Annotated in this window: 43 protein-coding genes (2 of these 43 running past the window's edge); 18 read left to right on the top strand and 25 right to left on the bottom strand. The window is 69.0% G+C overall.

Features of this window, described 5'->3' with window-relative positions; genetic code table 11:
* The 4 genes from ACGLHS_RS04525 to ACGLHS_RS04510 all read right to left on the bottom strand — a co-directional run.
* Positions 1-8,973, bottom strand: the 5' portion of a protein-coding gene (locus ACGLHS_RS04525) for a filamentous haemagglutinin family protein (protein WP_394477252.1). 3,828 nt of this gene lie to the left of the window's left edge; 8,973 of the gene's 12,801 nt are visible here — the first part of the coding sequence; its start codon is at positions 8,971-8,973; its stop codon lies beyond the left edge, outside the window.
* 135 nt (positions 8,974-9,108) lie between these two features.
* A complete protein-coding gene (locus ACGLHS_RS04520; protein ID WP_394477249.1) occupies positions 9,109-10,101 on the bottom strand; it encodes a FecR family protein in 993 nt (330 codons plus the stop codon).
* 30 nt (positions 10,102-10,131) lie between these two features.
* Positions 10,132-10,686, bottom strand: a complete 555-nt coding sequence (locus tag ACGLHS_RS04515; protein ID WP_394477247.1) for an RNA polymerase sigma factor — start codon at positions 10,684-10,686, stop codon at positions 10,132-10,134.
* A 6-nt stretch (positions 10,687-10,692) separates the two neighbouring features.
* A complete protein-coding gene (locus tag ACGLHS_RS04510) occupies positions 10,693-11,448 on the bottom strand; it encodes a secretin and TonB N-terminal domain-containing protein (protein WP_394477244.1) in 756 nt (251 codons plus the stop codon).
* A gap of 233 nt (positions 11,449-11,681) precedes the next feature.
* Here ACGLHS_RS04510 and ACGLHS_RS04505 point away from each other — a divergent pair, with 233 nt between their 5' ends.
* The 5 genes from ACGLHS_RS04505 to ACGLHS_RS04485 all read left to right on the top strand — a co-directional run bounded on the left by ACGLHS_RS04505 (position 11,682) and on the right by ACGLHS_RS04485 (position 16,194).
* A complete protein-coding gene (locus ACGLHS_RS04505; RefSeq protein ID WP_093237402.1) occupies positions 11,682-12,509 on the top strand; it encodes an HDOD domain-containing protein in 828 nt (275 codons plus the stop codon).
* 70 nt (positions 12,510-12,579) lie between these two features.
* The gene (locus ACGLHS_RS04500; RefSeq protein WP_394477241.1) at positions 12,580-13,800 is read left to right on the top strand and encodes a helix-turn-helix domain-containing protein; all 1,221 of its coding nucleotides are present in this window, start codon (positions 12,580-12,582) and stop codon (positions 13,798-13,800) included.
* 53 nt (positions 13,801-13,853) lie between these two features.
* Complete coding sequence (locus ACGLHS_RS04495) at positions 13,854-14,546, top strand: hypothetical protein (protein ID WP_394477239.1); 693 nt, start codon at positions 13,854-13,856, stop codon at positions 14,544-14,546.
* Between the two features lie 152 nt (positions 14,547-14,698).
* Positions 14,699-15,496 (top strand): DUF899 domain-containing protein, encoded by a 798-nt coding sequence (locus ACGLHS_RS04490; RefSeq protein ID WP_394477237.1) that lies wholly within the window; start codon positions 14,699-14,701, stop codon positions 15,494-15,496.
* Positions 15,497-15,552: 56 nt separating this feature from the next.
* Positions 15,553-16,194, top strand: a complete 642-nt coding sequence (locus tag ACGLHS_RS04485) for a hypothetical protein (RefSeq protein WP_394477229.1) — start codon at positions 15,553-15,555, stop codon at positions 16,192-16,194.
* Here ACGLHS_RS04485 and ACGLHS_RS04480 read toward each other — a convergent pair.
* The 9 genes from ACGLHS_RS04480 to ACGLHS_RS04440 all read right to left on the bottom strand — a co-directional run bounded on the left by ACGLHS_RS04480 (position 16,100) and on the right by ACGLHS_RS04440 (position 36,027).
* Positions 16,100-16,951, bottom strand: coding sequence for an alpha/beta hydrolase (locus ACGLHS_RS04480; RefSeq protein WP_394477227.1), 852 nt, complete (start codon positions 16,949-16,951; stop codon positions 16,100-16,102). The genes ACGLHS_RS04485 and ACGLHS_RS04480 overlap by 95 nt on opposite strands.
* A 162-nt stretch (positions 16,952-17,113) precedes the next feature.
* Positions 17,114-18,511 carry a trypsin-like peptidase domain-containing protein gene (locus ACGLHS_RS04475; protein ID WP_394477225.1) on the bottom strand — a complete coding sequence of 466 codons (1,398 nt, stop codon included), beginning with the start codon at positions 18,509-18,511 and terminating at the stop codon, positions 17,114-17,116.
* 14 nt (positions 18,512-18,525) lie between these two features.
* A complete protein-coding gene (locus ACGLHS_RS04470; protein ID WP_394477223.1) occupies positions 18,526-18,996 on the bottom strand; it encodes a YbaB/EbfC family DNA-binding protein in 471 nt (156 codons plus the stop codon).
* Positions 18,997-19,024: 28 nt separating this feature from the next.
* Positions 19,025-19,765, bottom strand: a complete 741-nt coding sequence (locus ACGLHS_RS04465) for a serine protease (protein WP_143012421.1) — start codon at positions 19,763-19,765, stop codon at positions 19,025-19,027.
* Between the two features lie 125 nt (positions 19,766-19,890).
* Positions 19,891-32,388, bottom strand: coding sequence for a filamentous haemagglutinin family protein (locus tag ACGLHS_RS04460; protein ID WP_394477220.1), 12,498 nt, complete (start codon positions 32,386-32,388; stop codon positions 19,891-19,893).
* Between the two features lie 195 nt (positions 32,389-32,583).
* Positions 32,584-33,576 carry a FecR family protein gene (locus ACGLHS_RS04455; RefSeq protein ID WP_394477218.1) on the bottom strand — a complete coding sequence of 331 codons (993 nt, stop codon included), beginning with the start codon at positions 33,574-33,576 and terminating at the stop codon, positions 32,584-32,586.
* Positions 33,577-33,590: 14 nt separating this feature from the next.
* Entirely contained in the window at positions 33,591-34,136 is a 546-nt protein-coding gene (locus ACGLHS_RS04450; RefSeq protein ID WP_093237394.1) for an RNA polymerase sigma factor, read from the bottom strand.
* Between the two features lie 7 nt (positions 34,137-34,143).
* Positions 34,144-34,803 (bottom strand): secretin and TonB N-terminal domain-containing protein, encoded by a 660-nt coding sequence (locus tag ACGLHS_RS04445; RefSeq protein WP_143012420.1) that lies wholly within the window; start codon positions 34,801-34,803, stop codon positions 34,144-34,146.
* 210 nt (positions 34,804-35,013) lie between these two features.
* Positions 35,014-36,027 carry a zinc-dependent alcohol dehydrogenase family protein gene (locus tag ACGLHS_RS04440; protein WP_394477216.1) on the bottom strand — a complete coding sequence of 338 codons (1,014 nt, stop codon included), beginning with the start codon at positions 36,025-36,027 and terminating at the stop codon, positions 35,014-35,016.
* A 141-nt stretch (positions 36,028-36,168) separates the two neighbouring features.
* Here ACGLHS_RS04440 and ACGLHS_RS04435 point away from each other — a divergent pair, with 141 nt between their 5' ends.
* From ACGLHS_RS04435 to ACGLHS_RS04425, 3 genes are all read left to right on the top strand, one after another.
* Positions 36,169-37,071 carry a LysR family transcriptional regulator gene (locus tag ACGLHS_RS04435; protein ID WP_394477214.1) on the top strand — a complete coding sequence of 301 codons (903 nt, stop codon included), beginning with the start codon at positions 36,169-36,171 and terminating at the stop codon, positions 37,069-37,071.
* A 98-nt stretch (positions 37,072-37,169) separates the two neighbouring features.
* Positions 37,170-38,216 carry a MerR family transcriptional regulator gene (locus tag ACGLHS_RS04430; RefSeq protein ID WP_394477212.1) on the top strand — a complete coding sequence of 349 codons (1,047 nt, stop codon included), beginning with the start codon at positions 37,170-37,172 and terminating at the stop codon, positions 38,214-38,216.
* 147 nt (positions 38,217-38,363) lie between these two features.
* Entirely contained in the window at positions 38,364-39,239 is an 876-nt protein-coding gene (locus ACGLHS_RS04425) for an alpha/beta fold hydrolase (protein ID WP_394477210.1), read from the top strand.
* A gap of 18 nt (positions 39,240-39,257) precedes the next feature.
* Here the strand turns inward: ACGLHS_RS04425 and ACGLHS_RS04420 are convergent, their stop codons facing one another.
* Entirely contained in the window at positions 39,258-39,620 is a 363-nt protein-coding gene (locus tag ACGLHS_RS04420) for a FlxA-like family protein (protein WP_394477208.1), read from the bottom strand.
* 171 nt (positions 39,621-39,791) lie between these two features.
* Here ACGLHS_RS04420 and ACGLHS_RS04415 point away from each other — a divergent pair, with 171 nt between their 5' ends.
* Positions 39,792-40,127, top strand: coding sequence for a hypothetical protein (locus ACGLHS_RS04415; RefSeq protein WP_394477206.1), 336 nt, complete (start codon positions 39,792-39,794; stop codon positions 40,125-40,127).
* 218 nt (positions 40,128-40,345) lie between these two features.
* Complete coding sequence (locus ACGLHS_RS04410) at positions 40,346-41,776, top strand: lactonase family protein (protein ID WP_394477204.1); 1,431 nt, start codon at positions 40,346-40,348, stop codon at positions 41,774-41,776.
* A 36-nt stretch (positions 41,777-41,812) separates the two neighbouring features.
* Here ACGLHS_RS04410 and ACGLHS_RS04405 read toward each other — a convergent pair whose 3' ends face one another.
* Positions 41,813-42,271 (bottom strand): GNAT family N-acetyltransferase, encoded by a 459-nt coding sequence (locus ACGLHS_RS04405; RefSeq protein WP_394477201.1) that lies wholly within the window; start codon positions 42,269-42,271, stop codon positions 41,813-41,815.
* A 67-nt stretch (positions 42,272-42,338) separates the two neighbouring features.
* On the opposite strand from ACGLHS_RS04405, the gene alkB reads away from it, so the two are divergent.
* From alkB to ACGLHS_RS04380, 5 genes are all read left to right on the top strand, one after another.
* Entirely contained in the window at positions 42,339-42,986 is a 648-nt protein-coding gene (alkB, locus tag ACGLHS_RS04400) for a DNA oxidative demethylase AlkB (RefSeq protein WP_093237387.1), read from the top strand.
* Between the two features lie 5 nt (positions 42,987-42,991).
* On the top strand, positions 42,992-44,818 hold the full coding sequence (locus ACGLHS_RS04395; protein WP_394477198.1) for an ABC transporter ATP-binding protein: 1,827 nt from the start codon (positions 42,992-42,994) through the stop codon (positions 44,816-44,818).
* A gap of 127 nt (positions 44,819-44,945) precedes the next feature.
* A complete protein-coding gene (locus tag ACGLHS_RS04390) occupies positions 44,946-46,619 on the top strand; it encodes a hypothetical protein (RefSeq protein WP_394477196.1) in 1,674 nt (557 codons plus the stop codon).
* A 67-nt stretch (positions 46,620-46,686) separates the two neighbouring features.
* Entirely contained in the window at positions 46,687-47,316 is a 630-nt protein-coding gene (locus tag ACGLHS_RS04385; protein WP_394477194.1) for a LysE family translocator, read from the top strand.
* Between the two features lie 105 nt (positions 47,317-47,421).
* Positions 47,422-48,378, top strand: coding sequence for a S1C family serine protease (locus tag ACGLHS_RS04380; RefSeq protein WP_394477192.1), 957 nt, complete (start codon positions 47,422-47,424; stop codon positions 48,376-48,378).
* A 49-nt stretch (positions 48,379-48,427) separates the two neighbouring features.
* Here the strand turns inward: ACGLHS_RS04380 and ACGLHS_RS04375 are convergent, their stop codons facing one another.
* A complete protein-coding gene (locus tag ACGLHS_RS04375) occupies positions 48,428-49,168 on the bottom strand; it encodes a hypothetical protein (RefSeq protein ID WP_394477190.1) in 741 nt (246 codons plus the stop codon).
* A gap of 14 nt (positions 49,169-49,182) precedes the next feature.
* Entirely contained in the window at positions 49,183-49,800 is a 618-nt protein-coding gene (locus ACGLHS_RS04370) for a DJ-1/PfpI family protein (RefSeq protein ID WP_394477188.1), read from the bottom strand.
* Positions 49,801-49,920: 120 nt separating this feature from the next.
* On the opposite strand from ACGLHS_RS04370, the gene ACGLHS_RS04365 reads away from it, so the two are divergent.
* On the top strand, positions 49,921-51,255 hold the full coding sequence (locus ACGLHS_RS04365) for a PLP-dependent aminotransferase family protein (protein ID WP_394477186.1): 1,335 nt from the start codon (positions 49,921-49,923) through the stop codon (positions 51,253-51,255).
* A gap of 75 nt (positions 51,256-51,330) precedes the next feature.
* Complete coding sequence (locus ACGLHS_RS04360) at positions 51,331-51,864, top strand: DUF4279 domain-containing protein (protein WP_394477184.1); 534 nt, start codon at positions 51,331-51,333, stop codon at positions 51,862-51,864.
* A gap of 171 nt (positions 51,865-52,035) precedes the next feature.
* Here the strand turns inward: ACGLHS_RS04360 and ACGLHS_RS04355 are convergent, their stop codons facing one another.
* The 3 genes from ACGLHS_RS04355 to ACGLHS_RS04345 form a co-directional block, all read right to left on the bottom strand.
* A complete protein-coding gene (locus ACGLHS_RS04355) occupies positions 52,036-52,395 on the bottom strand; it encodes a hypothetical protein (RefSeq protein WP_394477182.1) in 360 nt (119 codons plus the stop codon).
* A 134-nt stretch (positions 52,396-52,529) separates the two neighbouring features.
* A complete protein-coding gene (locus ACGLHS_RS04350; RefSeq protein ID WP_394477180.1) occupies positions 52,530-53,123 on the bottom strand; it encodes a hypothetical protein in 594 nt (197 codons plus the stop codon).
* A 165-nt stretch (positions 53,124-53,288) separates the two neighbouring features.
* The gene (locus ACGLHS_RS04345; protein ID WP_394477178.1) at positions 53,289-53,948 is read right to left on the bottom strand and encodes a glutathione S-transferase family protein; all 660 of its coding nucleotides are present in this window, start codon (positions 53,946-53,948) and stop codon (positions 53,289-53,291) included.
* A gap of 111 nt (positions 53,949-54,059) precedes the next feature.
* Here ACGLHS_RS04345 and ACGLHS_RS04340 point away from each other — a divergent pair, with 111 nt between their 5' ends.
* Positions 54,060-54,995 (top strand): AraC family transcriptional regulator N-terminal domain-containing protein, encoded by a 936-nt coding sequence (locus ACGLHS_RS04340; protein WP_394477176.1) that lies wholly within the window; start codon positions 54,060-54,062, stop codon positions 54,993-54,995.
* A 217-nt stretch (positions 54,996-55,212) separates the two neighbouring features.
* On the opposite strand, the gene arr is transcribed toward ACGLHS_RS04340, so the two are convergent.
* The 5 genes from arr to ACGLHS_RS04315 all read right to left on the bottom strand — a co-directional run.
* A complete protein-coding gene (gene arr, locus ACGLHS_RS04335) occupies positions 55,213-55,608 on the bottom strand; it encodes an NAD(+)--rifampin ADP-ribosyltransferase (protein WP_394477174.1) in 396 nt (131 codons plus the stop codon).
* Positions 55,609-55,769: 161 nt separating this feature from the next.
* On the bottom strand, positions 55,770-56,588 hold the full coding sequence (locus ACGLHS_RS04330) for a hypothetical protein (RefSeq protein ID WP_394477172.1): 819 nt from the start codon (positions 56,586-56,588) through the stop codon (positions 55,770-55,772).
* A 15-nt stretch (positions 56,589-56,603) separates the two neighbouring features.
* Positions 56,604-57,128, bottom strand: coding sequence for an HD domain-containing protein (locus ACGLHS_RS04325; protein ID WP_394477170.1), 525 nt, complete (start codon positions 57,126-57,128; stop codon positions 56,604-56,606).
* 129 nt (positions 57,129-57,257) lie between these two features.
* Positions 57,258-57,482 (bottom strand): hypothetical protein, encoded by a 225-nt coding sequence (locus tag ACGLHS_RS04320; protein ID WP_394477168.1) that lies wholly within the window; start codon positions 57,480-57,482, stop codon positions 57,258-57,260.
* A gap of 38 nt (positions 57,483-57,520) precedes the next feature.
* Positions 57,521-57,671, bottom strand: the final stretch of a protein-coding gene (locus ACGLHS_RS04315) for a YbjN domain-containing protein (RefSeq protein WP_093237373.1). It continues 386 nt past the right edge of the window; only the last 151 of its 537 coding nucleotides appear in the window; its start codon lies beyond the right edge, outside the window; its stop codon occupies positions 57,521-57,523.

Below are 57,671 nucleotides of genomic sequence, written 5' to 3'. Positions count from 1 at the left end.
CTTGGCGTCGCCGGGCAGCTTGATGTTGGTCGCCGAGGGCAGCAGCGCGCCCACCGGCAAGGTTGTGTTGCCGTTCATCACGTAGCGCGTGCCGGCACCCGGCAGCACCACGCCCTTGGGCCAGACCAGCGCCGCCAGCGTGGCGTTGGCCGGCAGGCGCATGCCCGCGTCCATGCGCGTGCCCTGCGGCAGCGTCACGGCCTCGCCGACGATGCTGCCGGCCGCGTGAATGACCTTGCCCGAGGCATCGCGCACATTGGCCGCGAGCACCGTGCCCGCGGGCACCAGCATCGCCACCGCCAGTTCGCTGGATACGGGAATCACCGTGCCCGCGCTGAAGACGCGCGACTGCACCGGCAGGTCGAAGTTCAGCGCCCCACCACCTTCGAACACCGTGCCGTCGCCCAGCACCACGCCGGCGCGCGGGATCACCGTGTCGGCGCCCAAGAAGTTGACGCCCGCCAGCAGCAGCCAGCCCTTGTCGTCCTGCGTGGGCGGCGGCGGCGCGAAGCCGTCGTTGATGCTGCCGAAGATGTCGAGGTTGCCGGCCGCACGAATGCGCAGCGTGCCGACTTCACCCGAGCCGTAGACACCGGTCTTCTGCGTGTGCGGGTTCAGGCTCGCGTAGCGGTAGCCCGACAGGTCCAGGTCGCCCGACACCACGATGTCGCCGCCCGGGTTGGTCGTGGCATTGCTCACGATCTCCACGCCGGGGCGCAGATGCAAGGCATCGGCATAGTTGCGCAGGCCGGCCAGCTTGCCGTTCACCAGGCTCGCGCGGGCCAGCGCGGCATCGATGAACAGCGTGTTGGCGGCGTGCGTGCCGTCGAGCCAGGCCTGGTCGATCTGCTGGTAGGGCCGACCGCTCGCGGCCGGCGTGGCGATCAGCGGTGCGTTGTCGTAGCGCTGCATGGCGTTGACCGCGATGGACCGCGCGCCGCGGATGTCGAGCGCGCCGCGCGCGTCGATGGCGATGTCGCCGTAGACCGCCGCATCGGGCGTGTTCGGCAGGCCGTTGGCGCCGATGCGCGGCGCCGACAGCTCGAGCGTGCCGCGCGCGCGGCCGTCGTTCTGGCCTGGCTGCGTGCCCACGGTCGCACCCGTGCCGTGGCGCAGGTCGATGCGCGCGCCGTCGGCCAGCGTCAGCACGCCGGCCTGCGTGCTCAGGTCGACGATGGCGCGGTTGGGCGAATCGATGATCTTGCCGTAGCTGTCCACGCGCAGCACCGTCCCGTGGGCGTCGAGCATGGCCGAGCCGGACACCGTCAGTGCGTTCTTCGCGGCCAGGTAGATGCGGCCCACGCGCTCGCCGCTGGCGTCGATGGTGCCGTTCACCGTGAGGCTGCCGTTGTCGACCGACACGTTCACTTCGCCGGCCTTCAGGCCGTCGCCGATGGTGAGATCGCCCTGCTTCAGCTGGAAGGTGCGCGTGCCGAACACGCCGCCTGCGTTCAGGCGCTGGTTGAGCGCCGCGAACTGCGTGTCGAGCGAGCCCGCGTCGCCCAGCCGCTGCGCGCGGATCTCCACGCCGCCCGCCAGGTAAGGCACCCGCGTGCCGCCCGCGTCGTAATGGCCGCTGCCGCTGCCGCGCAGCGTGCCCTGCAGGTCGACCACGCCGGCCTGCTCGCCCAGCGCCACCACCTTGAGCGTGCCGGCGCGGTTGTTCTCGGCCGACAGGTCGATCACCGAGCCCGCGGCTTGCCGCACGTTGCCGTGCAGGCTCTCCAGCGTGAGGTCGCCGCCCCAGCTGTACTTGCGCACGTCGTTGAAATCGATCTTGCGGCCGGCCAGGTCGAGCTGCGCGCGCCCGGTCAGCGTGAGATCGTTGTCGGCGGTCACCACCAGCTTGCCGCTGGGCAGCGCCACCGTGCTGTCGATGCGCACGTCGCGGCCCGCGAGCCGCAGTTCGGCGCCCAGCGCGGCGTCGGCCACCGGTATGGCCGCGGGGGCGGTGCTGGTCACGCGCAGGTCGCCACCGGCGGTGATGCGGTTGGTCGAACCGGCCGCGCCCGTCAGCAGCGGCGTATCGATGGCGAGGTTGCCGCCGCTGTAGGCGTAGCCCTTGCCGGCTTCATACGCGCCCTGCGACTGGTAGACCGAGAGGCTGCCCTTGTTGTTGGCCGTGATGCGGTCGCTGGCTGTGAGCCGCACGTCGGCAAAGCCCAGCGCCAGCCGCGCGTCGTCGCTGGTGCCCGTGGGCTGCGCGCCCGGGCCGTAGCCGAATTCGATGCGCGCGGCCTCGATGGCCAGCGTGCCGCTGCCCGTGCCCGCGCCGCCCGCGACCACCGCCGCCGGCGCCTGGGGCGCGCCCTGCCAGATCAGGTGGCCGGTGCGGATGGTGGCCACGTCGTTCGCACCGCCCGCGCCGTTGATGGCGGGCGTGCCCAGCACCAGCCGCGCCAGCGTGGACTTGCCGGTCGCCGGGTCGATGGTGTCGAGCGAGCTGGTGCCGAAGAAGCGCACGCCGCCGCTCGCGTTGAGCTCCAGCGTCTCCAGTGCCGGGGCGCCGTACTTCGTGTCGCCGCGCAACAGGCGCTCGAGCACGGCCTGGTTCAGCACCAGGCCCGACGACAGCGTGTGGCGCGCTGCGGCATCCGCCAGCACCGCGCTGTCGCCGACGTTGATGCCCTGCACCGCCAGCCGGAGGTGGCGCGTGCCGTAGCGCACCGTGTCGTCGAGCACGAAGCGGTCGGGCGTGGCCAGCGCGATGGTGCCTTCGGAGTACAGCTCCGTCTGGCCACCGCAGGGCGAGACCGCGCAGACGCCCACCTGCAGGCTGCGGTTGCCCAGCCTGTCGACGCTGGGCGGCACCGGCAGCATGCTGAGCACGCCGTTGGACACCACCACCAGGTTGCCGGCCGAACCGCCATAGATGAAGCCGTTCGTCGAGTCGTAGGCGGCACGGCCCTTGCCGATCGTGTTGATGGCCGAGCCCTGCTCGATCACGAGGTGGCTGGGGTATTCGGTGTTGGTGGAGTCCGCCAGCAGGAACACCTCGGGCGCCGACAGCACCGCGCCACGGCGCAGTGCCAGCTCGTTCGTGCCGGTGTTGAAGCGCACGATGTTGCCGCCCTGGCCATAGGCCACGTACTGCAGCCCGCCGAGCATGAGCCGCGATGCACCCATGGCATTGAGCGCATCGGCGCTCAGCGTCACGCCGTCGAAGCCGGGCGTTGCCGCCGTGCCGGGCACGATCTCGATCTTGGCGTGAGTGCCCGAACCCGCGAACACGGCCACCGCGCCGCCATAGCCGCCTTCGGCCGGAGTGAAGCGGCCGGTGCCGTCGAAGCGCAATGCATCGACACCGACGCCGGAGTCCGGCGTGAAGCGCAGCAGCAGCGTGCGCACGTCCGCCGGCGCCATCGCGCGCGGCACGCCCTGCCGCGCGGCATCGCTCACGATGAACTTGTTGTAGCTGGTCTCGTCGTACTGCGAGTAGGTGCGCAGCACGGACGCCGGCGTCAGGATGGCCTGGCGGAACAGCGTGTCGCCGATGGCCGTGCGGGCCACGCCCAGTTGCGCGGCCGCCGCCCACGAGCCGTTGCGCATCTGGCTGGCGGCCGTGGCCGCACCCTGCGCCCCGGCGCTGCCGTTGAGCTCGACGCGGAACGCGCCGGGCAGCAAAGCATAGGTCGAGGGCAGCAGCGTGTAGGTGCCGGCGGGCAGCCCCGGCACGCCCTGCCCCAACGTGATCTGCTGGCCGACCACCGGGTCGACCGCGCCGCGCTCGTTGGCAACGGGTGCCTGCGGCGCCTGCACGCCGGGCACGATCGCATAGACCGGGTTGGTCGCCAGGCCCGGCAGGCTGAAACTGCCGTTGGCCGCGTTGCGCACCAGCGGGTTGTAGCGCGCGTCGGTCGAGCCGCCGCGCCCGCCGATGAAGCCGGTGCCCGTGAGTTCGCCGCCACCCGACAGGTCCAGCACCGCGCCGGCTTGCACGTTGGCGCTCGCGCCGCTCAGCGTGAGCCCGACCGACAGCGCCTGCCCGCTCGAGTTGGCGCCGCCCACGCCCACCAGCGCGACCTTCGCGCCGTCGTAGAGGTAGTTGATGCCGTCAACCGTGCCGCCGTAGGGCATCTGCAAACCGTTGCCGCTGACCGAGGTCAGGCTGCCCGGCAGGAAGTCGATGCGCTTCGTGTTCTCGTCGCCGATGCGCAGGTTGCCCAGCGGCGCGCGCAGCACGCCGGCCTGCTCGATCACCCCGGCACCGATCAGCAGGCCGCCGAAGACCGCGTACGGCACCTGCGGCACGGCCCCGCCATGGCCTTCGATGCGCAGCACGCGGTCGGCCGCGTAGCCCTTGCCGCCGGGCAGCGCACCCGCGTAGATCGCGGCCGAGATGCCGGTGGCCGGATAGATCTGCGCGGCCTGCAGCGTGAGGTCGCCCGGGGTCGACAGGGTGGTCGTGGGCGTGTCGTTCAGCGTGGGCGGCTGGTCCGACAGGAAACGCAGGTCGCCGTCGCTGCGCAGCTCGGTCTGGCCGAAGCCGCGCCGCTCGACCTTCAGGCCGGGCGGCGGGTTCGGGCCACCGGCCACCGGCGACATGGCGATGCTGCCGTTGACGCCGCCCATCGAGACCGCCGAGCGCACGTCGATGAGCCCGGCGCGCACTTCCAGTTGCGCCTTCGAGGGCAGCCACTCGCCGGTGCCGAACGGGCTGTAGCGGCCCCGGGTGGTGTCCTGCGAAGAGAACTGCGTGATGCCGGCCAGCCGCACGTAGGGGGCTTCCAGTGTCACGCGCGCATCGTCGCGTGCGTTGTTGGCCAGCATGAGCGGGCCGTAGATCGACAGGCTCTGGCCGAGCCGCAGGTTGACGTCGTCCTCCAGGCTGACACCGCCCGCGGTGAACAGCGCGAGCGTGTCGAAGCCGCCCTTCGCGACGGTGTCCACGCCCAGCCGGCCATGGCCGTACACCAGTGCCGCATCGGCCGCGCCAGGCGCCAGGCCCGTCGGCAGGTCCGACGCGCCCTGAAACCCGCCCACCACGAGGTCGCGAAAGCCGCGCACCGCGTTCTCGGCCAGCGTGTATTGCGCCGGACCGGAACTCGTGCGCACCTCGGGCGATTGCAGCACCACCTGCAGCGTGCCGCCGGCCGCGCCCGCGCCGCCCGAACGTGCCCGCAGCTCGCCGTCGAGGTACAGGCCGTTGTTCGACGCCAGCGTGATGCGCCCGCCGCGGCTTGCGACCTCGACCGCACCGGCGCCCGTCAGGTCGAGCACGGCCGACGCGCCCGATGCGTCGAGCAGCGCGCCCTGGCGCACGACCACGAAGCCGTTGGCCGCGCTGGCGGAGCCGTTCGACTCGTCGATCTCGCCGCCGATCACGATGCTGCCGCCATCGCGCACGTTACCGTAGCGCCGGCCCCGCACATCGAGCGCGGTCGCTGCCGTGGCCGACACGTCGATCACGGCCCGCTCTCCGATCCAGATCGAGCGGTTGTGCGCCACGTCCACGGCGCGTTCGGCCTCCGGTCTCGCGAGGTCGACGCTCTTGAGCGAGACGCTGCCGCCGCGCGCCAGCAGCCGCCCCTGCAGCGTGAGCTGGCCGGCGCTGGCCACCTGGATCGACTGCCCCGCATCGACCGCGATCTGCGCGTCCTGCCCGATCGCGAGGGCCACCTTCGGCAGATCGGCCGCGAGCGTCTGCACGGTGCCGGCCTGCAGGCTCAGGCTCGCGCCCGCGCGCTGCTTGAGCACGCCCTTGGTGGCGTCTTCGGTGTAGAGCGGCGGCGTCCACACCTGCAGCGCCTCGCGGGCATCGGTGCCGGTAGCGATGTCTTTCGCGCCGGGGGCCAGGCGCAGCACCGGCATCGTCACGTCGATGCGCGTGCCGTCGACCACCGCGAGGCCGCCGTCGCCGATGAGTTCGTAGCGGCTGAAGCCCTTGTCGAAGAAGCTGCCAGGCAGCACGAGCGTGCCGGCTTCGATCGACGCCGGCTCGTTGCCGCCCACGCGGATGCGGCCGCTTTCCAGGCTCAGCGTGCCGCCGCCCGATGTTCCCCAGCCGCGCAATGCGCCATCGGTGGCCAGCATGCCGTTGCGTTCGCCCGATCCGGCATTGGCCTGCAGCCGGATGTCGCCGCCCTTGCCGCCCTGCTGCGACTTGCCGTCGGCCAGCAAGGCCGCGCCGGACGACACGTCGATGACGCTGCCTTCGGCCAGCCGCACGTCGCCGCTGCTGCGGATCGACACGCTGCCGCCGTTGCGCCACGCCATGTCGCCGGTGGCGGTTGAATCGAGCCCCAGGTTGCTCCACAGGCCGCGCGTATCCAGCGCCGCGCCGGCGGCCACTGTGACACCCGGGCGCACGCCCTTGGGCGTTGCGGCATACGTGGTGTCGTTGATGTAGTTGGTGCTGGCCTGCGCGAGCGTGTCGCCCAGCCGGATGCTGCCGCCATGCGCCGTCAGCCCCGCATGCACATCGACCTTCGGGCCGTAGAGCGTGATGTCGCCGCCATTGCCGAGCTTGAGCGCCGAGTCGACCGTGATCGAGTCCGTGGCCGCGATGCGCAGCGCCCCCAGCGAAAAGCCGTTGAGCAGCGCGGTGTCGAGGTACAGCGTGTCCCGTCGCGCGGCCGGCAGGGCCGCCGCAACGTCGAGCCCGCTGGCGATGGGCCCGGCCGCGTCCGCGCCGGTGCCCAGCACCACGTCCTTCACGCCCGCGGCTTCGAGCCGGCGATGGATCAGGCCGGTGCTCTTGTCGTAAAGGCCGGCATAGCTGCCCACCACCAGTTGCGCGCCGCGCGCGGCCGCGTTCTGCGACTGGTTGTAGCTGTCGAGCGCGGCTTGCGGCGCCTCTGTCTGGCGCACGCCCTGGAAGGTGTTGCCCGCGATGTCGCCTTCGATCACCGCGCTGCGCGTGCCCACCACCAGCAAGCCGGCGTCGCGGCCCACCGTGTAGCCGCTCTCCAGCTTTCTCTGCGGCCCGATCAGCGGGTTGTAGAAGTACCCCGTGGCACTCTTGCCCCAGCGCTGGTGCTCGTCTTCGAAGCCCTTGTACACGCCGGTGTAGCGCAGGTCGCCCGGCGCCTTGTTCACCTCGTACAGCCGCCCGTCAGCGCCCTTGAGCCAGGTCTGGTTGAGAAAGCCGCCCTGCACGTTGATCGTGCCGCCCGAGAGATTGATGTTGGAGCCGGCCTGCGTCACGACCTCGTTGCCGCCGAAGTTCACCATGCCGCCCTGCGCCATCCACTCGCCGACCGAGTGCGCCTGCGTGCCCAGGTAGCCCGAGACTTCGAGCAGGCCGCCGGCCGTGTACCAGCGATCGCTGGTGTAGCCGTTGGTGCCCTTGGGCACCAGGACCAGGCTGCGGCGGTCGATCCAGACGTCGTTGCTGTTCAGGGACTTGCCATCGCGGTTGATGGGCGCGTCGCGCTGCTCGTTGCCCTGCACGTTGACCTTGACGTTGTTGCTCTCCATGGCCAGGTTCACGCCCACGGCACCCGAGACGTCGATCTTCGCGCGATCGCGCACCAGGCTGCGTTTGGCCGCGTTGACCATCACCTGCCCGCCGGTCGCCAGCGTGAGCGAATCGCCCTCGAAGTCGACCGTGCCGCCGCTGGCGACCTCCACGCGCGACAGGTCGCGCCGGTCGTTGCCTGCGCTGACGATGTTGCCGTCCGCATCCACCGCTGGCGCCATGAGGCTGCTGCGCTGGCTGTCGAGCGCCGACGCGGCGCCGGTGTCCAGCAACACGGCCGTGGTGCTCCCCGCGCCCAGCGTCACCGCCCCCTGCGTGCCCACCGCATTGAGATGCACGGTGCCGCGCGCATGAACTGACGTGCTCGAAAGCACCACGCCGTCTTGCCGCACCTCGCGGCCCGAGAGCGTGACGTCGCCCGTGGTCGCCGCGATCAGCCCGGTGTTGGCGACCTTGCCAGCGGTGCTGTCGGCCTTCAGGGTCACGGCCACTTCGTTGCCGCGCGTGGTCGAGGCCTGGTTGCCGTCGGTGCCCATGCCCCTGCGGATGGTGAAGCTGTCGCCCGCCGCCAGCAGGGTCTGGCCGTTGGGCGTGGTGATCGCGCCGGCATTGCGCACCTCGGCGCCCATCAGCAGCACATAGCCGCCGCCCTGCGTGACGCTGGTCGGCACGGCGGTATCGATGCGCGCGCCGGCCTGCACCTCGACCTTGCCCAGCGCGTCCTTGAAGTTCGGGGCGTTGCCGCTGGCGTAGATGCCGTTGGCCTTGAAGCCCGCCTCGTCGATGCTGGTGGCCGCGGCCACGAGGTTGCGCGTGTCGACCTGGCTGGTGCCGCTGAACACGATGCCGTTGCGGTTGGCCACCATCACCGTGCCGTCGGCCTTGATGCGGCCCTGGATCTGGCTCGGCCGCGCCTGCGGGTCGTTCACCTTGTTGAGCACCGCCCAGTCTTTCTGCTGCGCGAAGGCCACCGTGGTGTTCTTGCCGACGTTGAAGGTCTCCCAGTTCAGGATCGCCCTGTCGGCCGTCTGCTCGACAGTGACCACGGTGCGGCCGTCGACGTTCTTCTGCGAATCGCCGGTCAGCGGGCGCGCATTGAGCCAGCCGGCCGTCAGCGAGTTGGTGTCGACCTTCAGGCCGCCTTCGGCCAGGCCGTCGGGCACCGACGGATCGTTCTGCGCGGCCGCGCGCGCGGCGGCCTGTGCCGCCTGCTGCGCCGCGATGCCGCGCGCCGCCAGGTTCAGGTTGCTGATCGATTGCCTGAGCTGTTCATTGGCGCGCTGCTGCTGGCCGGCCGGACTCGTGAGGCTGGCGGCGGGCAGGCCGTTGGGCAGCATGCCGGTGGCCGTCGCCGTGGCCTGCGCGGCGCCCTTGGCGTTGAACCAGGCCGGGCTGAAGGCGCGCTGCTGCGCGTGCGCCGGCACGCCGACCGTCGTGGCCGCACCCGCGGCCAGTGCCAGGGCCACCGCCTGTGTCAGCGGCGAAATACGGAAGCTCCTCGCATGCACCACAGCGCCCTGCTTGCGGCTGCCGTGTCCCTCGTGTGTGTTCATCTGTCGCCCAGTCATGAATGGAATGCACCGGCACTGAATCTGTGCCGCTTACTGGAGAGACCGGGGACCGCAAACAAAACCGCTAACTTTTTCAATCCTGACCGCGCACGGGGGCCAATCAAGCTGTCACAAACCTCAGCTAAGCAACAGCACGCCACCGGGCAGCGCGCGCGCATCGAGGTCGTACGAACGCTGGATCTGCACCAGCACCGTGTCGAGCGCGGCAATGGAAAAACGGCCGCTGACCTCGCGGTCTTTGAGGCGCTTGGCCAGCAGCACCACGCGGCCCGGCCGGTAGCGGTTGATTTCTTCGACCACGCGCGCCAGCGGCGTCTGCCGGAACACCAGCACGCCGGTGCGCCACGCCGACACGTCCGCCGGCTGGATCGCCGCGACCTTGCCGAGCGAACCCGCGTCGTAGGTCAGTTGCTGCCCCGCTTCCACCACGCGCACGCCCGCGGCATGCGCCACGCGGACGCGGCCTTCGATGCAGGTCACGCAGGCACTGCCGTCGAGATAGCGCACCTCGAAGCGCCCCGCGTCGGCCTCGCTGCGGCCCGCGCCCGCGACCACGCCGAAGGCCTGCCGGGTGGAAGACAGGTCGACCGCCGCCTCGCCCGCGATCAGGTCGATGCCGACCGTGCGGCCCTCGACCGTCTGGCGCTGCACGCTGGTCTGCGTGTTCAGCGTCAGGTCGATGCCCTCGGCCAGCACCACCGAGCGCTGCTCGCCGGTGGCCGTGCGGAAGTCGGCGTTCCATTCGCTCACTGGCGCCCACAGGCCGAGTGGCGGATACATCGCGGCAATGCCGGCCACGCCCGCCGCACTGGCAGCCGCGCCCAGAAAAGCGCGGCGCGCCATCAACGGCCGCCGCCCCGCCTGCCGATGGCTCGACAGCAGCGCCGGGTTGTTCGCCATCATCTGCCCGATGGCCGGGTCGAGCGCCTTCCAGAGCCGCTTCGCTTCGGCGAAGGCCTGCCCATGCCGCGGGCTGCTGTCCTGCCAACGGCGAAAGCCTTCGACATCGCGCTGCGTGGCCTCGCCGGACGTGAGCCGGCGCAGCCAGGCCTGCGCTTCGCGCTGCAGCTGTTCCGCGTTGTCGGGCTCGCCGGTGGGGGTCATATCCATGAGACTGTTCTGGGCGCGGGGAACCGCACTTTATTTTTCATGCGGCGGGGGCGTTGATGTGGATGCCGGCATGGCGGGTGGGCGCCCCATGCGGGCGGCGCAGTAGTCGTGCGCGTCCTTGAGTTCTTTCTCGACCGTGCGCAGCGAAATGCCGAGCCGCGCCGCCACCTCGCGCTGCGGCAGATGCTCCCAGCGCACCATCACCAGGATCTGCCGGCGCCGGGCCGGCATGCGCTCGATCAGCGCGGCCAGCGCGGCCATCTCGGAGCGGTCTTCCGCGATCTGCGCCGGGCCGGGCGCGGGGTCGTGCGTCTCTTCGAGCACCGCGTCGATTTCTTCGGGCGTGGCCAGCCGCCCTTGCCTGCCCAGCTGGTCGTAGGCCAGGTTGACGGCCACGCGCAGCAGGTACGAGGCCGGATCGCGCACGCCGTCGATGTCGTCGCGGCTTTCCAGGCGCAGCCAGGTGTCCTGCAGCGCGTCGCCGGCCCGGTCGGTGCTGCCGAGCCGGCGCGCCAGGCGCTGCTTGAGGTCGTCATAGCGCGCGACCAGGAAGCTGCGCAGCGCGGGCAGCGCGTTGTCGGGCATCGCGGCTCAGTGCCGCCCTGGGCATTCGAGCCCCGGCGTCTGCGAGCGCGGAAGAATCAGCATCGTCAGCGGCTGCGCCATGTCGGGTGGCGGCGCATGGTCGATGCGGATCTGCCGCAGGGTGTCGAGGATCGCGCCGTCGCGCGCGCGGTCGCCGCTGGTGTGCAGCAGGAAGGCATTGGCGATGCGGCCGGTGCCATCGACCACGAAACGCATCGCGGCACGGTAGGCACCGGGGGCCGTGCGCGGGTTGCCACAGAAGGCTTCCCAGATGCGCGTTTGCACGAGGCCGTCGTAGCCGCGATGGATGGGGCCTTCGGCGGTGGTGTCGGGCGTTGTGCTGGTCGTCGGCGCTGTCACTTCATTCGGCGCGCGCTTGAGCACGAAGGCGGCGGTGGCGCCGGTGCCGGTGTAGTCGGCGACGAGGCCGGTGCCCTGCAGCAAGGTGTGCAATGCCTCGGTCGGCGTTGCCGATGCCTGCACGGCCGTCGCGCTTCGACCGGCCACGAGCGCCGCATCGAAGAACACCGGCAGGCCCGTCGCGAGGCCGTATTGCTCCAGCGCCGACGTGAGCGGCTGGCGCGCGATGTCGAAGCGGATGCGCTCGCTGGCGGCGTGTTGTTCTCCACGCGCAGGCATCGCCTCGCCCTGCGCCCATGCATTCAGCGCCGTCAACGTCATGCCGCCCGCCAGCGCGAACGCGACAACGGACGCAGCGAAGCGGCTTGCGAGGGTGTGAATAAAGGGGAGTTCATGCCGCATGGAATCGTCGATACGCCCGGCGAAGGCCGCCGCCCGGCGCGGGCATGTCGAAGCGGATGCTAGTGGTGCTTCGTGACGCTCGGGTGACTGGCCCCGCCTGCCCTATCTCTTCTTCTCTCCTCGCACCACCCTACCGGAATCCGTAGAAATTTCGGATTCGCACCGATACCCGGCCTACCCGGCCACGCGCTGGAGGAAAATCTTTTGCATACCAAGGCAACACCCGAAGCGCCATGACACTCGAAGAACTCTTTGCCAACGACGAGACACTCCCCACCGTTCCGAAGGTGGTTGCCGACCTGATGGAGATGCTGCGCGACGACGACGTGCCCTTCGCCGCCATCGCGCACCGCATCGAGCTCGACCAGGTGCTCGCCGCGCGGGTGCTGCAGATGGTCAACTCCCCGTTCTTCGGGCTGCGGCGAAAGATCTCCTCGATCCAGGGCGCAATCCTGATGCTCGGCCTTTCCACCATCCGGTCGTTCGTCGTGAGCTCGGGCCTGTCGGGCGCTTTCAAGAAGGTGGAAGGCGTCAACCTGCCGGCCTTCTGGGCCCACAGCCTGCGCGTGGCCTCGGTGTCGAGGTATCTGGCGTCCAAGACCCGGCACGTCGATCCGAACCTGGCTTTTACCGTGGGCAGCATGCATGCCATCGGCCACCTGCTCATGGCGCAGGCCATGCCCGATCGCATCGCCGCGCTGAATGCCGCGCATCCCTTCGAGGCGTTGGGGCGCGCGCAGCTCGAAGGCGTGGAGTTCGGCTACCACTACGGCGATGTGAGCGCGTCGCTGGCGCAGCGCTGGGGCTTCGCCTCCGATCTGGTCGGCGCGCTTTCGAGCTTCGTGAGCCCGGCCAAGTCGGAACGCTTCGATGCCCTCGGCGGCATTCTTCATCTGGCCGTGTGGCGCGTGGCGCTGGAGCGCCAGGGCGTGGACCTGAGCAGCGTCGGCGGCTTCTGGCCCAGCCAGTCGGCGATGGCGGTCGGCATCACCGAAGACATCGTGCAGGACATGCCGGCGCCGCGTGAGCTGGCTGCAGAACTCGAATCGATGATCGCCTGAGCGCGGGCCGCGAGATCGCAGGGTCGCCCACTGCGCGGGCGACGGCACGCACCCGGTGTAGCCTGTCGCCATGGATTCACTGATCGCCGCCTCCGCGCGCGCGCTCGCCAGCGGCGACGCGCTCGGTGCCCTCAAACGGGTCGCCCTGCGCGACGACCCACCCGCGCTGGCCCTGCGCGGCATTGCCATGGCCCAGCTCGGCGAGCACCCGCGCGCCCGCGAACTTCTGCGTCGTGCCGCGCGCGGCTTCGGTGCGCACGAGGCGTTGTCGCGTGCGCGCTGCATCGTCGCCGAGGCCGAAGTGGCGCTGGCCATGCGCGACCTCGGCGGCTCGCCGCGCACGCTGGCGGCCGCCTCGGCCACGCTCGAAGCGCATGCCGATCGCGCCAACGCGCTGCAGGCGCGGCTCATCGCGGCGCGCAGGCTGCTGCTGCTCGGCCGCCTCGACGAGGCCACGGCCGCGCTGGCGGCGCTCGATGTGCGCGGCCTTTCCCCAGCACTCGCAGCAACGGCCGAGCTGGCTGCGGCAGAGCTGTCGCTGCGCTCATTGCGCGTCGATGCCGCACGGGCAGCGCTGGCCCGCGCGCACGAGGCCGCCGGCCATGCTCGTGTGCCGGCGCTGGTGGCCGAAGTGGCCGAAGCCCAGGCCGCACTCGACCGCCCGGCCGCGCGCCGCCTTCTCGCAAGCGGCGAACAGACGCTGCGCCTCGATGAAGTCGCGGCGCTGCTGGCCTCGAACGCGCTGGTCGTCGATGCCTGCCGCCGCGGCGTGGGCACCGGCGACACCTGGCGGCCGCTGGCGCGCCGGCCGGTGCTTTTTTCGCTGGCACGCGCGCTCGCCGAAGCGTGGCCCGGCGACATCGACCGCGAGGCCCTGATCGCCAGCGCCTTCCGCACCCGCCACCCCGACGAAACGCACCGGGCGCGCCTGCGCGTCGAGATCGGCCGGCTGCGCGCGCTCGTCAAGGCACTGGCGCAGATCGAGGCCACCCCGCAAGGCTTCGCGCTCAAGCCGCTCGACGCGCGCGATGTGGTGGTGCTGGCACCGCCCATCGACGGCGACCAGGGCTCGCTGGTGGCGCTGCTCTCCGACGGCGCGGCCTGGTCGACCTCGGCCCTGGCGTTGGCGCTGGGGGCCAGCCAGCGCACCGTGCAACGCGCGCTGGCCGAGCTGGAGGCCGCCGGGCGCGTGCGCGCCATCGGGCGGGCACGGGCGCAGCGCTGGCTGGCGCCGCCGCTCGCGGGATTCACGACGATCTTGTTACTCCCCGCCGCGCTGCCGATTGAATAGAGTTGCTCCCAAGGCGCCACCAGTCCGAGGCGCACCACGACAAGGAGCCAACGATGACGAGCAAGACAGCAAGCAGCAGCAACAGCAAGAACCGTGTGGAAGCCACCGTGCAGATGGCCGAGGTCGTGCGCGAATACGGCCCCTTCGCCGGGTCCAGCAACGTGGGCGGCGTGACGCATGACGGCCAGCGCGTCTGGGCCGCCGTCGGTGCCCACCTGGTCGCCTTCGACCCTGACAGCGGCAAGACCACGCGCACGCTCGACCGCGCGGCCGACGCCGGCACGGCCTTCGACGGCACGCACCTCTACCAGATCGCCGAGCAGCGCATCGACAAGATCGACCCCGTCACCGGCCACGTGCTCGCGTCGATCCCGGCGCCCGGCCACGGCGCCGACTCGGGCCTCACCTGGGCCGAAGGCAGCCTGTGGGTGGGGCAATACCGCGACCGCAAGATCCACCAGATCGATCCGGCGACCGGCGCGGTGTTGCGCACCATCGAATCGAACCGCTTCGTGACCGGCGTGACCTGGGTCGACGGCGAGCTGTGGCACGCCACCTGGGAAGGCGACGAGAGCGAGCTGCGCCGCATCGACCCCGACAGCGGCACCGTGCTCGAACGGCTCGAAATGCCGCGCGGCATCAACGTGAGCGGCCTCGAATCCGATGGGGCCGGCCTCTTCTACTGCGGCGGCGGAGGCAGCGGAAAAGTCCGCGCCGTGCGGCGCCCCAAGACCGGCAGGGCCTGACCCTCGCCGCAGCGCGCAGGCGACGAACACGCCTTCGCGCCGACAACCCCCTTTCGGTCTTCCGACCGGAGACGAGCGCGCCAGTCACCCGGCGGGTGGCGCCGCGCATGGACGAAGCGCGAACGGCCCACCGGGCCAAGGAGAAACTCATCATGAACACCGCCATGGCAGAAACAGCCACCCTGAAGAACCACCCCGTCGTGTCGAAAGACCGATGGCTCGCCCAGCGCAAGGCACTGCTGGCCCGCGAGAAGGAACTGACGCACCTGCGCGACCAGATCGCCCGCGAACGCCGCGCCCTGCCGTGGACGCGCGTCGAGAAGAACTACGTCTTCGACGCACCCGAAGGCCGGCGCGCGCTCGCCGACCTCTTCGATGGCCGCCGCCAGTTGCTGGTGCAGCACTTCATGCTCGGCCCCGACTGGGAACAGGGCTGCCCCAGCTGCTCGTTCATGGCCGACCACATCGAAGGCATGCGCCTGCACCTGGCGCACCGAGACACCGCGCTGCTGGTGGTCTCGCGTGCGCCGCTGGCCGAGATCGAACGCTTTCGCCAGCGCATGGGCTGGCAGTTCAAGTGGGTGTCGGCGCACGACAGCGACTTCAACTACGACTATGCCGTCAGCTTCAAGCCGCAGGAGTGGGCCGAGGGCAAGGGCGAGGTCTTCTACAACTACAGCGTGCGGCCCTTCCCCGCGCAGGAGGCGCCCGGCATCAGCGTGTTCTACAAGGACGACGCGGGCGAGATCTTCCACACCTACTCGACCTACGAGCGCGGCGTGGAAGTGATGATGGGCACCTACAACCTGGTCGACCTCACGCCCAAGGGCCGCGACGAGCACAACCCGCTCTACCCCATGGACTGGGTGCGGCACCACGACCGCTACGAGCCGGAACCCGTTGCGAAGCCGCAGGCTTCGGGTGGCGGGTGCTGCCACGCGCAGGGCTGAGAAGAAGAAGCCCGCCCTCCGAACGGAACGCTTCAGCTTCAGCACAGGGGCACGTCATGGCAAGCCTTTGGCCCTGGCTCGCGGTCGCGGGTGTCGGCGCCCTTCACGGGTTGAACCCCACCACCGGCTGGATGTGGGCTGCGGCCTGGGGCGTGCGCTCGCACGATCGGGCGCAGGCACTTCGCGCGCTGTGGCCGATCGCTCTCGGGCATGCCGCGTCGGTCGGGCTGGTGGCCGGCGCCGTGGCCTTCGGCCTGTCGATGGACCGCGCGGTGCTGCAGGGCGTGGCGGGCACGCTGCTGGTGGTTGCGGTGGTCGTGCACCTGTCGGGCCATGCGGCAAAGCGGGCCAGGGTGCCGGCGGGGCATGCCGGGCTGGCGCTGTGGTCCTTCATGATGGCCACCGCGCACGGCGCGGGGCTGATGCTGGTGCCCGCGCTGGTGCCGCTCTGCATGGGCGATGCGTCGGCACGGGAGATCACCGCATCGGGCTCGCTGATGCTGGCGCTTGCGGCCGTTGGCGTTCATACCGCGGCGATGCTGGTGGTGACCGGGCTGGTCGCCAGCGGCGTCTGCCGGGGTTTCGATGCAGGCGGGCGTTGGCTCAACCGCGCCCGACGGCGGCAACGATCGGTTCCGGAAGAATCGCCGTCAACGCAAAGTCGATCAGATGAAGCCAGGTCGCTTCGAGCTCCATGATGTTGTAGTGGTCCGAGTCGGCGATCGTCTGCACGCTGACGGGCGTCGGCCATGCGGCAATGAGTTTTTCGGAGCGCTCGTGCGGCACGACATCGTCGTGCGCGGCCAGCAGCACCTGGGTGATGGCCGCGACTTCCGCGCTGTGCGTGAGCGAGTCGAAGCGGTTGCGCAGCAGCAGCGACAACGGCACCAGCGGAAAGCGCCGCTTCGCGACCTCCAGCAAGGTGTCGTAGGGCGTGACCAGTTGCAGGCTCGCGAAGTTCTGCCGCGCCACCAGTTGAATGGCCACGCCGGTTCCCAGGCTGCGGCCGACGACATGCAGGCGCGCATGCGGGAAGGCCCGGCGCAGGTGGTTGGCGAACTGCTCCGCGTCTTCGACGGACGCGATCTCCGACGGGTGGCCTTGCGAGTCGGCCACACCGCGGTAGTTGATGGCCGCAAAGCCGAAGCCCTGCGGAAGCCAGTGCAGCATCTGCGCGGTGGCGCGCACGTCTTCGCTGCGGCCCGCGAAGTAGATGAACAGGTCTTGCAGCGCGGCTTCGCCTTCGGGGTGATAGACGTAGCCGCGCACCATGCCGCCGGGCACGATGTGGGAATAGGTCGAGAAGTCGTCGGACAGATGAACAACCGGCAGCTTTCGCGCGTTGAACAAGATATCGCCCTGGCGCGTGGCCAGGAGCGTCCAGTACGCCGCGAGGCTTCCGATGGCAGCCGCGGATGCCGACAAGGCAATGCGGAAGACTTTGTTGGATGACAAGGTGGGCTCCGGGGTCGAGGGAAATTGGGGCCATGGGAATGGCTTCGAACGAATGGCGCGTAGTTTCGCCTCGTTCTTCCCCGCGGATGCCCGCGACCGCGCTTGCGCCTGCAAGACGGCCGCTTTTCCCACACGCGGTGCCGCCCTCTTCCTACCTCGGCTTCAGCAGCGCGACATTTCCGCCCGCGCACAGATCGGCACGAAGATGCGCGTGCTTCCGCGCTGCACCAGCAAAGCCGCCGAGCCGTCGGCCACGTCCAGCTCCTGCACCAGCGCTTCGGCACTGCCGATGGCCTGGCCGTTGAGCGCAAGGATGAGGTCGCCGGGCTGCACGCCCGCGCGCGAGGCGGCCGCGTTGACGCGCTGCACCAGCAGCCCGCCTTCCACGCGCAGGAACTGCCGCTCGGCGGGCGCCAGCGGCCGCACCGCGAAGCCGAGCCGCGACGGTGCCGAAGGCGCATCGGCGGCATCGGCCTGCAGGCGCGGCGTGTCGAAGCCTTCGACCTTCACTTCGAGCACCTGCTCGGCGCGCTCGCGCCACACCATCAGGCGGATGGTCTCGCCTGGCGCCTGGTCGGCGATGAAGCCCAGCGCATCGGCCGCCTGCACCACCTCGCGGCCCTGCACCGACAGGATCACGTCGCCCGACTTCAGGCCGCCCCGGTCGGCCGCGCCGCGCGGCTCCACATAGTTGACCAGCGCGCCGGCCGGCCGCGGCAGGCGGAAGGTATCGGCCAGCGCCTGCCCCACCTCCTGCACCGACACGCCGATGCGCCCGCGCGTGACGGTGCCTGTCGACAGCAGCTGGTCCTTGATGCGCATGGCCGCATCGATGGGAATGGCGAAAGACAGGCCCTGGTAGCCACCGCTGCGGCTGTAGATGCGCGAGTTGATGCCGATGACCTCGCCGCGCAGATTGAACAGCGGGCCGCCCGAGTTGCCGGGGTTGATGGGCACGTCGGTCTGCAGGAACTGCATGTACTCGGCGCCCGGCAGCAGCCGCCCCTTGGCGCTGACGATGCCGGCCGTGACCGAGTTGCCGAAACCGTAGGGCGAGCCGATGGCGACCACGCCATCGCCGGGCTCGACGCTGGCCGGCTCGCCGATGCGCACGGTCGGCAGGCCATTCGCGTCGATCTTGAGCAGCGCCACGTCGGCCACCGCATCGAGCCCGATCAGCCGTGCCTTGAACTCGCGCCGGTCGGGCAGCTTGACGTTGATCTGCGTGCCGCGCGCCACCACGTGCGCATTGGTGAGGATGAGGCCGTCGGCGCTCACGATGAAGCCGGTGCCCAGGCTGCTTTCGTCCATGCCGCCCTGTTGCGGCAGCGTGCCGGGCGCGGGCACCAGCCAGCGGTCGCTGTAGCGGCGCACGGGCACCGAAGGCCGCTCCACGCCGATGTGAACCACGGCCGGGCCGTAGGTCTTGACCAGTTGCGCAAGCCCCGAAGCCGGCCACGGCATCGCGGCCTGCAGCGGCAGGCAAGGCGTCAGGCAAACAAAGGCCAACGCCGCTGCCACGCCGGCACGGCGCCAGCCACCGGCGCGCGACATCCTCATGCGCGGCACCCCGTTCAGGTGTTGGTGACGAAGCTCAGCGTGAGCTGCAACACCATCGGCTGGCGCATGTCGCGCGGCGGCGCTTCGGCCAGCGGCTGGGCGGTGAGCAGCGCGCGCAGGTCGGCGTCGGCCTGCGCATTGCCCAGCGAGTCGAAGGCCACGCGCTCGACCTTGCCGTTGGCCGCCACCCACACGCGCACCACCACCGGCGCGGGCGGCGCGGACTGGCCTTCCTTCAACATGCGCTCCTGCATCCAGGCATGCAGCCGCACCACGGTTTCGTTGGCCGGATCGCTCAGCGACGACTGCAACTGGTTGCCCGCGAGGTTGGCGTAGCTGATCCAGTGCTGCGGCACCGGCTGCTGCGTCTGTGCCTGCGCCGGGGCCATCACCGGCACGGTGGCGCTTGCAAGGCCCAGGCCGAGCCAGCCCAGTGCAAGGCGCAAACGGCCCCAGCGAGGCCGCGTTGTGGGAGAAGCGTTCATGGGTCTTTCGAAAGAATGAAATGTGAGGTCAGCCGCAAAGCACGCCGACCGACAGCGTCGATGCCCTGGCGGCCGGCGATTGCATCGGGCTCAACTGGGGACTGTCGCTTTCGGTGAAGGCGATGCCGTGACTGCCCAGGAACTGCCGCACCTGCGACGCGGGCACCGCCCGTACCTGGGTCGCGCCGCCCTTCACGCCAGCGGCCGATGCGGCGCGGCTCAGGGTGGTCATGCCCGAGGCATGCGGCGCGGCGGCCACGCGCTCCACCACCACGCCGAGCAGCAGGCCGTCGGCGCCCAGCACCGCGCTGCCGCTGGCGCCGGGCTGCACGCCCGACAGCAGTTGCAGGCCTTCGGCGCCGGGCACGGTCATGGCGTTGCTGAGCAGGCCGGCACGGTCGGGCAGGCGCTGCAGCACGGCATAGGCCTCGGCGAACACGCCGACGCTGCGGCCGGGCGCGGCGTCAGCGCGCGAGAGCGTGGCGCTCAGGTAGGGCTTGAGCGTGGTGCGCAGCACCGCGAGATCCAGCGCGGGGCTGGCCGCGATCACCGTGGCCTGCGACACCTGCGCGCCCTTCACGGCAAAGAGCGTGCGGCAGTCCGACACGGCATGCCGCGCGGTCAGCACGTCGCCGGCTTCGTTGAGGAAGACGCCGCTGGCGTTGGTGTCGGGCGGCACGACGGCATCCGCCGCGGCCATCGCCATGACGCATGAAAGGCCCGCCGACACCAGCAGGCGGCGGCGGACGGAAGAACGGGCAGAAGGCATGAGAGCGGTCAGGTGGCGCTGGATTCAAGGCGCTGCATCTAAGACGTAGCGCCGCGCGCAAGACTGCCGTTTGTCATGAAAACTTCATGTAAAGACAGCCCCACCCTTCGGCCCTGCGGCCTCGCTTATTGCCCCAGCAGCTGCCGCTCCTGCGCCGTGAGCTTCGCCTTCTGCGCCTCGGCCAGCTGCCCGCGGCCCAGCACCTGCACCGGGCTGTTCGCGTCGTAGCCCACCCTGGCGGCAGCCGCGCCGCGCTGCGCGGGCACCGCCGCGCCCTCGCCCGCAGCCTCGTCGCCGAAGCCGAGCACGCGCACGGTGAACACCGAGGGCAGCGCCTGCCGCTGCGCCGCGCGCTCGCGCTGCATCGCGTCCTGCGCCGCCGCCGTGGCCTGCGAGGCGGCGGCGCTGGCGTTGGTCAGCGCGCCGACGTTCACCGATGCCACCACCGGCAGCCCGGCCGATTCGCCCTTCACCTGGATGTTGGCCGCATTGACCACCTGCAGCGCAGCAAGGTTGACGCTGCCCGACACGCGGATGCCCGCCTCGCCGGCGTCGATGGTGCCGAGCGGCGCGATCAGGTCCATGTCGCCCGCCGGCACTTCCGGGATGGGCGCGAGCGTTGCCAGGCCGGCACCCGAGCTGGGCACCTGCGACGACAGCTTCACGTTGCCCACGTTGTCGTACACGCGCTTGGGCGGCGTGTAGACCAGCGTGGTCTTGGAGCCGCGGCCAGCGTTGATGTCGCCCTTTTCGGACCAGGCCAGCACATCGCCGCCGAAGGTGGTCATCACCCGCGACAGGCCCAGCAGCAGGCTGCCTTCGCTGAACAGCTGGATGTTGCCCATGCCCTGCGTGATGACGCCCGCGCTGCCCGGCGGCACCGCGCCCTGCACGCCCACCACGATCTGCCCGCCCGGCGCCAGCATCTGGATGTCGCCGCCGAAATCGGTGTGCACGCCCGAGGGGCCGTACATGATGATGTCGCCCTTGCGCACGATCTCCTGGCCTGCGGCGTCGAGGTCGGGGAACAGCGTGGCGATCATGCCGCGCCCGCGCAGGTAGCTGCCGTAGCGCGGGCCGTTCACGTCGTTGTATTCACGGCCACCGGCGCGCAGCTCGGCGAAGTACACGTTGCGCAGGAACACGCGCTGCTGCTCCGGCGCGAGCGTCCTGAAGTACGCCTGCGCACTGCCCGGGTCCTTCGCGTCCTTGCTGGTGGCGACGAAGCCGTAGCGTTCGGCCAGCCACGCGGCCAGCTCGACTTCGTAGGTCTTCACCACGCGGTCCGGCTGGCTGGCCAGCGACTCGCCGGGGCCCGATGCGGCGCGCTTGGCGGGGTCGAGGTAACGCTCGGCGATCGCCGAGAAGTCCAGCTCGCCGGCGCCCATGCCGGCCATCATCGAAATGCTGGCACCGGGGCGGGTATCGCCCTCGGCCAGCGCGCCCTGGCTCACCACGCTGGCGCGGTCGTCCTGCGTGATGTGGCGGCCGGCCGAAATCTCCAGCGCGCCCGGGCCGGCGACCCGCACGTTCGCATAAAGGATGTCGCGTCCGGCCTGGATCAGCGAGACGTCGCGCGGGTCGTTGTTGACGATCAGTGCATCAGTGCCGACGATGTCGCGCCCGGCGCGGATGCGCGCCGGCGCGGCCGAGCGGTTCCAGGTCTCGGCCGCGGGAAGGCCGGTCGCCTGCACCTTGCGCGCCGTGCCGCTGGCCAGGCCCAGGATGTCGCCCTTGACCGCATAGAACAGCGATGGCGGCGCATCGGCCGCGTGCAACGCACGGCTGCCCAGCGTGTCCGGCCCGAAGGCGAACAGCGGGAAGTTGTCGATCACCCCGTAGTTCGGCACCCCGGGCGACCCGATCATCGAGCCTTCCGAACTGGTGTTGTAGACCACAGGCCGCTGCAACTTGTCGTAGCCGACGAACGCAGGCGCCATCGGCGTCGGCAGCGGCGTGACCGCGCCCGACATGCCGACCGGGTAGCCGCCGCCGAACAGCGAGTTGCCCGCCAGGAACTCGAGCGCACCTGAAGGCGACGGCGCGAGCACCAGCGCGCGGCCGGGTGCCTGCACGGCCGGCGTGGCCGAGAAGCCGAAGTACAGGCTGCCCGAGGCGGCCGTCGCGCGCAGGATCGACGGGTAGACCGTGACGTTGTCGCTCATGTTGATGCTGCCCGCGTACCTGCCGGCCGGCTGCGCGTTGGCAAGGTCGGTGCCGGGCGTGAGGTTGCCGCCCGCACTGAACAGGTTGATCGCGGTGCGGTCGGTCCACAGCGTGAACCAGCTCTGGCCGATGCCGTAGTCCTGGCCGCCGAACCTGAACGCCGAGCTGTTCGGCACCTTGGCGCGGCCCGCGTCGGCCACGCTCGTGAGCACCAGGTCGCCCGGCGTGTCCAGGTACATCGCCGAATCGCCCGGCACGAGCACGATGCCGGCATTGCCGATGCCGATGGTCGAGGTGAAGGGGTCGATGGGGCGCGTGTCCATCACATCGCCCTCCTGGCCCGGAAGCGAGTTGGAGGCCTTGCGGTACCTGCGCTCGATGCCGCCGATGGCAGAGGCGGACACGTTGGCCGCGCCGCGCAGGTTGACCAGTGCGCCATTGAGGTCCTGGTACTGCATGTTGCCGCCAGAGCTTGCGTACTGCGCCGCGGCAAGGTTCGGATTGACGACGCCGCCGATGCGCAACTGCAGATCGCCGCCGCCGGTGAGCGTCATCTGGCCGTTGGCATCGACGCGGCCGGTGCTGCCGACCGCCGCCACGATGGCTTCGCTGCGCTGCCAGTTCTGGCCGTCGCCCAGCCGGGTGGTCAGGCCCGCGTCGCCGCCCGCGCGCAGCGTCAGGTTGCCGCCGCCCAGGGTGCCCATGCCGGTGAAGCCCACCAGGTAGGGCGCCGGGTCGATGTCGACGTCAAAGAACTGCTGGCTGGCCGGCAGCGCGTAGGTGCCGAAGTTGATCCACCACGACGTGGCGATGCGGTCGCTGCCGGCCAGTGCCGTGCCCGAACCCTGGCGCCACAGCCAGCTGCTTGCCGCGGCACTCGGCACCTGTCCGCGCTCGCCCGAGAAGGTGCCCCAGACATTGCCCACGACATTGCCGCCCACCGCGATGTCGAGGTTGCCGCCGTGCTCGGGGTACCAGGCCTGGTAGGCCGCGAGCGCGGCGCTGTAGTCCGCCGCCTGCGGGCCGATCACCGAGCCGTTGATGGTCTTGCCGCGCGGCAGGTTGAAGGGGTTCAGGCCGTTGGCGTCGAGCAGCGGCGCCGAGCGCGTGCCGGCCGTGTAGACGCCGAAGGGCGACGCCATGACGAAGTTGCCCGCCGCCGCCAGGCCCAGGTCGCCGGTGCCGGTGCGCAGCACGCTGAACATCGGCGACAGCGGCGTGTACTTGGTGATGTCCTTGACGGGGTTGATGACCGTCGTGCAGATGCCCGGCCCCCACTCGCAGACGGTGAGGTATTCCGGAGGGACCGGTTTTCCCTCGATGAAGCCCGGGTCCCAGTCGGCACCGTTGGGCCCCCACAGGAAGGACAGGCGCACCGGGTCGACGGCACACATGTCCGGGCCGCCCCAGTCGCAGTAGCCCGCATCGAAATCGAGTGGGTCGACCGGCTTTCCTTCCTCGAATCCGTAGGTGGCCCCACCCGGCCCCCACACGAAACCGGTGCCGCCCGGCGTGAGCTTGACGTTGTACATCGAGTGGCTGTCGGCCAGGATGATCGCGCCGCGCTTGGCGGGATCGACCGCGCGGCGGTCGGCCGAGTCCAGGTCGGCGCCGGCCGTGAACTGCATGCTCCAGCTGCTGGCGCCCTGCCCCAGCATCGGCGCCACGGCCCAGTTGCGGCCCTGCACGCCATCGACCACAGGCCGCAGGTTGATGGCCTCGTCGTTCGGCAACTGGACATCGGTCATCGACGGAATCAGAGCGCCGCGCGACAGCGCGATGGTGCCGTCGGCCTTCATCGCGACCGGCATGCGCACACCCTTGGGCCACACCATCGCCTGCACGCTGGCGTCGCCGCGCAGGGCCGTGCCGGCGCCCAGCTTCATGCCGCTGTCGAGCGACACGGCGTCGGCCAGCACCGTGCCGGCCTTCAGGCGGACGGTGCCGTCGGCGTTGTAGACGTTGGCGCGCAGCACCGTGCCGGCGGGCAGGGTGTAGGCCTCGCCCAGCGTCACGGTCACCGGCAGCACGGTGCCGCCCGGCAGCACCATGGCTTCGGCGGGCACGTCGTAGTTGAGCAGCGCGTTCTTCGGGAACACGGTGCCCTTGTCGAGCACCACGCCGTCGATCGGCACGACGATGTCGCCGCCGTCGGGCGTGAACGGAACGCCGAACTTCGTGCGCTGCTCGGTCAGGTACCAGCCCTTGTCGTCGGGCGTGGCCGGCGGTGGCGCAAAGCCGTCGTTGATGCTGCCGTAGATGTTGAGGTTGCCCCCCGCGCGGACCACCAGCACGCCGGGCTCGCCGAAGCCGCGCCGCGCCGGGTCGTTGCGGTCGGCACCGGGGCCGTAGCGGTAGGCCGAGAGGTCGATGTCGCCGACCACGCTGAGGTCGCCGTCGGCCGTCTTGCTGACGATCTCCACGCCGGGGCGCAGGTGGTAGTTGCCCAGGCCCGCCAGGCGCGCCGACAGCGATGCATTGCCCAGCGCCTTGTTCATGAAGGCGCTGTTGTCCGGGTCGACGACATCGTCGAAGAACTTCTGCGTGATGAGCTGCGGCGTGCGGCCGGTCACGTCGGGCGCGGCGGCGTACGGCAGCTCGCTGTAGGTGCGGAAGGCGTTGACCGCGACGCTCTTCGCGCCCTGGATCGCGGGTGCGCCGTTGACGTTCACCGCCACGTCGTCGTCGCCGCGCCGCGGTGCGTTCAGCGACAGCGTGCCGCGCGCCGCGCCGTCGTTGCCCTGCTGCGCGCTCACGCCGGTGCCCGCGCGCAGGTCGATGTTCGCGCCGCTGCCCAGCGTCAACGTGCCGTGGATGCTGCTGAGGTCGACCATGGCCCGGTTCGGGCTGTCGATGATCTTGCCGTAGCTGTCCACGCGCAGGCCGGTGGCGTGCGCGTCGAGCGAGCCATTCACCGTGAGGTCGTGCATGGCGGCCAGGCGGATCGAACCGACCTGGAAGCCGCTGGCGTCGATGCGGCCGTTGACGGTGAGGCTGCCGCCGTCCAGCGTCACCTCGACCTGGCGCGCCTTCACTTCGTCGCCGATGGCAAGGTCGCCCTGCTTGATCTGGAAGCGCCGCGCGCCGGTCACGCCGCCTTCGTTCAGGCGCGTGTTGAGGCCCGCGAAGTCGGCCACGCTCTGGGCGCGCACGTTGATCTCGGCCGCGTCGTAGGGCACCACCGTGCCGCCCGCGTCGTAGCTGCCGCTGGCCGTGCCGACGATGCGCCCGCCCAGGTCGACGCGGCCCGCGCCGGCGCCCAGCGCCGTGGCCTGCATCGTGCCGCCGCGGTTGTGCGTGGCCGACAGGTCGATCACCGAGCCCGCCGCCTGCACGATGTTCCCCGCCGTGCTCGACACCTCCAGGTCGCCGCCGCGGCTGTAGCGCGTCTGCTCGAAGAACTTCACCGCCTGCCCCGACAGGTCGATGCGCGAATTGGCGGACAGGGTCACGTCGCCGGTGGCCGCCAGCTGCAGCTTGCCCGAGGGCAGCCCGACCGTGCCGTCGATGGTGACGTTGCGGCCCGTGAGCGCCAGTTGCGCGCCCAGCGCCATGTCGCCGGCCGGCGTTGCACCGCCCGCCGGCGCGCTGACGACGATGTCGCCGCCGGCCGTGATGCGGTTGTTCGAGCCGGCCTCGCCGGTGAGCAGCGGCGTGCGCAGGTTGAGCTGCCCGCCGCTGTAGTCGTAGCCCTTGTCGCCCGCGTATTCGCCCTGGCGCTGGTACACGCCCAGCGTGCCCTTGGCGTTGGCGGTGATGCGCTCGCTCGCGTTCAGGTTGACGGTGCCGAAACCGACCGCCAGCCGGTCCGCCGAGAAGCCGGCATTGGGCTGCGTGTTGGGCGCGTAGCCCAGCACGATGCGCGCGGCCGACACGTCGAGCGTGCCGTTGCCCAGCAGGCTGCCGATGGCGCCGCCCGGCGCGTTCGGGCCGGGAAAAATATCGCCGCTGCCGGGCGGGCGCGGCGTCAGGCCGGTCCAGATGAATTCGCCGGTGGTGATCTTGGCGGTGTCGCCCGCGCCGCCGTAGCCATAGATGGCCGGCGTGCCCAGCACCAGCCGCTCGATCGACGACACGCCGGTCACGGGGTCGAGCGTGTCCAGCGACACCCCGCCGTAGATGTTGACCGACTCGCGCGCGTTCAGCACCAGCGTCTCGACCGCCGGCACGCCCTCGCCCTTGTTGCCGGCCAGCAGGCTCGCCAGGATGCCCTGGTTCATCGACAGGCCCGACGGCAGTTGCTGGTTTGCCGCCGCCTGCTGCAGCGCCGCTTCGCTGCCCAGGTTGACCGAGGACACGGCCAGCACCAGGTTCTTGGCGCCGTAGCGCACGTTGTCGGCCAGCGTGAACGAGCGGTTGGTGGCCACCGCCAGCGTGCCTTCGCCGTACAGCGTGGTGCGGCCGGCGCAGGCGCCGCTCGGGCACTCGCCGATCTGGACCGTGGCGGGCACGCCATCGCTGCCGGGAGGCATCAGGTTGATCCAGCCGTTCGACAGCCCCAGCACCGCAGTGCGGCCTGCCGAGAACACCACGCCGTCGGTGGAGTCGTAGGCCGGCGCGCCGGCGCCGAGCGTGTTCAGCGAAGCGCCCTGCTCCACCTGGATGCCATCGCCGTAGCCGCCGGCCACGAGAAAGATTTCGGCGCCGCGCAGCGTCGCTCCACTGCGCACGACGACTTGGCCGGTGTTCGAATTGAAGGTCGCGAAGTTGTCCGCGTAGCGCAGCTCGACCCTGCCGCCCAGGATCATCCGGGGCGCGCCGAAGGCATTCAGCTGGTCGGCCTGCAGCGACGTGCCTGCGAATCCGGCCGTACGCCCGGCGCCCGGCGCCGTCACCTCGAGGGCCGTGGCATTCACCAGAAGCGTGCCGCCGAAGCCTGTGCTGCCGGCCGCCGGGTTGAGCAGCGCCTTGCCGTCGAACTGCAGCATCGACACGCCATCCTTCGGCTTGGAATAGAAGTAGTCGAGCAGCAGGTTGCGCGCATCGGCCGCGATCTCGCCGCGCACGCCGCCGCGGCGTGCCGCATCGGCCGCCACGAAGGCGTCGTAGCCCATCGGGTTGTAGGTGGCGCTCTGCTTCACTGCCGCTGCCGGCGTGATGACCAGCTGGCTGGCCAGCGAAGACTTCACCGCCGTGTTGGCGATGCCCAGGTGGCCGCTCGCCACATGCGAGCCGTTGCCGACCGGCAGCGGCGTGGTCGGCAGCGCGCTTTCGGCGCCCAGCTCCACGCGGAAGGCACCGGGCAGCAGCGCATAGGTGGAAGGCATCAGCGTGTAGGTGCCGGCCTTGAGCCCGGCCACGTCGGCGTCCAGCGTGATCTGCCGGCCGATGGCCGGCTCCGATGCGCCCGCGTCCGGCGACACCGGCGCATAGCCGCCCGTGTAGCCCGGCACGATGGCGTAGACGCCGTTGCCCGCCTTGCTGAAGGTGTTGGCCGGGTTGGCATTGGCCAGCGGCGTGCGCAGCACGTCGACCGAGCCACCGCGCCCGGTGATGAAGCCGGCGCCCGTGAGTTCGCCACCGCCCGACAGGTCGAGCAGCGCGCCTTCGCGGCCGACCACGCTGTCGCCCGTGAGCAGAATGCCGCTGGTGCCGATGGCGCGCTTGTCGATGGGCTTGCCCGCGTAGCTGTAGCCGATGCCGTCGGTCGTGCCGCCGTAGGGCATGAGCAGGCCCGCGCCGCTGACCGAGGTGATGCTGCCCGGCAGCAGCTCCAGCAGGCTGGCGCGCGCATCGAAGGTGCTGCGGCCGTCCTGCCCCAGGATCAGGTTGCCCAGCGGGGCGCGCACGATGCCGCCCTGGCGCACCGTGCCGCCACCGAGCACCAGGGTGCCGAAGGCCGACTGCGGCATGGCCACGTCGCCTTCGACCTGGCGGCGGATGTCGAGCACGCGGCCCTTGTCGTAGCCCGCGACGATCTGTGCGTTGGCGCCGGTGGCCGGGTAGATCTGCGCGGCGGTGATCGTCAGGTCGCCCATGGTGGCCAGCTCGGTCGTGGTCGCGCCGATAAGGCCGAGCGTCGGCGTGCCGCCCAGCATGCGCACGTCGCCGCGGCTGGTCATGTTCACCTTGTCGAAGCCGCGGCGGTCGACCACCAGCGCGGGCCCGGTCTTCATGGCGATCTCGCCATGCGCGCCAAAGCCCACGCGGTCGCGAATGTCGATCTGGTCGGCCTCGGCCGTGAACAGCGCATCGCTCGTGCGCTTCGATGCGCCCTGGCGCCAGGTCGTGGCGTAGAGCACTTCGCCGTCCTGCTTGGGCGCGTTGGTCGTGCCGGCCAGCCGCAGGTAGGAGGACGCGAGCCGCACTTGCGAATCGGCCGCCGCGCCATCGGCCAGCGCGAAGCTGCCGGCGTAGATGCGCATGCTCTGCGCGGTCGACAGGTCGGCGTTGCCGTCGAAGCTCAGCAGGCCGTTGACCAGCAGCGACAGGTTGCCGAAGCCGCCAGCCTGCACCTGGTCGATGCCCAGCCGGCCCTTGCCATAGGCCAGCGCCGCATCGGCGTAGCCCGGCTTGAGCGTCGCGGGCAAACCGCTGGGCTGCTGCGTCTGCGACAGCACCAGTTCACGCGGCTGCCGGACTTCGTTGTCGACGGTGTAGAACTTCGAGAACACCGGCGTTTCGAGCGCCACCGCCAGCGTGCCGCCTGCGGCGTTGGCGCCGCCCGCGTGGGCGCGCAGCGTGCCGTCGAGGTAGAGGCTGTGCGCCGACTTGAGCACGATGCTGCCGCCGTCGCTGGCGACATCGAGCGCGCGCCACTGGCCGTCGGACGGCACGTCGATGGTCGTGCTGCTGCCCGAGGCATCGAGCACCGCGCCGGGCCGGATCACCAGCGCCAGGTCGGGCGCCTTGGCCGCGCCCTTGACCTCCCAGTCGAGCGCGCCGCCGATGGAGATGGTGCCGCCCTTGCGCACCGTGCCGTAGCGCCGGCCGCTGGCATCGACGCCGGTCTGCGCGCGCGCCGCCACGTCGAGCACCGCGCCTTCGCCGATCCACACCGAGCGGTTGTGCGCCTGCAGCGACGTGCTGTTCGGCGTCGTGAATTCGGGCGCCTCAATATCGATGGCGATGCTGCCGCCCCAGGCATTGAGCCGGCCGTCCACCACGAAGCTGCTCTTGCCGCCGCCGAGCAGGCGGATCGAGCGGCCCGGATCGACCGTCACCACCGAGCCCGCACCGATGACGACGTCGCCGCCTTCGATGACGCGGCGCTGCGCGCGCAGCACAAGATCGGCGCCCTGGCGCTGCACCACCTGGCGGTTGGGCACGTCCTGCTGCAGCAGCGGCGGCGTCCAGAGTTGCAGGCCGACGCCACCCTCGTTGCCCACCGACGTGTCGGGTTCGATGCGGTAGACCGGCATCGCCACGTCGAGCTGCGCGCCCGGCGCCACCGTCAGCCCCTTGTGGCCATTGAGGTCGTAGCTTGAAAAGCCCGACTGCAGGCGCGATGCGTCGAGCACCAGCATCGAGGCATCTGACATCGCGGGGTCCAGCCCGACCACCAGCGCATTGCCCGTTTCGATCTTCAGCGTGCCGCCGCCGTTCACGCCGTGGCCGCGGATTTCGCCGCCCAGCGACAGCAGGCCCTTGGCGTCGGTTGCGGTGGCGGCCGAGTCCGCCACCAGCGTCACGCTGCCGCCCTTGCCGCCCTTCTGCTTGCCCTTGGCCAGCAGCGCCGCGCCGGAAGACACGTCGATCAGGCTGCCCGTCTCGATCATCACGTCGTGCGCCGATTCGATGCGCACCGTGCCGCCATCGATGGCCGCGAGCACGGCCGTGTCTTCGGGCGACGTGCCCACGTCGACGCGGCGCCCGCGCAGGTCGAGCGTGGCGCCGTCGCGCAGCGTGACCGACGACACGTTCTTTTTTGCCAGCGCACGCGGCGGGGCACCGTCCACGGGTGACACGAAGATGTTGCCGGCCTCCAGCTTGCCGCCGCGCGCCGTGATGTTGGCGCCGATGTCGATGAACGCGCCGAGCAGGTTGACCTGGCCGCCGTCGGCCAGCGTCAGGGCCTTCTCGACCTTGAGTGTGCCGAGCGTGCCGATGTCCAGCACCGAGAGGTGCTGCGCATTCAGGTGCGCGCTGTCGAGCCACAGCGTGCCGATGCGGTCGGCGGCGAGCGCATCGCCCGCGGCCATCTGCTGCGTGATGCGCGCCACGTCGCCCAGGCGCACGTCGGTGTCGAACAGGTCGACGCGGCCCTGCGCCGCGTAGCGCCCCACCGCCAGCGCGCCGCCGCGCGCCACCGCCGTCTGCACCTGCCGATAGCCGTCGTCGATGGCATCACGGGCGCGCGTTTGCCGCGCGCCGTTGAACACCTCGGCCACGATGTCGCCTTCGAGCACGGCCGTGGGTGCGCTCACCACCAGCCGGCCTGCGTCGCGCCCGACCGTGTAGCCGTTTTCCAGCAGGCGCTGCGGCCCGATCAGCGGGTTGTAGAAATACTCGGTGTTCTTCTTGCCCCAGCGCGCGTGCTCGGCCTCGAAGCCCTTGTAGACGCCATCGAACAGCATGTCCGACGGCGCCTTGCCCAGGCTGTACAGCCGCCCGTCGCTGCCCTTGAGCCAGGTCTGGTTGATGAAGCCCGTCTGCACGTTCAGCGAGCCGCCCGACAGGTTGACGCTGGAGCCCGCCTGCGTGACCACCTCCGCGCCGCCCAGCACCACGGTGCCGCCCTGCGCGGCCCATTCGCCGATGCCGTGGCCCTGGTTGCCCAGGTAGCCGCCGACTTCGAGCAGCCCGCCCGCCGCATACCAGCGCTCGCCTTCGTAGCCGCCCACGCCGGGCGCCACGCGCACGAGGTTGCGCCGATCGATCCACACGTCGTTGTTGAAGAGCTTGCCGCTCTCGCGGTTCTGCGGCGAGTCGCGCAGCTCGTTGCCCTGCACGTTGACCTTGACGTTGTTCGACTCCATCGCCACGTTCACGCCCACCGCACCGGACACGTCGAGCTGCGCCTTGTCGGCCACGAAGCTGCGGCGCGCGGCACTGGCCGCGATCTGCCCGCCGGTGGCGAGCGTGAGCGAGTCGCCCTCGAAGTGGATGTCGCCGCCCGAAACGATCTCGATGCGCGACTGGTCGCGTCGGTCCGACAGCTTCGAGAGGTTGTCGAACAAGTCCGCCGGCGCGAGCGCGCGCAGTGCGTCTTGCGCGGCCGAGTCTTTCAAAAGCGCATCGCGCTGGCTGTCGAGCGCGCTGGCCTTGCCGTCGTCCTCGATCAGCACGGCCGTGACCGCGCCCTTGCCCACCGTCACGCTGCCGAGCTTGTCGGCGGCCGAGTTCAGCAAATGCACCGTGCCGCGCGCGCTGACCGTGGTGCTGGCCACGGCCACGCCGTCTTGCCGCACCTCGCGGCCCGCCAGCGTGATGTCGCCTTCGCGCGCCATGACCAGGCCCGTGTTGCTCACCTTGCCCGCCGTGCTGCCGGGCTCGAACTGCGGCGCCACCTCGTTGCCGCGCGTGGTCGAGAAAGTGTTGCCCTCGGTGCCCACGCCCTTGCGGATCACGAAGCTGTCGCCCGCCACCATCTGCGTCTGGCCCTTGCGGGTGGAGATTTCGCCCGCGTTCAACACCTCCTTGCCGAGCAGCAGCACATAGCCGCCGCCCTGCGTGACCGAGCCGGGCTCTTTGGTCGCGATGCGCGCACCGGCCTGCACCTCGACCTTGCCCAGGTCTTCCTTCAGCGTGGTGAAGCTCGGCGCGACACCGTTGGAGTAGATGCCGCCGGTGGTGAACTGCGAGTCCTTGATGTTCGCCGCGGCCGCCACCAGGTTGCGCGTGTCGACCTGGCTGCTGCCGCTGAACACCACGCCGTTGCGGTTGGCGATGAGCACCGTGCCGTCGCCCTTGATCTGGCCCTGGATCTGCGAGGGGCGCGCAGCCGGGTCGTTGACGCGGTTGAGCACCGCCCAGTCGGCCTGCTGCTTGAAATCGACCGTGGTGTTGCGCCCGACGTTGAAGGTCTCCCAGTTCAGGATGGCCTTGTCGCCGGTCTGCTGGACCGTCACCGTGGTGCGGCCCGCGGCCGTGTTGGAAGTCGGTGCGTTCGCGTTGTGCCAGCCGGCCGTGAGGCTGTTCGTGTCGACCTTCAGGCCGCCCTCGGCCAGGCCGTCGGGCACGCCGGTGCCGCCGTTCTGCGCGGCCAGCCGCGCCGCGGCCTGTGCCGCCTGCTGCGCGGCAATCGCCTGCGCCGCAAGGTTCAGGTTGCCGATGGAGCGCTGCAGTTGCTCGTTGGCCTTCTGCTGCTGCGCCAGCGGGTTCGTCAGCACCGAGGCCGGCGTGCCGTTCGGCAGGTAGCCCGTGGCCGCGGCCGTGCCCTGCGCCACATTCTTCTGCGCCATCCATGCCGCGCTGAATGCGCGCTGCGCCTGTGCGTTGCCCGCCAGCCCCGCCATGGCCAGTGCGATGGCGGCCGCGTGCGCGACCGGTGCGCGGCGGAATGTCTGTTTGCTCATTTCATACCCCAGAGGAAAACCCGTTCGCGTGATTGCGTGGCACGGCGGTGTGGCACCGCGCTCTGGTTAAGAGACCGGGCTCGCCGGATGCGACCGACACGGCGGCAGCAAAAGACAGGAAAAATTTGCGGGGGTCTGCGGGCGACCGGTTTTTTCACACCGGTGTCATGGTGTGCGGGCAAAGAACCCGCGCGACTAACCCAGCAGCACGATGCCGGCCGGCAGCGTCGTCACCTTGGCGCCATAGCTGGCGCCGATCAGGTTCTCGATGCGGGCCAGCTGTTCGAACCGCAAGCGCGCCTGCACCTTGCGCCGCCCCAACTCGGCATTGGTCACGATCAGCCTGCCGGGCCGGTAGCGATTGATCTCGTCGACCACGGCCGCGAGCGGCGTGTCGTTGAACACCAGCACGCGTTCGCGCCACGCGTTGACGGTCGACAGGTCGGGTGCACGCGCCACTTCGGCACCGCGCCTGCCGTAGCTGATCTGCTCGGCCTCGCGCGCGACCAGCACGCGCGTGCCGTAGTTCAGCTCGACCGAGCCGGCCATGCAGGTCACGCACACCTCGGGGCCGGTGGCGCGCACGTTGAAGCGGCTCGCGGCAGCGGCCACGAGCCGGCCGCCGCCGACCGTCATCGTGAACGGCGCGGCGCGCGACGCATCGAGCAGCACTTGCGCCTCGCCGCTCAACAGGTCGAGCGTGGCCGCGTCCCCTTCGGCGCCGTGCGACAGGTTGAAGCTGGTCTGCGTGTTCATTTCGACGACCACCGCATCGTTCAACACGACCTGGCGCTGCTCGCCGGTGCCGGTGCTGTAGTCGGCCGTCATGTCGGACAGCGCGGGCCACAGCCGGCCCGGCGGACGCACCACGACGAAAGCGGCCGCGCCCGCCGCCAGCGCGGCGCCGAGGATGTAGCGGCGATTCGGGTGGCGCGCACGCGCGATGACGCTCGCGCGCGGCGGCTGGGCCACGCGCATGCGCTGCGCCACGGCTTCGGCCGCGGGCCGCGCCACGTCCCACACGCGCGTCATCTCGGCCATCGCCTGCGCGTGCAGCGGGCTCTGGGCGCACCAGCGCTTGAAGTCCTGCGCGTCCACGGTCGTGGCCCGGCCCGAAGTGAGGCGCACGAGCCAGTCTTGCGCCTGCGCCTGCAGCGCGGCGCGGTCGTCGTCGTGGGGGGTGTTCACGGCCAGCATCTCTTCTATGACTGTTTTCCGGCCCCGGGACCGAACCGCTGGATCACATCGCGCCCCAATCGCCCGGCGCAATGCACCAGCGCGGCCTTCACTTCGCGCTCGACGATCCGCACCGACACGCCGTGGCGCACTGCGATGTCCTTGTGCGGCGTCTCGTCCACGCGCGAGGCCAGAAAGATCTCGCGGCGGCGGCGCGGCAGCTCTTCGAGCGCGCGTTCCAGGGCCTGCACTTCGCTGCGCGCTTCCGACAGCCGTGCCGGGTCCTGGTTCTCGTCGGCGAAGTGAAGAAGCTCTTCGACTTCCACGAAATCGAGCAGTCGCCCGTTCGAGATGCGCCTGTCTTCCGCCACGTTCGACGCGATGCGCAGCAGGTAGGCCATCGGGCTCTGCACCGGGCCGGGGTCGCTCATGCGGTTCACGCGCAGCCAGGTCTCGTGCAGCACGTCGTCGGCCACGTCGTCGGAGCCGAAGCGGCGGCGCAGCCTGTTCCTGAAATCGAGGTAGCGGCTCGTGAGCAGGCTGCGCAGAAAGCCGGGGGTGTCCTGTTCCACGGCGGACTCAGGACGCTTCGGCGTTCGCGGGGGCCATGCCCGCGCACACGTCGGTGCTGCTGCCGGTGCGGGGCAGCAACAGGATCGTCAGGGGTTCGTCCGGCGTGCCGTCTTTCAACGGGCTGAGCACCAGCGTGTTCATCGCCGCCTCGAGCGCGGCATCGCGCTGCGCGACGCCGGTGGAGCCCAGCACCCGCGAGCGCCGCACGTGGCCGGCCGGGCCGACCCACAACTGCACCAGCGCGCGATAGCTGCCGGGCTGCACGCGCGGCCAGCGGCACAGCGTGCGCTCCAGCGCCTGTTGCACGACGCGCGCGTTGCCGTCGTCGCCGGCAGATTCGTCGGACGGCGACGGGGTCGCGTGCATCGGCACGGGCGTCTCGGTCTCGACCAGCGTGAAGGTGGTGTCGTCGGCATAGCGCGCGGCCAGCCGCGTGCCGGCCAGCATCTGCTGCAAGGCCTCGCGCGGCGAGAGTTCTCCGCGCACGGGCATCGATTCGATTCCGGCCGCGAGCTGCCCGTCGAAGAACACCGATTGCCCCGTCGCCTGCGCGAACGCCTGCAGCGCCGAAGCCAGCGGCTGCGCGGGAATGTCGAGGCTCACGCGCCTGGCCGGCGCTTGCGGCCGGGCGGGTGAATCGGCAACGGCGGCGGGGGATGCACCCAAGGACAGGATTCCGAAAAACAAGGTCAAGACACTCACCCACCGCCGCGACCGAGCAATGCACCACATGCCTGGTCCTGTCACGAAATGGAATTTGCTGCGGGCCAGCGGGAACCGTGGCCGTACTACTTTTGGTCGAGCGGATGCTAGTGAGGATTTGTGACAAGTTGAATGCAATGCATACGGCCAGGTCCGTGAAATGCGCGCGATCGATCAGGTCGTGAGCACGACCTTGCCAACGTGTCCTGCACGTTCGAGGTACTGGTGAGCGTGCACCACATCGTCGAGCGCGAAGCTGCGATCGATCTGCACCTGCAGCGTGCCGTCGGCCAGCCCCGCGTCGATGAAAGCCAGCGCGCGGGCGAGTGCTTCTTCGTCGCGCGGCAGGCCCATCGAGGCAGCACCGGTGAACTCGAGCACCTTGTAGACGTGGAAGTGCCAGCTCTTGCGAAACTGCGCAATGGCCGGGTACGCAAATTCCGCCCCGCCCGAGAGGCCGTACAACACATACCAGCCGCGATGGGCGACGACATCGCCCAGGCGCATCACGTCCGCGCCACCCACGCCGTCGTACACCAGCTCGACACCACGGCCACCGGTGAGCGCCAGCACGCGCTCGACCACGTCTTCGTCCTGCGTCACGACCACGTGCGACGCGCCGGCGTCGAGCAGCGCCTGCCGCTTGGCATCGGTGCGGGTGGTGGCGATGGCGACGATGCCCGCCGCACGCGCCATCTGCAGCGCCGCGATGCCCGTGCCCGACGAAGCACCCGTCACCAGCATCGACTGTCCACGCTGCAGGCGGGCCATTTCGAACATGGGGAAGTAACCCGTCAGATAGGCCATGTAGGCACCGGCGGCCTGCGCGGCCGAAAGCGTTTGGGGGTGGCGCACCACGTGCGTGGCCGGCAAGAGAATGCTTTCGCCGTAGGTCGGGTACTGCCCCTGCCCCGCACCGGGCAGCACCGCGACGCGGTCGCCCACCGACAGGTGCCCGACACCCGCGCCGACCGCGTCGATGACGCCGGCCGCCTCGTTGCCCAGGCCGGCCGGCAAGGTGGCGTCTTCGATGTACATGTTCTCGCGCCAGAGCGCATCGGCCCGGTTCAGGCCGATCGCCTGCACCGCCATACGCACTTCGCCCGCGCCGGGCGCGCGCGTCTCGAACTGCTCGACCCTCAGCACATCGGCGCCACCGAATCCGTGAAAGCGAACCATCCTGCTCATTTCGAAATCTCCTTTGAAAGACCGGCGGCCTGCGAGATTGCGTGCCCCGGTACAGCCAATCTAGAGGCCGCAGCGGCATCAAGGAAATCGATTGATGGGATATTCGGCATGCACGACATCGATACCTTGCAAGGGCCCCGCATGAAACCGATCGAACTCGGCCGCATCGACCTGAACCTGCTCACGGTGCTGGCCGCGCTCATGCGCGAGCGGCACGTCAGCCGCGCCGCACAGCGGCTGCACCTGGGCCAACCGGCCGTGAGCCATGCGCTGGCGAGGTTGCGCGAACTCACGGGCGATCCGCTGCTGGTGCGCCAGGGCCGCACGATGGAACCGACCGAACGCGCGCTGGCGCTGATGCAAGGGCTCGGCCCCGCGCTCGAACAGATCGAAGCCACCTTCCGCGCGCAGGCCGACTTCGAACCGGACCGCGCCGCCCCCGTCTTCCGCATCGGCCTGACCGACGACCTGCAGATCGCGATGCTGCCGAGGCTGCTGCGCGCCCTCAGTGCCGAAGTGCCGCGCGCCAAGCTGGTCACGCTGACGGTCTGCTACCGCAACGCGCCGCGCTACCTCGACGAAGGACGCGTCAGCGCGGTGATGGCCTTCCTGAAAGACCTGCCGGCCGGTGCCAAGGTCCGCAAGGCGCGCACGGTGCGTTTCGCGGTGCTTCGCGCCGACACCGCACCGGGCAAGCTGTCGCTCGACGATTACTGCCGTCGCCGCCACGTGCTCGTGACCTACGCCGGCGACCTGTGCGGCACCGTCGACGAAACGCTCGAGCAATTGGGTCGGCAGCGCGACGTGGCCTTCTCGGTGCCGCAGTTCGGCAGCCTGCCTGCCGTGCTGGCGGGCTCCGAGCTGCTGGCCACGGTGCCCGAGCACGTGGCGCAGGTGCTGTCGGCACAAGGCGGCGGGCTTCGCCACGAGGCCCTGCCGTTCGAGAGCCCGAGCTACCAGATCCGGCTGGCCTGGCGCGCCGTGACCGACAAGGACGCGGCCGAGGTCTGGTTGCGCAAGGCGATGCTGCGGGCCTTCGACTGACTGAAGCGTTCGGCATTGCCTCGCCCCGTCATTCGGCGCTTGACCCGTCCCCTGGGGCAGCCCCTACAAAGCGGGAGATCCATCGAAAGGAACATGCCATGCAGCACTCTCCCACCCGGTATCTGAATCCATCCGAAGCCGCGCGACGGCTCGGTGTGTCGGCCAAGGCCTTGCGCCTCTACGAGCAGCGCGGACTGGTGGAGCCCGACCGCAACGCGGCCGGCTGGCGGGCGTACGGCCCGGCAGAGATGGCGCGGGCCGCCGAGATCGTCGCGCTGCGAGCGCTCGGCTTCAGCCTTGCGCAGGTGGAGCGGGTGCTGGGCGGCAACGCGCAAGGGCTCGAACAAGCGCTGGCGGCCCATCAGGCGGCGCTGGAGTCGCAACTGCATCAGCTCGCGCGCACAGTCGAAAAAGTCCGTGGCCTGCGCGGCGGCGTTGCGCAGGGCCAGGTTCCGACCGTGAGCGAACTGGCCGGCCTGCTCGCGCCCGCCGCGGAGATTCGCGTCGCCTTCGACCTGCCGTGGCCCTGGGGTGGCGAGCGCTTCGAGCTTCGCGACATCCGCCCGCTGAACTACATCATCGGCCCGCTCGGCAGCGGCAAGACGCGGCTGGCGCAGAGGCTTGCCGCCGAATTGCCCAACGCCGTGCTGCTGGGCCTGGACAGGCTTGCGGACGGCGGCGCGGCGGCACGGTCGCGGATCGATGACGACCCCGCGCTGAAGTCGCGCGTCGAGCAAACCATGGCGTGGCTCGTGGAAGACGGCGCGGCGCCGTCGGATGCGTTGCTCACGCTGCTCGCTGGGCTCGAAGCACAGGGGCCGGACGCGCTCGTCGTGGACATGATCGAACAGGGACTCGACCAGCCCACGCAGGAAGCGCTGATCGCGCGGCTGCGGCAGCGCGGTGCCGATGCGCGGCCGATCTTCATGCTCACCCGCTCCAGCGCCATCCTCGACCTGGCAGCGGTCGGCCCGAACGAAGCCATCATCTTCTGCCCCGCCAACCACAGCCCGCCGACGCTCGTTGCCCCGTACCTCGGTGCGCCGGGCTACGAAGCCGTTGCCACCTGCCTGGCATCGCCGGACGTGCGGGCCCGCACGGCAGGGGTCGTGGCGTGGCGGCCAGAACCGGTCGCCGCGCCTTGACGCGATCGATGCGCCCTTCCCGTTAACGGCTCGCCGTTTCATCTCGGCCGCTCCCGCTTCAGAAAATCTGGAAAGCCCTGATGCCCGCCGCAACCGTCGCACCCTAGGATGGGCGCACCTTTTTTCATCGAGACACCGGAACACCGCATGCCAAGCACCGAGACACACTTCGAGTTGACCGCCAACGACGGCCACACGGTGGAAGCCCACCGCTGGCAAGGCCCGACGCAGCGGGCCGTCGTGCAGTTGGCGCACGGCATGGGCGAACATTCGCTGCGCTACCGGCCCTTGGCGGACGCGCTGACGCAGGCCGGCTACGTGGTCTATGCGAACGAGCATCGCGGCCATGGCAACGGCGCCGCGGCACGCAACGAGCTGGGCGAATTCGGCCCGCGCGGATTCGCCGGACTCGTCGACGACATGGCGCTGCTGAGCCGCCACGTTCGCGGCGTGCACCCCGGGCTGCCGCTGATCCTCGTGGGGCACAGCATGGGCTCGTTCGCCACGCAGTACTACCTCGTCAAGCACAGCGCGCTGTTGTCGGGCGCGGTGCTGTCCGGCACCTCGGCGCTCGACCTGCTGGGTGCCGCGTTGCAAAGCGGCTTCCGTCTCGAAGACATGAACGCCGCGCTGCCCGACGTGCGCACGCCCTTCGACTGGCTCAGCCGCGACCCGGCCCAGGTCGATGCCTACGTTGCCGACCCGCTGTGCGGGTTCACGGTCTCAGCCGAAGGGCTCGGCTCGATGTTCGCGAACCTCGCCGACCTCACGCCCGCCGCGATGCAGGCGCACATCCGGCCCGACCTGCCGCTGTACCTGTTCGTGGGCGACCAGGACCCGGTCAGCAACAAGGCCGAATGGTTCTACCCGCTGGTGCAGCGCTACCGCGAGGCGGGGCTGCGCGATGTGTCATGCCACGTGTTCGGCGGCGCGCGCCACGAGACACTGAACGAAACCAACCGCGAGGAAGTCATGGCCGTGCTGCTGGCGTGGATCGCGCGGGTGGTGGGCCGCAAGGGCTGACGGCTGCGCAGGGGGCTTTCAGGCCTTGGCGTGCAGCAGGCCCCCGATCGATACGCCGTTGGCATTGACGCGAACCCTCTCCGACTTTCCCGCGTCCGAGGGGCTGTCGGCTTCACCAAGCTGGGCCATCGCGCCTTGCTGGGCACCGGACATGCGCAAGGTATTCAGCTGCGCCTGCAGCATCGCGATCTGATTCGCCATGGCTTCCAGCTGCTGCTGGAGCGAGCGGCGCAGCTCGCCCTCGGGGGTCGAGATCAGAAGGCTCTGCTTTTCCCGCATCTGCTCCTGGATGCCCGTGATCTGACGCTGGATCTTCGCGATCTCCGCATTGACATTGCTACCGCTCCCTGCGCCGCTCGCGGCACTGATTCCTGTCAGCATCCTGTGTCCTTTGTCTTGCTGTAAAGAAAGGGTTATCGGCATCGGCGGGAAAAAATGAAGGGGGCGTGCATCGCGCCCTTTCACGCGGGCGGCAAGGCGGCGCCGTCCGCGATACTCGTTCGAACAGTCGACCGCCGGTCGACGCGCATCGCCGACACCTTCACTCCATCCATGAACCGTCTTCTCCTGCTCCCGCTGGCCTCTCTCCTGCCCGGCCTCGCCCTCGCCGCCTCGTTGTCCGGAACGCTCACCGCAGGCGGCGGCATCGATGACCTGAGCGTCACCGTCCGTTCCGTCAGCGGCCAGAAGATCGACGTGTATTGCGACCAGCAATGCGGCGACTGGTTCGACGAAGACAAGGCCTCGGAAGGCTATCGCCTCAAGAAGAAGCTCGTGGGCAAGCAGGTGCTCCTCGACTATCGCAAGGAGCCGAACCGCGACAGGATCGCCGGTCCGGGCGCGAATGACCTGCTGAACTTCGTCAAGAAGATCGAACTGCTGAAGTAAGTCGATGGCGCCCGCGTGCAGCCTTGGCAGACGGCCGAAGGCGCACGGATTCGACAGCTCGCCGCGGCCCTGTCCATGTAGAACATTTGTGCGATACGCGTGCTCGCAACGGCTTCCTAGAATCGCGCCGCCGGCTTCCAGCCCCGGTCAAAAAAGCGTTTCAAATGCCGTCGATTCCACACACTCGCGCCCTCTTTTCTTCCCTTGCCGCGCGAGCCGTGGCCCGACGCGCCGCCACTGGCGCACTGCTCTTCATTCTGGCTTCCTGCGGTGGCGGGGGAGGCTCCGGCGGTGGTGGCTTCTTTCCTCTGGTTTCACCCGCGCCGGTTGCTCCGGTTGAGCCTGTCGCGCCGCCTCCACCGCCACCGCCGCCCCAGACCATCGGCGGCACGGTCAGCGGCCTGATGGGCACCGGCCTCGTGCTGCAGAACAACGCGGGCGATGACCTGGCCATCGCGGCCAACGGCAACTTCAGCTTTGCCACGCAGATCGCCGAAGGCGCGGGCTACACCGTCACGGTCAAGACGCAGCCCAGGCTTGCGACCATCGTGTGCACCGTCACCGGCAACGGCAGCGGCAAGGTGGCCGGAGCGGCCGTGAGCAACGTCGCCGTGCGCTGTGCACCGCCTGCGGCCCGCTTTGCCTACGTGGCGAATTTCGACTCGAAGGACGTGTCGGGCTACACCCTCGATGCCGGCACGGGCGCCCTTCGCCCAATGGCCATGCCAAGGTTTCCCGTGGGAGTGGAACCTATCAGCATCGCCGTGGACCCCTCGGGCCGCTTTGCCTACGTGGCCAATCCCAACGACAGCTCCGTCTCGGGCTACCTCATCGACGCCGGCACCGGCGCACTCACGCCGATGGCCGTGCCGAAGGTCGTGGCTGTCGCCGGCAGTGCGCCCTACAGCATCGCCGTACACCCCACGGGCCGGTTCGCCTACGTGTCGGACATCAATGCCAAGACGGTGTCGGCCTACACCATCGATGCCAGCACCGGTGCCTTCAGCCCTGCCGGCGTGCCGCTGGCCGCCGCGGGCAACGGCACGCCCTTCGTCACGGTCGATCCCACGGGCCGGTTTGCCTATGCGACGAACATCGGCTCGGACACCGTGTCGGCCTACAACATCAATGCCGACACGGGCGTGCTTACCCGGATGGCCGTGCCCACGATTGCCACGGGGCCCAGCCCCTATGGCATCACCGTGGACCCCACGGGCCGGTTCGCCTACGTGGCGAACGCCGGAGCCGACTACCTGTCGGCCTACGCCATCGACGCCAGCTCCGGCGCCCTGAGTCCGCTGGCCACGCCGACGATCACGTCCGGGTTGACGCCCTTCTCCATCGGCATAGACCCCACGGGCCGCTTTGCCTATGCCGCGAACATCGACTCCGACAGTGTGTCGGCCTACAACATCAACCCCAGCACCGGCGTGCTGAGTGCGATGAGCGTGCCGTCGATCACCGTGGTGGGGTCCCAACCCACCTCCGTCAAGGTGGACCCCACCGGCCGCTTTGCGTACGTGGTGAACTCCGCTGCCGGCAACCTGTCGGCCTACAACGTCGATGCCGCCACGGGCGCGTTCAGCCCGATGAGCGTGCCGACAGTCGGCACGGGAACGAACCCGCAGGTCATCGTGTTCTCGAGGTAGTCAGAAGGCAGCGCGTTGCACAGGGCGCGCGGCCGCTCACCCCTGTGCCCATCTCATCGGTATGAAGGCGATGCCTCGGGTTTCGACGCGAGGCCCCGTCGCGCGAAAACCGATGTGCTCGTAGAAAGGCAGCGCGAACGGCGTGGAGTTGACCGTTATCGCATCCGAAATCTGCGCCTGTTCGTGCAGCGACTTCGCGTGAAGCCAGAGCGCTCTGGCGAGTCCTCTGCGCTGGAATGGTTCGGCGACGAATAGGTGAAAGAGATGCGTCCTGTCGCGAACGGCCACCACGCCGGCCAGCTGCGCGCCGACCATGCCGACGCAGTACTCCATTTGGTCCGAATCGATGTGACGCTCGATGCCCGAGGGCTGCAGGGAGAGCAGAAACTCTTCAGCACCCGCACCATCCGGCCGCAAGGTGAAATGGTGTGCGAGCGAAAGAATCAGCGCGCTGATGGCGGGTACGTCGTCCTTTGTTGCCTTGCGGATGTGCATCGGCGGCATGTCATGGGGTCGGGCAGTCATCGCATCGACTGTATCCAACCGACGCGACAATGCCCTCATGACGCTCGACCTGTTCGACGACCCGCCCCGTGAAGCGCGCGAACCCCTCGGCCCCGGCGCCTTCGTGCTGCCCGGCTTCGCCCTGCCCTTCGTCAATGACTTGCTCCCCGCCATCGGCGCCTTGCAGGAAAGCGCGCCCTTCCGCCATCTTGTGACGCCCGGCGGCTTCACCATGTCCGTGGCGCTGACCAACTGCGGCGCGCTCGGCTGGACCAGCGACCGGCGCGGCTACCGCTACAGCCCCACGGACCCCGACACGGGCCGGCCCTGGCCATCGATGCCCGATGCGTTCGCGCGACTGGCCCGCGAGGCGGCGGCAGCGGCCGGTTTCGAGGGCTTCGCGCCCGACGCCTGCCTGGTCAACCGCTATGCACCGGGCGCGCGCCTCTCGCTGCACCAGGACAAGGACGAGCGCGATTACGGCGCGCCCATCGTCTCGGTGTCGCTCGGCATGCCAGCGGTCTTTCTTTTCGGCGGCCTTGCGCGCAGCGACAAGGCCGTGCGCGTGCCGCTGCGGCATGGCGACGTCGTGGTGTGGGGTGGCGAAGACCGGCTGCGCTACCACGGCGTGCTGCCGCTGAAAGACGAACCGCATCCGGTGCTGGGGCCCATCCGCATCAACCTCACGTTTCGCAAGGCAGGCTGACGCGCATGCAAGAGCAGAAGGAAAAGAAAGAAGACGACCCGCGCAACGCGATGTTCGAGCTCTATGCCGCGCTGTGGCACTTCGCGGCCGGTGCGCGCGGGCAGTTGCTGGGGGCGACGGCGCTGCTCGCCTCGTCGCAGCTCATTCGCCTGACTTTGCCTTACCTCGCGGGGCAGGCCATCAATGCGCTGCAGCGAAGCGAACTGGGCACGGCCGGGCGTTGGATCGGCACGCTGGCCGCGGTGTATGTCGGCGCATGGGTGCTGCATGGGCCGGGCCGCATCCTCGAGCGCAATGTCGGCATGAAGGTGCGCGAGACGCTGGCGGACGAACTCTATGCGCGCATCGCCGCCGCGCCGCTGGCCTGGCACGACAGCCACCATTCGGGCGAGCTGCAGCATCGCGTGCACCAGGCCAGCCGTGCGCTCGCGGACTTTGCGCAGAACCAGTTCATCTGGCTCACCAACGCGGTCAATTTCGTCGGGCCGCTGGTGGCGCTGGCGTTGCTGTCGCGCACCAGCGGCGCGACGGCGCTGGCGGGCTATGTGCTGATCGGCCTCGTCATCGTGCGCATCGACCGCGCGCTGATGAAGCTGGCGCGCGCCGAGAACGACGCCGACCGGCGCTACGTGGCCGCGCTGCTCGACTTCCTGGGCAATGCCTCGACGGTGATCGGCCTGCGCCTGCAGGGTGCCTCGCGCCTGCTGCTGCGCCGGCGCATGGCGGCGATTTCTCTGCCGCTCAAGCGCACGGTGGTGCTGAACGAAGGCAAGTGGTTCGCGGTCGATCTGATGGGCCTGGCGCTGACCTGGGGGCTGGTGGTCATCTATGTGTGGCAGGCCCGCACGCCGGGGCAGGCGGTGATGCTGGGTGCCGTCTTCATGATCTACCAGTACGCGCAGCAGGCGGCCGGCGTGGTGACCTCGGTGGCGGCCAACTTCCAGTTCTTCGCGCGCATGCACACCGACTACAGCAGCGCGGCGCCGATCCGGCAGGCACCGTCGGGCGAGGCCATTTCCGCCACGCCCGAGCAGGTGCCGATGCGCGAGCGGATCGATGCCGATGCGGCGTGGACGAGCCTCGGCGTTCAGTCGCTGCAATGGAACTACGCGCCGCGTGGCGCGCAGCCCGACGGCTCGGCCGCGCCCGCGCGCAGCGGCCTGCACGACGTGTCGCTCAGCCTGCGCCGTGGCGAGCGCGTCGCGCTGGTGGGTGCCAGCGGCGGCGGCAAGAGCACGCTGCTGCGCGTGCTGGCCGGCCTCTATGCGCCGCAGGGCGGCACGCTGTCGCTCGACGGCCAGCCGGTCGATTGGCCGCAGCTGCGCCGGCTCGCCACGCTGATCCCGCAAGAGACCGAGCTCTTCGAGGCCAGCGTGCGCGAGAACCTCGCCTTCGGCCAGCCCGCCAGCGACGAGGCGCTGCTCGCGGCCCTGCACACCAGCACCTTCGACGAAGTGCTGAAGGCCACGCATGGCGATCTCGACACGGCCGTGTCGGAGCGCGGCTTCAACCTGTCGGGCGGGCAGCGCCAGCGCCTGTGCCTTGCGCGCGGCGTGCTGGCCGCGCAAGGCAGCTCGCTGCTGCTGCTCGACGAGCCGACCAGCGCGCTCGACGCCGCCACCGAAGCCCGCGTGCTGGCGCGCATCGCCCATGCCTTCCCGAGCGCCTGCGTGATCGCGTCGATCCATCGCCTGAGCCTGCTCGAACGTTTCGACACGGTGATCGTGATGGAGGCCGGCCGCGTGCTCGACGCGGGCCCGCGCGATGCGGTGCTGGCGCGCCAGCCACTGCTGCAGCGCATGGTGGCGCCGACCGCGACAAGCGGAACCTGAGCCGCCACGCCATGCTCCAACGCCGCCTGAACCCGCCGAACCCGGCCTACAGACACGCGGCGCGCCCGCCCTACCATTCCGGACAGCAACACACCGACCCATGACACACAAGGCAACGCGCACAAAGATGGCCACCGTCCGCAAACCGGCAACGCATTGGGCCCTGCTGGGCATTGGCGCAGTGATGGCGCTGGCCGGCTGCACCGCCACCAGCGAGGCCCAACGGCAGGCCACCAACAGCAAGCCACCGCCCACCGATTGCACCGCCTGGGTCGGCACCGACCGCAACGCGATGATGGGCGGCTACCTGCTGCCGCAAGGCCCCAAGGGCAGCGGCGCCAAGGTGTGCGTGCCGGTGATGATGACGGCCAACCCCACGCCCTCGGACTACGCCGGTGGCGACTATCACATCAGCGAATTCACCGACGACAAGCTCAAGGCCCGCTGGCGCGCCTGCAAGGAAGACCCGGCCTGCTTCAAGCGCATCGACGCGCAGATGCAGCGCTGGCTGCCGCCGAACAAGGAGCGCGCCACGCGCTCGACCGGCGTGGTCGATCCGTCCGGCAAGATCGACCCCGAAGGCCAGGTCGACCTGCGGCAGATCCGGCGCCCGGCGTTCTTCGCGAAGGCGCCCTACCGCGAAAGCATCGCCGAGGCCGATGGCCGCACGTACATCGTCGAGTTCAGCGCGCCGCGCGATGCCTTCGAGCGCATCGACCTGAAGATGACCGACCCGATCAAGCTGCGCGGCTGGTACATCGAAGGCGCGGGCGTGGACGACGGCAAGGGCAAGAAGGTGCGCGCGCTGGCGATCATGGCGCCGGGCGGCGGTGGGCAGCTCACGGCCATCCAGCATCCGGACGAGGCCTCCTACCGCATCGACGAAAAGACGGGCAAGACCATTCCCATCAGCTTTCCCAACGCCACCACCGAGACCATGGGCCAGCGCTGGTGGCGCGAGAACCTGTATGCGCTGAACCAGGCGGGTTACGACGTGCTGGCCTACGACCGGCGCGGCGAAGGCCTGTCGGGCGGCTTCAGCGACACCAACACGCTGGAGCAAGGCGAAGACGTGTTCCGCGCGCTGGCGGCGCTGGAAGACGGGCGCGGCCTGCGCATCCTCACTCCCTCGGGCGAGCTGCTCGAAGGGGCGGCCACCAAGGGGCGCCTGCTGGCGGGCATGAAGTCGACCGAGATCCCGCTGGTGCTCGGCGGCTACTCGCGCGGCTCGATGTCGACCGCATGGGCCATGACCAGGAACTACGTGGCCGAGTGCAGCTTCGACATGCCCGAGCCCAACTGCACGCCGCCCAAGGGCCTGAAGAACATCCGGGGCGCCATCCTGCTGTCTTCGTTTGCCAGCGGCGCGGGCTACGTGGGCGATTCGCCCGACCTGGCCGACCGCAACCTCTTCCTGGGCGGCATGGCGGCGGACCATCACATCGTCTTCTATCCCAACTCGGCCACGCTCGCGGGCATGGACCGCTGGCCCACCGCCTTTTTCGGCAAGGGCCTGTGGGACCGCGCCGAATCGCTCGAAGGCACGGTGGCGGCCTACAACCGCATCCGCGGCGTGAAAGAGATCGTGCTGGCGCGCGGGCCGCACTCGATCGAGACCTGGCCCGAGTCCGACCGCACCTACCTGCGCGAACGCATGGTGGCGTATGCCAAGGCGGTGATCGTCGGCAAGGGCACGCTGCCGGGCGCGCGGCCGTGGAAAGACTTCAAGTCGCTGGTGGCGACCACGCCCGATTCGTGGGAACCGTCGTCGCGGCCGAAGGCCGAATCGCCCGGCCGCTGAGGCCGGGCGGCAATCCGGTCAGAATCGCGGAACCGGCCTCCCCTGCGGCCCACCAAGGACACGCCCCATGTTTCCCCACGACGTTCTCTTCGCCTACATCGCCGCCTGCCTGGTGGTCGTGATCGCACCCGGCCCCGACAACATCCTGGCGATCAGCCGGGGGCTGAGCCAGGGCAAGGCGGCGGCCACGCTGTCGTCCATCGGCGCGGGGCTGGGGATCATGTGCCACACGGTGGCTGCGGCGCTGGGCCTGTCGCTGGTGATCCAGGCATCGCCCGTGGCGTTCTGGGCCGTCAAGGCGGTGGGTGGGCTCTACTTGCTGTGGCTGGGCTACAAGGCGCTGGCCTCGCGCAACCTGATCTCGTTCGAGCCCAGCGCACACCAGTCGCTGCGCAAGGTGTTCCTGACGGGGTGGCTGTCGAACGTGCTGAACCCGAAGCCGGGCCTGTTCGTGCTGGCGTTCCTGCCCCAGTTCGTCAGCGCGAGCCGCGGTCCGGTGGCGGTGCAGATGCTGGTCTACGGCGCGATCTTCGCCGTGCTCACGGCGCTGATCTTCACCGTGCTCGGAAGCTTCGCCTTCAAGCTGTCGGCGTGGCTGCGGCGGCATCCGCGCGTGGGCACCGGGCTGAACCTGGGCGCGGGCCTGACCTTCATCGCGGCGGGGCTGTCGGTGCTGGCGCTCAAGCAGCGCACCTGAGTCGCACTGGGTCGCACTGGGTCGCGCGCCGCGCCTGCGGCGGGTTGAAAACACCCGGCGAGCCGCCATTTCAGCAGGAGATCTGGCGACTGAAAGAGGTGCTTCATGGGCGCACGCGACGAATTCCTTCTCGACTCCTACTCGGCCACCGTCACGCAGGTGGCCCACACCGCCAGCGCGGCGGTGGCACACATCAAGGTCCGCAAACAGGCGCAGCGCGGCAACGCGGGCGGCCAGGGCAGCGGCTCGGGCTTTCTCTTCACGCCCGATGGCTTTTCGCTCACCAACGCGCACGTGGTCGAAGGCGCGAGCGAATTGCGCGCCGCGTTTGCCGACGGCACCGAAAGCGCCGCGCGCCTCGTGGGCATGGACGCGTCGACCGACATCGCGGTGCTGCGCATCGAGTCGAACCCCGGCGCCTTCCTGCCGCTCGGAAGCTCGGCCGCCCTGCAACCCGGCCAGATCGCGGTGGCGGTCGGCAATCCGCTGGGCTTTGACTTCACCGTGACTGCCGGCATCGTGAGCGCGCTGGGCCGCAGCCTGCCATCGCGCGGCGGCCGGATGATCGAAGACGTGATCCAGACCGACGTGGCGCTGAACCCCGGCAACTCGGGCGGCCCGCTGCTGGACAGCGCGGCGCAGGTCATCGGCGTGAACACGGCCGTGATTCCTTCGGCACAGGGGTTGAGCTTTGCAGTGGCCATCGACACCGCGCGCTGGGTGGCGGGCGAGCTGATGCGCCACGGCACCGTGCGCCGCGGCAAGCTGGGCGTGCAATGCGCGGCCGTCGCGTTGCCCAGGCGCTGGGTGCGCGAGAACGAGTGGCCCGTGGCGACCGGCCTGCGCGTGGTCGAGGTGGTGGCCGGCTCGGCTGCAGCGCGCGACGGGTTGCGCAGCGGCGACATCCTGGTCGGTTGCGACGGCACGCCGCTCGCGCAACTGTCCGACCTGCTCAAGCGGCTGGCGGGCGAAGGCTATGGGCGGCCGCTGCTGCTCAAGCTGCTGCGGCCCGTGGCCGGGACGCTGACGCCCTTCTACCTGACGGTGACACCGGGCGGTTGAGCCTTGACTTAGCCCGGCTTGGGGCACATCGAGGCTGGCCCGACAGCGCTCAACCGTCGCTGTGCCAACTGCCGGAATCGGGGCACAGCGTGGCCTGCACGCCATCGAGCCGGACTTGCTCTTCATCCAGCTGCGATGACGTCGAAGGATCGACATCGAAGACGACCTGAAGCGCGCGCGCGACGTGGGCATCCTCGATGGGCAGCTCCCAGGTCAGAAACAGCAAGCTGCAATCCTCATCGGACGCAAAGTCAGCCGCATCGAAACCGCTGCTGCCACGCCGGATGACGGCATGCGGCTGGCCGGTATCGAACATCACGGCCGTGCCCCGCGTCAACGGCATGCGAAGGCCCGCCGATGGGAAGTGCAGATCCAGCCCCTTGTCTTCGCTCAGGAAGAGATTGCAGAACGCCGCCCCGCCGTACTGCGCGCCATCGTGGTGGTACTTGGCCCCACGGCAGGCCATGAGCGCCACGTCGCAAGAGCCGAGCAGCTCGGGCAGCCCTTGCGCACCCATCCAATCCGACATCGCCTGCACGCACTGCCTGTAGTCGGGCCAGCGCACGCGTGCACGGGCCAGGGACAGCGCCTCGACATCCCCAGGCGCCAGGGCAAGATGCGTGGCGATCTCCCTTTCGCAATCCGCCGCGAGGCGCATGGGGAGCGCCGGCACATCGAGCGTGCCCGACAGCACGACATCGCTCACGCTTCGGCTGCGTATCGACTCGCCGCTCCAGAAGTAGGAGGTCAGGCGGTCTCGCACACGATGCGATGGCGGGGGGCGGTTCATCCGCCGCAGTGTAGTCAGGCCGTGGCGGGCGCCGCCTGCAGGTAGGGCGTGATGTTGCGCATGGCGCGCGTGACGTAGTCGTCCTTCTCGCCCACTGGGGCCACGTAGTGCATGGCGCTCCTGGCCTCGTCGACACCCACCAGGCGCGCGATGACCCAGGCCGCCAGGTATTGCGATGCCAGGCAGCCGCCCGCAGTCGCCACGTTGCCCCTGGCCATGAAAGGCTGGTTCAGCACCGCGACGCCGGCGGCCTCGACCCAGGGCTTGGTCGTCAGGTCCGTGCAGGCCGGAACATCGGCGAGCAGCCCCAGCTTGGCCAGGACCAGCGTGCCCGAGCACTGCGCACCCAGCAGTTGCCGCGAAGGGTCGAGCTGCAGCTGTGCCATCAAGGCCGGGTCGGCGACGACCTCGCGCGTCAGCATGCCGCTGCCGACGATGACCGCATCGGCCGCGCTCGCATCGCGCAGCGATGCCTGCGCTTCGAGCACCACGCCATTCATGGAACGCACGCGCGCCGTCGGGCTCGCGATCGATACCCGCCAGCCTGGCTGCTTGATGCGATTGAGGATGCCGAGCGCGATGAGCGAATCAAGCTCGTTGAAGCCTTCGAAGGTGAGGATGGCGATGTGCATGGTCTCGGTTTCTCCGTGCCGGAGGGGATGAAATGAATCGGCGATGAAATGGGCGATGGGAGATCGTAGACACTGCAATCAATACAATCAAAATATTGTCATGGATACATTGATGGCGCGATGGCCCTAGCCCGATACAAGCAGTTGGTCGATGCACTCGCGGCGCAGATTCGCGATGGCAGGCTGCCACCCGGAACGCGCCTGCCCACGCTGCGCAAGCTCGCTGCCCGCGAGGGCCTGGCCCTCATCACCGCCAGCCGCGTCTATGCGGAGCTTCAGGCCATGGGCCTCGTCAGCGGCGAGATCGGACGCGGCACCTTCGTCAGGGAGACCCTTCTTCCCCGTGACCAGGGCATCGACCAGCACGCCGCGGCAGCGGGCGTCGTCGACCTGAACTTCAACTACCCCGCGCTGCCCGGCCAGGCCGAACTGCTGCGCGCGGGCTTGCGCCAGCTTGCCGCCGCTGGCGACCTCGAAGCCCTGCTGCGCTACCAGCCCCACGGAGGACGTCCGCACGAACGGGCCACCATGGCCCGCCACCTCGCGCAGCGGGGAGTCCACGTAGGCGCCGGGCAAGTCATGATCGTGAGCGGTGCCCAGCACGGGTTGGCAACGACCGTCATGGCGCTGCTGCAGCCCGGGGACGTGGTCGCGACCGACGCGCTGACCTACCCGGGCTTCAAGGTGCTGGCGCAGGCGCATCGCCTCGAACTGGCACCGATACCCACGGCCGGGCACGGCCCTGACCTCGACGCACTCGAGCGCCTGTGCAAGAGCCGCCGCGTGCGGGCCATCTACGCCATGCCGACGCTGCACAACCCGCTCGGCTGGGTCATGAGCGCCAGCCGACGGCGCCAGCTCGTGGCCATCGCACGGCGGCACGGGCTGCTCATCATCGAAGACGCGGCCTACGCTTTTCTTGCGGAAGACCCGCCCGCGCCGTTGGCAGCGCTGGCACCCGAGTCGACGGTCTACGTCTCGGGGCTTTCCAAGAGCATCGCGACCGGCCTGCGCGTCGGCTTTGTCGCTGCCCCGTCCGCATGGGTTCCCCAACTGGAGCGGGCCATACGCGCCACCACCTGGAACACGCCCGGCGTGATGACCGCGCTTGCATGCGGCTGGCTCGACGACGGCACCGTCACGCGCCTCGAATCGGAGAAACGCCAGGATGCAACCGCTCGGCAGGCGATTGCCGGCGAAGTCCTCGCCGGCCTGCGGTGTGTTCGCCATCCGGCGTCTTACTTCGTCTGGCTACCCCTGGCGGAAGAAGTTCGCGCCGACCAGGTGGCGGCGGCGCTGATGCGCGATGGCATCTCGGTGTCGACGGCCGAGCCCTTCGCGACGTCTGCGCATGTGCCGCACGCGATTCGCCTCGCGTTGGGATCGGTGCCGCTGGACATGCTTGGGGATGCGTTGGGGAAGGTCAGGCTTGCGATTGATGGGTATGCGGGGTGATGAGACGCTGCGGGTGGTTGGGGTGCTTACGGTGGAGAGCGCCGTCGCGAGGCTGGCGTGCCGATGTAGAGGGTTATGGCATCCTTCGGCGCGGCCAGTTCTGGCGGCGATCGAACTGCTGAGTTCTCCGGCAATTTCGTGCCTGAGGTCGAGCAACTGAAGTTCTCAACCACCTGTTCATTCAGCAGCAACTCCATGGCTCAAATTTCCCGTTCGGTCGCAACGCTTCGTATTGCGGGCGACGATCTTGACCCGGAAGAAATCACCGCCTTGCTGGGGCATGCACCCACACGCGCGTATCGCAAGGGTGACCTGGTTGCCGCTGGCAGCGGAACGCGCATCGCCCCCTTTGGACATTGGCAACTGTGCGCCAAAGACGCGGAGCCTGAGAACCTGGACAGTCAAGTTGCCGAACTCCTTTCGGGGTTGACCCAAGACGTCCAGGTTTGGCGCCTCATCGCAAGGCGATACAGCGTAGATCTTTTCTGTGGCTTGTTCATGCAGGAGAGCAACGAGGGAGTCGGCATCTCTCCGGGCACTCTGCTTTCGCTGGCACAACTTGGTATCAAGCTGGATCTTGATATTTACGCGGCCGACGCCGACTGCTAATCGTCTCGCTTCGAAACTGCTCTGCATCTACCGATGCATCGGCCGACTTCAGCGCACTCGGTACGGCGGCTTCGGGCCCATGCTGGCTGCACGGATTTCTTCGACGCGGACCTCCGTTGCCTTGCCCTCAGCCCGATCTGAGCACTGTCTCCGAAGTCGAAGTCGAGCGACTCAGATGGATTTCTGTAGTTCGGCCGCGGACACAACAGGCACCAGTGGGTTCCAGTGAAATAGCTGGACGTAGGTGTCCCACCCGGATTCGCCAGAACACACTGCCATGGATGCAACCGCCATGTGCACCTTGTGCTCTGGAGCTTCGTAAATCAGCTCAAATATCGTGCGCCACAGTTCTCCAGGCTGCTCAGTTCCGAAGGTGAAGTTGAAGTAGGCACCGCCGTCTTCTCCGCTGTGGAATGCGTGCTGTCGGACAAGGTCTACACGGCTCACCAACTCGGCGAACAGGTCGGTCAGCCGAGCGATGTCTATGCCCGGCGACCTCTCTGGTTGTACTTGGACGGAGATGGATTTCAAACCTACCCTCGGTTGATGCGAGTGCCTGCGAAAAGGACGTCGTGAAGGTCCGCTGATGGCCGCGAGCCGCTATGACGCTTGAGAGGGTGGACGGATTTTCAATCCGCCACTGCCACATGGTTGCAATGAGTGCCCTAACCCTGGCTCTCGACGATCTCCGTGTGAACCTCGGCGAATTCCGGAACGGTGAGCAAGTCCTGGATGATGGCGGCAATCGCCGCGTTCGAGCGGGCTTGCCGAACCAGAGGCTCTGCAGCGTAGATCACCGCCTCATAGCGCAATTTGGGGATCAACATCCGCAGGTCCTGAATCGTCGCCTCGCGCTCCACATCATCGGCGGCGAGCCGACAGAGAATTTCAATCGCGTTGCCCTGGGTCCAATCGTAGGCGCCGTGAGCGACGCTCTTCAGCAGCGGCAAAGCCGGCGGACCGATGAAATAGAGAATTTCAAAGATGGCGAATTGGCGCGCCGCCATCCATTGGCCTAGCCCCGGGAAACTGTTAGCAAGTTCCGGCGGTGGCATCGACTCGTCATGGAAATAGCACGGCAATTCTGACAGGCAGGCCTCGTCGAATGTCCCTGCCACCGCTTGTGCACGTCGTTGAAATTCCATGCGATCACCGATCACCGCGGCGACCCATCCGATGCTTGTTTGAAAAAGCGGGGCAACAGGTTCCGTGGTGTGCGGGGCAGGCCGCTTATCTTTCTTGAACCAACCAAACAACATAGCCTATTCCTCCCTGCTTGAATGACGCCTTTTGGGCGACTGTAGCCGGTCACATTAGCGTCGCGAAGTGGCCCCAAGGAACCTATCTCGGCTTCGTTCAGCTTGACTGGAACGCGCCATCTTGTGGCGCGCGGGGCATCACTACGGGAACCTGAGTGGATTCGCTCAGGGCAGCGCGCCCAGCACTGGCTTCAAATCCGGATCCGCCTTGCCCATCGCGCGCCGGTACGCCGGGCGCGCGCCAATCCGCTGCAGATAGGCCAGGATGTGAGTCCACGGCGAGAGGTCGTAGGGCTTGAATAGTCGCATCGTGGTCAGCGAGAAAACGGCCATCACGTCGGCCGCAGTCAACACCGCGCCAGCGAGGAACGGTGACGCGCTCAGCCGCCGATCGAGCATCGACAACTGCGCCCCGAAACGATCCTGCAGGCGCTGCAGCGCCACGTTTGCCATGGACGGATCACTGCGCTCGAGGAACCACACCTGCAGGATCAGCGGCTGCAGGCTGGCGTTCGCAAAGTGAAACCAGTAGAGGTAGTCGGCGAACCCAGCTTGGTCGTGACGCACGGCCAACCGGCCCTGGCCGCGGGTCGCGATCAGGTAGTCGACGATCGCGCCCGATTCGGCCAGCACCAACGCGCCGTCGGTGATCACCGGCGCCGAGCCCGCGGGATGCAGTGCCTTGTACTCCGGCGGTGCCATCCGGTTGTCCTGTCGGCGTTCATAACGTCGCAAGGAGTAGTCGATATCGAGTTCCTCGCAAAGCCAGACAATGCGCTCCGATTGGGAACGGCCGAGGTGGTGAACGGTGAGAGATGTCGTCATGCGTCAACTGTACGGAAGCACTCCTTTGCGAGCTTGCCGATAGCTCCGCGATCCTTGCTCGATCCTCCTCGCTCGCAGAGGAAAAGACATGGGCGGTGCTACGCTGCGTGCATGAATCTCACGGACCTCGCCGCGCTGGCGGCGCGCCAACTTCTGCGCCCGGAAGGCGTCAGCAGCGATTACGTGCGACCACTGAAGAATCTGGCCATTTACCAGCAGGCCCGACCAAGCACGTTCGAAGCCGCGATCTACGAGCCCGTCGTAACCTTGGTCCTCCACGGACGCAAGGAGTTGATGCTGGGCACGCAGACGTTCCGAATGGACGCCGGCGAATGCCTTGTGGTCAGCCACGACCTGCCCGTGCAGGGTCGGGTGATCGCTGCGCCCTACCTCGCGTTGCTGTTCGACATCGAGCTGGACACGCTGCGCGATCTCGTTGCTGCGACGGCCGACACGCCGCTTCCCTCGGTACCGGCATGCTCGCTCGCGGTGCAGTCCTGCGACGACCGGGTCGTCGACGCGCTGTATCGCTATCTTGAGCTCGCGCATTCACCGGCCGATGCCGCGGTGCTGGGCCCACTGGTCGCGCGCGAGATCCACTATCGACTCGCATTCGCCCCATTCGGCGGGATGCTGCGCGACCTGATCCACCATGACAGCCACGCCAGCGCGATCGCACGGGCAATCGCTCGCCTGCGGCGCGAGTTCCGCTCGCCGATCGAGATACCCGAGCTCGCGCGCAGCGTCGGCATGAGTGCGTCGGCGTTTCACAAACACTTCAAAGCCATCACCGCAGCATCTCCGCTGCAATACCGCAAGGGCCTGCAGTTGCTGGAGGCGCGCCGCCTGCTGCGCGCCGGCACGCTGTCGGTGACCAGCGCCGCGTTCGAAGTCGGCTACGAAAGCCCAGCGCAGTTCAGTCGGGACTACGCGCGCCATTTCGGCAACTCGCCTACGTACGATCGTCCCGGCAATCAACGGCCTGCCAATCCACCACGTCACGATCAGCTGAAGATCCATCACCGTCGCGACGAACGCGCTCGGTGACCCCGGGGGATGAAGTCGGATCAGCAGCTCGCATCCCTTACGAGCAGCACATGGCGTTTCTTGAGCAGAGTGCTGGCTTCGGGGCTAGGCCACATAGCCGTTCCGCCACACAGACGGCAAGTCTTCTATCCGCCGATCAGGCGACCCGGTAGCGGTCGTTAGCGAATGGCAGCTTGTGACCGGTCGCGGCTCCAGGTTTTGGTCGACTCCGAAATCTTCAATTGATGATCTCGCCCGTGCCAACGCGTACGCGCTCCCTGAGCTGCCGGATGTACTCCGCATCAAAGAGCTCCCAGATCTCCAGTTCGCCAACAATTCGCAGCGCCTGCCGGCTTCGGTACGAGCGCGTGGGATTGCCCGGGAACTTCTTGTCGGTCACGTTGGGATCGTCCTCGTAGTCGCCCGTCGGTTCGACGATGTAGACGCGGCCACGGCCATCGCCCTTCGCCATTTCGGCAGCCAGCCCGGCGCCCTTGGGCCAGGCGGTGAAGTAGATGTGGTTCATGACGACGCGGTCGTCGTAGTTCGACCGAAAGCCAGCCGTGAGCAGATCACCCACCTGAAGGTCCGCCCGCGTACCGTGGAAGTAAGGGCCGGTGTCCAAGACAGTCATCGCGGGTCGCTCCTCTGCGGAAAGGAAAGGCCGCGGAGTCTACTCGTATCGATCTTCACGGAAGCCGTCTCGGGTGAGGTCCGACCCTGGCCGGGGTCTGCTGCATCGGAGAGGGACCGCTCTTGGCTGAACTCCTTAGCGGCCACCTAGAAGCACGCAGATTAATTTTTTCGAGGACCGTACTGGGCACAGCGCGCGCCTCCGGAAGAAAGCAAACACTGCATCCTTTCATCCTCGACACCGACCACATCCCCAGATGAACTTGTACCTGTCGCGCCATCGGGGTAGGTCACCAGATAGCGATGGCTGTCCTGGGGAGCTGCGCGAACAGTCATGGCCATATCGTCGAACACCTTCAGCTCAAGGGTCATCGTCCCGGACGCCGAGGGATCAAAACTCGGCGGATAAAACAACGACTTCGCCCGCAGTCGAACTTCATTCTTCGAAGGATCGTCTTTTATAAAGATCACAGGGAAATACGCATACGTCATCTTCACGTTCGGAGTGCGAGCGGAGTTCTTCTCGCTCCTGAACTCGAATTTATTTCTATTCGAGATCACTTCCTTACCCTTGACCAGGGGGTTGCGGCTCTTGTACTTGAACGACGTCTCCAGGGACACCAGCTTCCACTGGCAACTTCCTCCCGCATCGATGGCAAAGCGCGCCGTGTAGGCATCGCCCGCAGGCTCTCTCACAAGATTGACTTTCTCAAAGTTCAAAGCTCGCATCAAGGCAGTGCCACTCTGCGACTGGCCGCCCACGCCATAGCTTCTGGCCTCTTGGCATTTCTCCGACTCGTACGCCAGCGTGACAGGCAGGGGTTCGACACCAGCTTCTGCATTCACGATCAGCGTCAACCATCTGGCATTCGCGGAAGGGCTCTGCGTGCGATCGGCCTTCTGATCCAGATCCAACGCCGAGGTGCAACTCGCCATTGAAAAGCAAAGCGCCAGCAGAGGAATGCTCAATTTCTTCTTCATGTGCAACAGCCGCTTTCAGGCAAGCTTGCTTCGACCCAGCCGGTCTGAACCGCCGGCTGCGATCTCTTCAAACACGGAATCGAGCGCTTCGAATACGCCCCAGCGATCAACGCCCAGGCGCAGCGCGGCCTGATCGATCACCAGGAGTTCGAGGTCTTGCTCTCGCTTTCCCTTCCAGAGCTTGTCGGCAAGCGCAACGGAGAGTTCTTCGAGAGAAAGGCCCTTCGTTCTCCACGCGGCGTGAGATACACAGCACTCCGCAATTTTTTGCTGGACATCGTTCTGCAGCAACAGGGCCTTGCCCGCAGGCTCATGAAGAGATCCTGGCCCCGTGAGCTCCTCGGGGTGCGCGATCTTTCCGGCATCGTGCACCGCCACGCCCAACTCGATCCATTGCGCATCGAAATCGAGTCCAAGGTCTGCATAGCCTCGCATCAACAGATCGGCTGCCTCGCCAACCAGTTGGACATGAAGCAACAGGCGAGCAGATGCGCCGAGCCTTCTCAGCAACTGATAGGCATCTGCGCGGTTATCCAGCATTGAAGATCAAGTGGTTTCAGGAGTGCTTCTGACGATGTCTCGACAAGGCACGCGGACCTGCGCCGCAGCGGCCGATGCCGAGAGATGGAACAGAAGGATTCTGCCTGTTGACCACCAGCCCCCAGCCGCTTATCCCCCACCCTCCTCCGGATGCCTCCAAGCCGGCGCATGCGCCCGCCGCGCCGCATTGAGTTCAGCCATCGAGATGTGCAGCTCCGCCATGGTCTGCACCAGCAGTTCGAGCAGTGCGGCGCGTTGCCGCAGCCGCACGGTTTCGGCGCGGCGTGCGCGCTGGGCCTGGCGCGCGACGGCCTGGATGGCTCGGCCGGTCGGTGAATCGTGATGGAGGTCCACCGATGGACTGGATGCGGCGCTGGCTGGCATCGGCCGGGTCACGCAGCGGCGGACACACCGGCAACGTTGCCGGCCTCTGCGTTGGCGGCGTCGCCACGGGTCTCCGACGCGGGGCCGTAGTTGCGCAGGTGCAGGAAGAACTCGCCCATCATCTGCATCCACAGGCGCACGGCGAATGCCAGGTAGGCG

The sequence above is a fragment of the Variovorax sp. VaC1 genome, from assembly GCF_043658315.1.
Classification (GTDB): Bacteria; Pseudomonadota; Gammaproteobacteria; order Burkholderiales; family Burkholderiaceae_C; genus Variovorax.
This window is presented reverse-complemented; position numbering and strand designations above follow the sequence as displayed.

What these genes read in the sequence shown, in the direction of transcription:
- ACGLHS_RS04495 (WP_394477239.1), top strand. Translation starts at nt 13,854, where the DNA reads ATGACGAGCAAGACAGCAAGCAGCAGCAACAGCAAGAACCGTGTGGAA.
- ACGLHS_RS04460 (WP_394477220.1), bottom strand. Translation starts at nt 32,388, where the DNA reads ATGAGCAAACAGACATTCCGCCGCGCACCGGTCGCGCACGCGGCCGCC.
- ACGLHS_RS04380 (WP_394477192.1), top strand. Translation starts at nt 47,422, where the DNA reads ATGGGCGCACGCGACGAATTCCTTCTCGACTCCTACTCGGCCACCGTC.
- ACGLHS_RS04405 (WP_394477201.1), bottom strand. Translation starts at nt 42,271, where the DNA reads ATGCACATCCGCAAGGCAACAAAGGACGACGTACCCGCCATCAGCGCG.
- ACGLHS_RS04340 (WP_394477176.1), top strand. Translation starts at nt 54,060, where the DNA reads ATGAATCTCACGGACCTCGCCGCGCTGGCGGCGCGCCAACTTCTGCGC.
- ACGLHS_RS04440 (WP_394477216.1), bottom strand. Translation starts at nt 36,027, where the DNA reads ATGAGCAGGATGGTTCGCTTTCACGGATTCGGTGGCGCCGATGTGCTG.
- ACGLHS_RS04350 (WP_394477180.1), bottom strand. Translation starts at nt 53,123, where the DNA reads ATGTTGTTTGGTTGGTTCAAGAAAGATAAGCGGCCTGCCCCGCACACC.
- ACGLHS_RS04375 (WP_394477190.1), bottom strand. Translation starts at nt 49,168, where the DNA reads ATGAACCGCCCCCCGCCATCGCATCGTGTGCGAGACCGCCTGACCTCC.
- ACGLHS_RS04330 (WP_394477172.1), bottom strand. Translation starts at nt 56,588, where the DNA reads ATGAAGAAGAAATTGAGCATTCCTCTGCTGGCGCTTTGCTTTTCAATG.
- ACGLHS_RS04465 (WP_143012421.1), bottom strand. Translation starts at nt 19,765, where the DNA reads ATGCCTTCTGCCCGTTCTTCCGTCCGCCGCCGCCTGCTGGTGTCGGCG.
- ACGLHS_RS04345 (WP_394477178.1), bottom strand. Translation starts at nt 53,948, where the DNA reads ATGACGACATCTCTCACCGTTCACCACCTCGGCCGTTCCCAATCGGAG.
- ACGLHS_RS04500 (WP_394477241.1), top strand. Translation starts at nt 12,580, where the DNA reads ATGGATTCACTGATCGCCGCCTCCGCGCGCGCGCTCGCCAGCGGCGAC.
- ACGLHS_RS04490 (WP_394477237.1), top strand. Translation starts at nt 14,699, where the DNA reads ATGAACACCGCCATGGCAGAAACAGCCACCCTGAAGAACCACCCCGTC.
- ACGLHS_RS04435 (WP_394477214.1), top strand. Translation starts at nt 36,169, where the DNA reads ATGAAACCGATCGAACTCGGCCGCATCGACCTGAACCTGCTCACGGTG.
- ACGLHS_RS04325 (WP_394477170.1), bottom strand. Translation starts at nt 57,128, where the DNA reads ATGCTGGATAACCGCGCAGATGCCTATCAGTTGCTGAGAAGGCTCGGC.
- ACGLHS_RS04470 (WP_394477223.1), bottom strand. Translation starts at nt 18,996, where the DNA reads ATGAACGCTTCTCCCACAACGCGGCCTCGCTGGGGCCGTTTGCGCCTT.
- ACGLHS_RS04415 (WP_394477206.1), top strand. Translation starts at nt 39,792, where the DNA reads ATGAACCGTCTTCTCCTGCTCCCGCTGGCCTCTCTCCTGCCCGGCCTC.
- ACGLHS_RS04485 (WP_394477229.1), top strand. Translation starts at nt 15,553, where the DNA reads ATGGCAAGCCTTTGGCCCTGGCTCGCGGTCGCGGGTGTCGGCGCCCTT.
- ACGLHS_RS04520 (WP_394477249.1), bottom strand. Translation starts at nt 10,101, where the DNA reads ATGGATATGACCCCCACCGGCGAGCCCGACAACGCGGAACAGCTGCAG.
- ACGLHS_RS04475 (WP_394477225.1), bottom strand. Translation starts at nt 18,511, where the DNA reads ATGAGGATGTCGCGCGCCGGTGGCTGGCGCCGTGCCGGCGTGGCAGCG.
- ACGLHS_RS04505 (WP_093237402.1), top strand. Translation starts at nt 11,682, where the DNA reads ATGACACTCGAAGAACTCTTTGCCAACGACGAGACACTCCCCACCGTT.
- ACGLHS_RS04385 (WP_394477194.1), top strand. Translation starts at nt 46,687, where the DNA reads ATGTTTCCCCACGACGTTCTCTTCGCCTACATCGCCGCCTGCCTGGTG.
- ACGLHS_RS04515 (WP_394477247.1), bottom strand. Translation starts at nt 10,686, where the DNA reads ATGCCCGACAACGCGCTGCCCGCGCTGCGCAGCTTCCTGGTCGCGCGC.
- ACGLHS_RS04510 (WP_394477244.1), bottom strand. Translation starts at nt 11,448, where the DNA reads ATGCGGCATGAACTCCCCTTTATTCACACCCTCGCAAGCCGCTTCGCT.
- arr (WP_394477174.1), bottom strand. Translation starts at nt 55,608, where the DNA reads ATGACTGTCTTGGACACCGGCCCTTACTTCCACGGTACGCGGGCGGAC.
- ACGLHS_RS04365 (WP_394477186.1), top strand. Translation starts at nt 49,921, where the DNA reads ATGGCCCTAGCCCGATACAAGCAGTTGGTCGATGCACTCGCGGCGCAG.
- ACGLHS_RS04390 (WP_394477196.1), top strand. Translation starts at nt 44,946, where the DNA reads ATGGCCACCGTCCGCAAACCGGCAACGCATTGGGCCCTGCTGGGCATT.
- ACGLHS_RS04425 (WP_394477210.1), top strand. Translation starts at nt 38,364, where the DNA reads ATGCCAAGCACCGAGACACACTTCGAGTTGACCGCCAACGACGGCCAC.
- ACGLHS_RS04370 (WP_394477188.1), bottom strand. Translation starts at nt 49,800, where the DNA reads ATGCACATCGCCATCCTCACCTTCGAAGGCTTCAACGAGCTTGATTCG.
- ACGLHS_RS04430 (WP_394477212.1), top strand. Translation starts at nt 37,170, where the DNA reads ATGCAGCACTCTCCCACCCGGTATCTGAATCCATCCGAAGCCGCGCGA.
- ACGLHS_RS04360 (WP_394477184.1), top strand. Translation starts at nt 51,331, where the DNA reads ATGGCATCCTTCGGCGCGGCCAGTTCTGGCGGCGATCGAACTGCTGAG.
- ACGLHS_RS04395 (WP_394477198.1), top strand. Translation starts at nt 42,992, where the DNA reads ATGCAAGAGCAGAAGGAAAAGAAAGAAGACGACCCGCGCAACGCGATG.
- alkB (WP_093237387.1), top strand. Translation starts at nt 42,339, where the DNA reads ATGACGCTCGACCTGTTCGACGACCCGCCCCGTGAAGCGCGCGAACCC.
- ACGLHS_RS04420 (WP_394477208.1), bottom strand. Translation starts at nt 39,620, where the DNA reads ATGCTGACAGGAATCAGTGCCGCGAGCGGCGCAGGGAGCGGTAGCAAT.